The sequence below is a fragment of the Neorhizobium sp. R1-B genome (assembly GCF_004368875.1).
In the GTDB taxonomy this organism is placed as follows: Bacteria; Pseudomonadota; Alphaproteobacteria; order Rhizobiales; family Rhizobiaceae; genus Neorhizobium; species Neorhizobium huautlense.
The window spans coordinates 396,828-452,441 of record NZ_SOEM01000001.1 but is presented as its reverse complement, the minus strand read 5'-3'; the positions used below and the strand labels follow the sequence as shown (position 1 = coordinate 452,441).

55 protein-coding genes and 1 tRNA gene (2 of these 56 running past the window's edge) are annotated in these 55,614 nt (G+C 60.7%); 30 read left to right on the top strand and 26 right to left on the bottom strand.

What is annotated here, in order from left to right; all coding sequences use genetic code 11:
* The 5 genes from EDE05_RS02115 to trmB form a co-directional block, all read left to right on the top strand.
* Nucleotides 1–718, top strand: the 3' portion of a protein-coding gene (locus EDE05_RS02115; RefSeq protein WP_134099674.1) for a hemolysin family protein. Its footprint begins 461 nt before the window's first position; only the last 718 of its 1,179 coding nucleotides appear in the window; its start codon lies beyond the left edge, outside the window; it ends in the stop codon at nt 716–718.
* A gap of 89 nt (nt 719–807) precedes the next feature.
* The gene (gene lnt, locus EDE05_RS02110; protein ID WP_112797485.1) at nt 808–2,409 is read left to right on the top strand and encodes an apolipoprotein N-acyltransferase; all 1,602 of its coding nucleotides are present in this window, start codon (nt 808–810) and stop codon (nt 2,407–2,409) included.
* Between the two features lie 152 nt (nt 2,410–2,561).
* The gene (locus EDE05_RS02105; RefSeq protein WP_105370482.1) at nt 2,562–2,978 is read left to right on the top strand and encodes a helix-turn-helix transcriptional regulator; all 417 of its coding nucleotides are present in this window, start codon (nt 2,562–2,564) and stop codon (nt 2,976–2,978) included.
* A gap of 190 nt (nt 2,979–3,168) precedes the next feature.
* Nucleotides 3,169–4,428, top strand: coding sequence for a methionine adenosyltransferase (gene metK, locus EDE05_RS02100; RefSeq protein WP_112797483.1), 1,260 nt, complete (start codon nt 3,169–3,171; stop codon nt 4,426–4,428).
* 83 nt (nt 4,429–4,511) lie between these two features.
* The gene (gene trmB, locus EDE05_RS02095) at nt 4,512–5,213 is read left to right on the top strand and encodes a tRNA (guanosine(46)-N7)-methyltransferase TrmB (protein ID WP_112797481.1); all 702 of its coding nucleotides are present in this window, start codon (nt 4,512–4,514) and stop codon (nt 5,211–5,213) included.
* A gap of 3 nt (nt 5,214–5,216) precedes the next feature.
* On the opposite strand, the gene EDE05_RS02090 is transcribed toward trmB, so the two are convergent.
* A complete protein-coding gene (locus EDE05_RS02090; RefSeq protein ID WP_105370485.1) occupies nt 5,217–5,474 on the bottom strand; it encodes a DUF1150 family protein in 258 nt (85 codons plus the stop codon).
* Between the two features lie 44 nt (nt 5,475–5,518).
* Nucleotides 5,519–5,947, bottom strand: coding sequence for an Hsp20 family protein (locus EDE05_RS02085; RefSeq protein WP_105370486.1), 429 nt, complete (start codon nt 5,945–5,947; stop codon nt 5,519–5,521).
* A 197-nt stretch (nt 5,948–6,144) separates the two neighbouring features.
* Between EDE05_RS02085 and EDE05_RS02080 the strand changes: the two genes are divergently transcribed.
* Complete coding sequence (locus tag EDE05_RS02080) at nt 6,145–7,086, top strand: nucleoside hydrolase (RefSeq protein WP_112797479.1); 942 nt, start codon at nt 6,145–6,147, stop codon at nt 7,084–7,086.
* Between the two features lie 68 nt (nt 7,087–7,154).
* Here the strand turns inward: EDE05_RS02080 and EDE05_RS02075 are convergent, their stop codons facing one another.
* The 3 genes from EDE05_RS02075 to rmuC all read right to left on the bottom strand — a co-directional run bounded on the left by EDE05_RS02075 (nt 7,155) and on the right by rmuC (nt 11,799).
* Nucleotides 7,155–9,509, bottom strand: a complete 2,355-nt coding sequence (locus tag EDE05_RS02075) for a methyl-accepting chemotaxis protein (protein ID WP_112797477.1) — start codon at nt 9,507–9,509, stop codon at nt 7,155–7,157.
* 192 nt (nt 9,510–9,701) lie between these two features.
* Nucleotides 9,702–10,601: a ribokinase gene (locus EDE05_RS02070; protein ID WP_105370489.1), complete on the bottom strand. Its 900-nt coding sequence runs from the start codon at nt 10,599–10,601 to the stop codon at nt 9,702–9,704.
* Between the two features lie 49 nt (nt 10,602–10,650).
* Complete coding sequence (gene rmuC, locus EDE05_RS02065) at nt 10,651–11,799, bottom strand: DNA recombination protein RmuC (protein WP_245519853.1); 1,149 nt, start codon at nt 11,797–11,799, stop codon at nt 10,651–10,653.
* Between the two features lie 166 nt (nt 11,800–11,965).
* Here rmuC and def point away from each other — a divergent pair, with 166 nt between their 5' ends.
* From def to truA, 3 genes are read left to right on the top strand one after another with little or no spacing between them, the layout of a single operon-like run.
* A complete protein-coding gene (def, locus tag EDE05_RS02060; protein ID WP_105370711.1) occupies nt 11,966–12,481 on the top strand; it encodes a peptide deformylase in 516 nt (171 codons plus the stop codon).
* Nucleotides 12,482–12,537: 56 nt separating this feature from the next.
* Nucleotides 12,538–13,473 carry a methionyl-tRNA formyltransferase gene (fmt, locus tag EDE05_RS02055; RefSeq protein WP_112797473.1) on the top strand — a complete coding sequence of 312 codons (936 nt, stop codon included), beginning with the start codon at nt 12,538–12,540 and terminating at the stop codon, nt 13,471–13,473.
* Nucleotides 13,473–14,228: a tRNA pseudouridine(38-40) synthase TruA gene (truA, locus tag EDE05_RS02050; protein ID WP_112797471.1), complete on the top strand. Its 756-nt coding sequence runs from the start codon at nt 13,473–13,475 to the stop codon at nt 14,226–14,228. The genes fmt and truA overlap by 1 nt, the downstream gene beginning before the upstream one ends.
* A gap of 22 nt (nt 14,229–14,250) precedes the next feature.
* Here the strand turns inward: truA and EDE05_RS02045 are convergent, their stop codons facing one another.
* From EDE05_RS02045 to dapD, 3 genes are read right to left on the bottom strand one after another with little or no spacing between them, the layout of a single operon-like run.
* The gene (locus tag EDE05_RS02045; protein ID WP_245519844.1) at nt 14,251–14,799 is read right to left on the bottom strand and encodes a hypothetical protein; all 549 of its coding nucleotides are present in this window, start codon (nt 14,797–14,799) and stop codon (nt 14,251–14,253) included.
* Between the two features lie 31 nt (nt 14,800–14,830).
* The gene (dapE, locus tag EDE05_RS02040; protein ID WP_112797466.1) at nt 14,831–16,027 is read right to left on the bottom strand and encodes a succinyl-diaminopimelate desuccinylase; all 1,197 of its coding nucleotides are present in this window, start codon (nt 16,025–16,027) and stop codon (nt 14,831–14,833) included.
* A gap of 21 nt (nt 16,028–16,048) precedes the next feature.
* Complete coding sequence (gene dapD / locus EDE05_RS02035; protein ID WP_112797464.1) at nt 16,049–16,903, bottom strand: 2,3,4,5-tetrahydropyridine-2,6-dicarboxylate N-succinyltransferase; 855 nt, start codon at nt 16,901–16,903, stop codon at nt 16,049–16,051.
* A gap of 135 nt (nt 16,904–17,038) precedes the next feature.
* Between dapD and EDE05_RS02030 the strand changes: the two genes are divergently transcribed.
* On the top strand, nt 17,039–17,899 hold the full coding sequence (locus EDE05_RS02030) for an LOG family protein (protein ID WP_105370496.1): 861 nt from the start codon (nt 17,039–17,041) through the stop codon (nt 17,897–17,899).
* 80 nt (nt 17,900–17,979) lie between these two features.
* Here the strand turns inward: EDE05_RS02030 and EDE05_RS02025 are convergent, their stop codons facing one another.
* Together EDE05_RS02025 and EDE05_RS02020 are read right to left on the bottom strand one after the other, a co-directional pair.
* Nucleotides 17,980–18,594, bottom strand: coding sequence for a hypothetical protein (locus EDE05_RS02025; RefSeq protein ID WP_112797462.1), 615 nt, complete (start codon nt 18,592–18,594; stop codon nt 17,980–17,982).
* A gap of 111 nt (nt 18,595–18,705) precedes the next feature.
* Entirely contained in the window at nt 18,706–19,419 is a 714-nt protein-coding gene (locus tag EDE05_RS02020) for a pyrimidine 5'-nucleotidase (RefSeq protein WP_112797537.1), read from the bottom strand.
* 106 nt (nt 19,420–19,525) lie between these two features.
* Between EDE05_RS02020 and EDE05_RS02015 the strand changes: the two genes are divergently transcribed.
* Together EDE05_RS02015 and EDE05_RS02010 are read left to right on the top strand one after the other, a co-directional pair.
* Nucleotides 19,526–20,428, top strand: a complete 903-nt coding sequence (locus EDE05_RS02015) for an EamA family transporter (protein ID WP_112797460.1) — start codon at nt 19,526–19,528, stop codon at nt 20,426–20,428.
* Nucleotides 20,429–20,521: 93 nt separating this feature from the next.
* On the top strand, nt 20,522–21,295 hold the full coding sequence (locus EDE05_RS02010; RefSeq protein WP_134099671.1) for an isocitrate lyase/phosphoenolpyruvate mutase family protein: 774 nt from the start codon (nt 20,522–20,524) through the stop codon (nt 21,293–21,295).
* 19 nt (nt 21,296–21,314) lie between these two features.
* Here EDE05_RS02010 and argB read toward each other — a convergent pair whose 3' ends face one another.
* Nucleotides 21,315–22,202 (bottom strand): acetylglutamate kinase, encoded by an 888-nt coding sequence (argB, locus tag EDE05_RS02005; RefSeq protein ID WP_105370500.1) that lies wholly within the window; start codon nt 22,200–22,202, stop codon nt 21,315–21,317.
* A gap of 115 nt (nt 22,203–22,317) precedes the next feature.
* Here argB and EDE05_RS02000 point away from each other — a divergent pair, with 115 nt between their 5' ends.
* The 3 genes from EDE05_RS02000 to EDE05_RS01990 all read left to right on the top strand — a co-directional run bounded on the left by EDE05_RS02000 (nt 22,318) and on the right by EDE05_RS01990 (nt 24,322).
* Nucleotides 22,318–22,860 (top strand): sigma-70 family RNA polymerase sigma factor, encoded by a 543-nt coding sequence (locus EDE05_RS02000; protein WP_245519843.1) that lies wholly within the window; start codon nt 22,318–22,320, stop codon nt 22,858–22,860.
* Complete coding sequence (locus EDE05_RS01995; RefSeq protein WP_112797454.1) at nt 22,857–23,585, top strand: anti-sigma factor; 729 nt, start codon at nt 22,857–22,859, stop codon at nt 23,583–23,585. The genes EDE05_RS02000 and EDE05_RS01995 overlap by 4 nt, the downstream gene beginning before the upstream one ends.
* A gap of 179 nt (nt 23,586–23,764) precedes the next feature.
* Entirely contained in the window at nt 23,765–24,322 is a 558-nt protein-coding gene (locus EDE05_RS01990) for a fasciclin domain-containing protein (RefSeq protein WP_134099666.1), read from the top strand.
* 75 nt (nt 24,323–24,397) lie between these two features.
* Here the strand turns inward: EDE05_RS01990 and yihA are convergent, their stop codons facing one another.
* From yihA to rpmH, 4 genes are all read right to left on the bottom strand, one after another.
* Nucleotides 24,398–25,057, bottom strand: a complete 660-nt coding sequence (gene yihA / locus EDE05_RS01985) for a ribosome biogenesis GTP-binding protein YihA/YsxC (RefSeq protein ID WP_205839297.1) — start codon at nt 25,055–25,057, stop codon at nt 24,398–24,400.
* A gap of 125 nt (nt 25,058–25,182) precedes the next feature.
* The gene (gene yidC, locus EDE05_RS01980) at nt 25,183–26,982 is read right to left on the bottom strand and encodes a membrane protein insertase YidC (protein WP_105370504.1); all 1,800 of its coding nucleotides are present in this window, start codon (nt 26,980–26,982) and stop codon (nt 25,183–25,185) included.
* Nucleotides 26,982–27,374, bottom strand: coding sequence for a ribonuclease P protein component (gene rnpA, locus EDE05_RS01975; RefSeq protein WP_112797450.1), 393 nt, complete (start codon nt 27,372–27,374; stop codon nt 26,982–26,984). Before rnpA ends, yidC begins: the two co-directional genes overlap by 1 nt.
* Nucleotides 27,375–27,401: 27 nt before the next feature.
* Nucleotides 27,402–27,536: a 50S ribosomal protein L34 gene (gene rpmH / locus EDE05_RS01970; RefSeq protein ID WP_025555461.1), complete on the bottom strand. Its 135-nt coding sequence runs from the start codon at nt 27,534–27,536 to the stop codon at nt 27,402–27,404.
* 491 nt (nt 27,537–28,027) lie between these two features.
* Between rpmH and EDE05_RS01965 the strand changes: the two genes are divergently transcribed.
* From EDE05_RS01965 to EDE05_RS01940, 6 genes are all read left to right on the top strand, one after another.
* Entirely contained in the window at nt 28,028–30,067 is a 2,040-nt protein-coding gene (locus EDE05_RS01965; RefSeq protein WP_134099663.1) for a methyl-accepting chemotaxis protein, read from the top strand.
* A gap of 233 nt (nt 30,068–30,300) precedes the next feature.
* The gene (locus tag EDE05_RS01960; RefSeq protein WP_245519852.1) at nt 30,301–31,731 is read left to right on the top strand and encodes a HAMP domain-containing sensor histidine kinase; all 1,431 of its coding nucleotides are present in this window, start codon (nt 30,301–30,303) and stop codon (nt 31,729–31,731) included.
* A gap of 138 nt (nt 31,732–31,869) precedes the next feature.
* Nucleotides 31,870–31,946 (top strand) — tRNA-Arg (locus tag EDE05_RS01955).
* 116 nt (nt 31,947–32,062) lie between these two features.
* Nucleotides 32,063–33,598 carry a glycosyltransferase family 39 protein gene (locus EDE05_RS01950; protein ID WP_134099656.1) on the top strand — a complete coding sequence of 512 codons (1,536 nt, stop codon included), beginning with the start codon at nt 32,063–32,065 and terminating at the stop codon, nt 33,596–33,598.
* Between the two features lie 71 nt (nt 33,599–33,669).
* Nucleotides 33,670–34,377, top strand: a complete 708-nt coding sequence (locus tag EDE05_RS01945; protein ID WP_134099653.1) for an SDR family oxidoreductase — start codon at nt 33,670–33,672, stop codon at nt 34,375–34,377.
* A gap of 14 nt (nt 34,378–34,391) precedes the next feature.
* A complete protein-coding gene (locus EDE05_RS01940) occupies nt 34,392–35,429 on the top strand; it encodes a 4-hydroxyproline epimerase (protein ID WP_134099651.1) in 1,038 nt (345 codons plus the stop codon).
* Here the strand turns inward: EDE05_RS01940 and EDE05_RS01935 are convergent.
* The gene (locus EDE05_RS01935; protein WP_134099648.1) at nt 35,426–36,352 is read right to left on the bottom strand and encodes a tetratricopeptide repeat protein; all 927 of its coding nucleotides are present in this window, start codon (nt 36,350–36,352) and stop codon (nt 35,426–35,428) included. The two genes, EDE05_RS01940 and EDE05_RS01935, sit on opposite strands and share 4 nt — an antisense overlap.
* A 234-nt stretch (nt 36,353–36,586) precedes the next feature.
* Here EDE05_RS01935 and pyrC point away from each other — a divergent pair, with 234 nt between their 5' ends.
* The 3 genes from pyrC (at nt 36,587) to EDE05_RS01920 (ending at nt 39,483) form a co-directional block, all read left to right on the top strand.
* Nucleotides 36,587–37,624, top strand: coding sequence for a dihydroorotase (gene pyrC, locus EDE05_RS01930; RefSeq protein WP_134099645.1), 1,038 nt, complete (start codon nt 36,587–36,589; stop codon nt 37,622–37,624).
* Nucleotides 37,625–37,785: 161 nt separating this feature from the next.
* The gene (locus tag EDE05_RS01925) at nt 37,786–38,481 is read left to right on the top strand and encodes an orotate phosphoribosyltransferase (protein WP_134099642.1); all 696 of its coding nucleotides are present in this window, start codon (nt 37,786–37,788) and stop codon (nt 38,479–38,481) included.
* A 75-nt stretch (nt 38,482–38,556) separates the two neighbouring features.
* The gene (locus EDE05_RS01920) at nt 38,557–39,483 is read left to right on the top strand and encodes a carbohydrate kinase (protein ID WP_112797434.1); all 927 of its coding nucleotides are present in this window, start codon (nt 38,557–38,559) and stop codon (nt 39,481–39,483) included.
* 140 nt (nt 39,484–39,623) lie between these two features.
* Here the strand turns inward: EDE05_RS01920 and pgi are convergent, their stop codons facing one another.
* From pgi to EDE05_RS01905, 3 genes are all read right to left on the bottom strand, one after another.
* Nucleotides 39,624–41,249, bottom strand: a complete 1,626-nt coding sequence (gene pgi, locus EDE05_RS01915; protein WP_134099639.1) for a glucose-6-phosphate isomerase — start codon at nt 41,247–41,249, stop codon at nt 39,624–39,626.
* A gap of 91 nt (nt 41,250–41,340) precedes the next feature.
* Nucleotides 41,341–42,495, bottom strand: a complete 1,155-nt coding sequence (locus EDE05_RS01910; protein ID WP_245519851.1) for an alpha/beta hydrolase — start codon at nt 42,493–42,495, stop codon at nt 41,341–41,343.
* 227 nt (nt 42,496–42,722) lie between these two features.
* Nucleotides 42,723–44,420: a long-chain fatty acid--CoA ligase gene (locus EDE05_RS01905; protein ID WP_134099633.1), complete on the bottom strand. Its 1,698-nt coding sequence runs from the start codon at nt 44,418–44,420 to the stop codon at nt 42,723–42,725.
* A gap of 264 nt (nt 44,421–44,684) precedes the next feature.
* Here EDE05_RS01905 and EDE05_RS01900 point away from each other — a divergent pair, with 264 nt between their 5' ends.
* Nucleotides 44,685–45,077, top strand: a complete 393-nt coding sequence (locus EDE05_RS01900; protein WP_105370517.1) for a PRC-barrel domain-containing protein — start codon at nt 44,685–44,687, stop codon at nt 45,075–45,077.
* A 118-nt stretch (nt 45,078–45,195) separates the two neighbouring features.
* Nucleotides 45,196–46,314, top strand: coding sequence for a hypothetical protein (locus tag EDE05_RS01895; protein ID WP_134099630.1), 1,119 nt, complete (start codon nt 45,196–45,198; stop codon nt 46,312–46,314).
* Between the two features lie 66 nt (nt 46,315–46,380).
* Here EDE05_RS01895 and nadE read toward each other — a convergent pair whose 3' ends face one another.
* From nadE to EDE05_RS01880, 3 genes are read right to left on the bottom strand one after another with little or no spacing between them, the layout of a single operon-like run.
* On the bottom strand, nt 46,381–47,379 hold the full coding sequence (nadE, locus tag EDE05_RS01890) for an NAD(+) synthase (protein ID WP_245519842.1): 999 nt from the start codon (nt 47,377–47,379) through the stop codon (nt 46,381–46,383).
* The gene (locus tag EDE05_RS01885; RefSeq protein ID WP_134099627.1) at nt 47,376–48,932 is read right to left on the bottom strand and encodes a class I adenylate-forming enzyme family protein; all 1,557 of its coding nucleotides are present in this window, start codon (nt 48,930–48,932) and stop codon (nt 47,376–47,378) included. Before EDE05_RS01885 ends, nadE begins: the two co-directional genes overlap by 4 nt.
* Before the next feature lie 22 nt (nt 48,933–48,954).
* Complete coding sequence (locus tag EDE05_RS01880; protein WP_112797419.1) at nt 48,955–49,212, bottom strand: acyl carrier protein; 258 nt, start codon at nt 49,210–49,212, stop codon at nt 48,955–48,957.
* 198 nt (nt 49,213–49,410) lie between these two features.
* Between EDE05_RS01880 and EDE05_RS26675 the strand changes: the two genes are divergently transcribed.
* Both EDE05_RS26675 and xth read left to right on the top strand, forming a co-directional pair.
* Nucleotides 49,411–49,587: a hypothetical protein gene (locus EDE05_RS26675; protein ID WP_165924081.1), complete on the top strand. Its 177-nt coding sequence runs from the start codon at nt 49,411–49,413 to the stop codon at nt 49,585–49,587.
* Between the two features lie 9 nt (nt 49,588–49,596).
* The gene (gene xth / locus EDE05_RS01875) at nt 49,597–50,370 is read left to right on the top strand and encodes an exodeoxyribonuclease III (RefSeq protein ID WP_134099624.1); all 774 of its coding nucleotides are present in this window, start codon (nt 49,597–49,599) and stop codon (nt 50,368–50,370) included.
* Here xth and EDE05_RS01870 read toward each other — a convergent pair.
* Together EDE05_RS01870 and EDE05_RS01865 are read right to left on the bottom strand one after the other, a co-directional pair.
* Nucleotides 50,367–51,212 (bottom strand): GNAT family N-acetyltransferase, encoded by an 846-nt coding sequence (locus tag EDE05_RS01870; RefSeq protein WP_134099621.1) that lies wholly within the window; start codon nt 51,210–51,212, stop codon nt 50,367–50,369. The two genes, xth and EDE05_RS01870, sit on opposite strands and share 4 nt — an antisense overlap.
* Nucleotides 51,213–51,229: 17 nt before the next feature.
* The gene (locus tag EDE05_RS01865; RefSeq protein WP_245519841.1) at nt 51,230–52,240 is read right to left on the bottom strand and encodes a D-2-hydroxyacid dehydrogenase; all 1,011 of its coding nucleotides are present in this window, start codon (nt 52,238–52,240) and stop codon (nt 51,230–51,232) included.
* Between the two features lie 58 nt (nt 52,241–52,298).
* On the opposite strand from EDE05_RS01865, the gene EDE05_RS01860 reads away from it, so the two are divergent.
* Nucleotides 52,299–53,408: an NAD(P)/FAD-dependent oxidoreductase gene (locus EDE05_RS01860; RefSeq protein WP_134099618.1), complete on the top strand. Its 1,110-nt coding sequence runs from the start codon at nt 52,299–52,301 to the stop codon at nt 53,406–53,408.
* A 66-nt stretch (nt 53,409–53,474) separates the two neighbouring features.
* On the opposite strand, the gene EDE05_RS01855 is transcribed toward EDE05_RS01860, so the two are convergent.
* Both EDE05_RS01855 and EDE05_RS01850 read right to left on the bottom strand, forming a co-directional pair.
* Entirely contained in the window at nt 53,475–54,401 is a 927-nt protein-coding gene (locus EDE05_RS01855) for a dihydrodipicolinate synthase family protein (protein ID WP_134099615.1), read from the bottom strand.
* Nucleotides 54,398–55,105: a ribonuclease activity regulator RraA gene (locus EDE05_RS01850; protein ID WP_105370525.1), complete on the bottom strand. Its 708-nt coding sequence runs from the start codon at nt 55,103–55,105 to the stop codon at nt 54,398–54,400. Before EDE05_RS01850 ends, EDE05_RS01855 begins: the two co-directional genes overlap by 4 nt.
* A gap of 274 nt (nt 55,106–55,379) precedes the next feature.
* Here EDE05_RS01850 and EDE05_RS01845 point away from each other — a divergent pair, with 274 nt between their 5' ends.
* Nucleotides 55,380–55,614, top strand: the 5' portion of a protein-coding gene (locus EDE05_RS01845; protein ID WP_245422747.1) for a GH25 family lysozyme. 566 nt of this gene lie beyond the right edge of the window; 235 of the gene's 801 nt are visible here — the first part of the coding sequence; its start codon is at nt 55,380–55,382; the stop codon falls past the right edge of the window.

Sequence of the window (55,614 nt, the reverse complement as noted above, 5' to 3'; positions counted from 1 at the left end):
CAACAAGCGGCGCGTCAGCGCGCGGGCGGCGCCGGCTCAGCCGATGCCGCTTTCGACCGACAAACCGGAAAAGGCGGAAAAGCAGATCCGCACGCCGAGGCCGGCCTTCGATCTCGGCCGCGTCGATCTCGAGCAAACGGTGGCCGAGGCCGGGCTCATCCGGAAGATCCTGTTCGTGCCGCCATCCATGCTGGCCTCCGATCTGCTGCAGAGCATGCAGGCGGCGCGTACGCAGCTTGCGCTCGTGATCGACGAATATGGCGGCACCGACGGCCTTGTTTCGCATGAGGATATCGTCGAGATGGTGATCGGCGACGTCGAAGACGAACATGACAACGAGGAGGTCATGTTCTCCCGCGCCGGCGACGACGTTTTCGTCGCCGATGCCCGCATCGAGCTTGAAGAAATCGCCAAGGCGATCGGCTCGGATTTCGATATCCGGGATCGCCTGGACGACGTCGATACGCTGGGCGGACTGATCTTCTCGGCTCTCGGCCGCATTCCGGTCCGTGGAGAAGTGGTGCAGGCGGTTTCCGGCTTCGAATTCCAGATCCTTGACGCGGATCCCCGCCGCATCAAGCGTGTGCGCATCATGCGCAAGCGCGCTCTCGCCCGCCGCCGTCCGAAGGGCGAGGCAGATCTGCTCCTTGCCGACCAGACGGCGCCTGCCGTATTGCCGCCTCCATCAACCCGCGAGGCGGAACGGCCTCATCAATAGCAGCCCGGGCGTTCGGTCTCTTTGGCTCACGACAAGTCGGCCGTTTTTTGGGAGACTGCGGCGGCTGATTCGGGGAAAAAGGGGACGATATGGAGCGGCTGGCGGGCAGGATCATGCTTCTTTGGGGCTTTCCGCGCGTCATCGTCGCTTTTCTAGCCGGGGCGATCGGTGCCTCGGCCCTGCCGCCGGTCGGATTCTTCGCCACCTTTTTCATCTCCTTCACGCTGCTCGTCTGGCTGATGGACGGTTCGACCGGTAATCCGGCGGGCGGGGTTTGGCCCCGCTTGCGTGCCGACTTCCTGCTCGGCTGGGTTTTCGGGTTCGGTTATTTCGTCGCCGGTCTCTGGTGGCTGGGCAACGCGCTCCTGGTGGAGGCGGACGATTTTGCCTGGGCGCTGCCCCTGGCGGTCCTTGGTCTGCCTGCCTATCTCGCTTTGTTTTATGGCTTTGCCACATCGGTCGCCCGCCTTCTCTGGTCCGATGGCGTCGGCCGGATCGCGGCGCTCGCCTTCAGCTTCGGTCTGGCGGAATGGCTGCGTGGCTTCGTCGCGACCGGTTTTCCCTGGAATGCCGTCGGTTACGGGGCGATGCCCATGCCTTTGATGATGCAATCCTCTGCGGTGTTGGGCATCGGCGGCGTCACCGTGCTTGCCGTCTTTGTTTTTTCGGCGCCGGCCCTCGTCGGCACGCGAAAAGGCATGCGCACCGGCCTGGCCGCGGCTGCGGTGCTGTTTTGCGCTCACCTCGGCTTCGGCGGTTACCGGCTGTACATTGCCGACCGTATCCCGGCGCCAGCCGCCGCGAGCCAGATGACGGTTCGCATCGTCCAGCCGGTGATCGATCAGGCCCGTAAGCTCGACGATAGGGAGCGGGCGGCGATCTTCGAGGAGCATCTTTCGCTTTCGGCCCTGCCGCCCGAAAATAACGGCAAGCGGCCGGATCTGATTGTCTGGCCGGAGACCTCCGTGCCGTTCATTCTCACCCAGAATCCCGACGCGCTGAGCCGGATTGCGGAAGTTCTTGAGGACGGGCAGGTCCTGATAACGGGGGCCGTGCGTTCGGAAGACGCGGGCGCCGGCCGGTCACCTCGCTTCTACAATTCCATCTATGCGATCGACAGCAACGGCCAGATCATATCTGCGTCGGACAAGGTGCATCTCGTGCCGTTCGGCGAATATGTGCCCTACGAGGATCTGCTGCGCAATATCGGCATTCCCGACGCAATCGCCATGCCGGGCGGATTCACGGCGGCGCCGGCGCGGGCGCTCCTGACGCTCCCCGACGGCAGGACTTTTTACCCGCTCGTCTGTTACGAGGCCATCTTCGCCGACGAGATCGGCTCTGACGTCGAGGGCACGAGCGCGTTGTTGAATGTCACTAATGACGGCTGGTTCGGCGCTACGCCCGGTCCATATCAGCATTTTCAACAGGCCCGGATACGCGCCGTCGAGAGCGGTCGGCCTCTGATTCGTGCGGCAAATACCGGCATTTCAGCGGTTGTCGATCCATACGGAAGAGTCGTAGCCGGTTTAGGTTACAATCAGAAAGGCGTTATGGATGCAACCGTCGGAGGTGATCCGGTATCGCATTGGGACAGCGAAACACGCATAAATTACTTCTGGTTGCTCATGGCATTTATGTTGCTGATTGCAGTCGTCTCGCGCACTGGTTTTAATTTTCGAAAGAATTGACCAAAAACCCCTAAAAATGCATAGTGGCTTTAGCCTCTCGTCGCGCCCGTTATGCTTTTCAGGTTGAGCTTGTTGTGACCAATCTTACGAAGCGTAGCATACACGCAGACCGGGTTATGGGGATTGAACAGCAAACTCGACAGGACGTCGTTATGATTGAGAATAAGAAGAAGCCGAACCCGATAGACATTCATGTCGGGAGCCGGATTCGCCTTCGCCGAACCATGCTCGGAATGAGCCAGGAAAAGCTGGGCGAAAGCCTCGGGATCACCTTTCAGCAGATCCAGAAATACGAAAAAGGCACCAACCGGGTCGGTGCGAGCCGGCTGCAGAACATATCGAGCATCCTGAACGTTCCGGTTTCCTTCTTTTTCGAAGATGCTCCGGGCGAACATTCCGGCCAGGGGGGCATGGCTGAAGCATCGAGCTCGAACTATGTCGTGGACTTCCTGTCCTCCGCTGAAGGCCTGCAGCTCAACCGGGCTTTCGTAAAGATCGCAGACCCGAAGGTGCGGCGTCGTCTGGTGGATCTGGTCAAGGCGCTTGCGGCGGAAGCCGAAACCGAGTGAGGCGAATCGCCACGACCTCTGAAACGCGGCCTTCAAGGCCGCTTTTTTGTTGGTTATTTGCTGGATCTGCCCGTTGCAGGATTTTTTAGGATGCACACATAAAGATATATTTATGTGGTTGTACGCTTGTTTTTGGGCGCAAAAATCACTAAACACGTGGCCGTATCTTTCTTTGAGGGGAATTCCCATAATGCGCGCAAGTTACCTGTTCACCAGCGAGTCCGTTGCCGAAGGCCATCCGGACAAGGTCTGTGATCGTATTTCCGATGAAATCGTGGATCTTGTGTACCGCGAGGCCGCCAAGACTGGCGTCGACCCGTGGACAGTCCGCATCGCCTGCGAAACGCTCGCGACCACCAACCGCGTTGTGATTGCCGGTGAAGTCCGCCTGCCGCTGAGCCTGATGAAGAAGGACAAGGACGGCAACGACGTCATCAATCCTTCCAAGTTCAAGTCCGCTGCACGCAAGGCGATCCGTGATATCGGCTACGAGCAGGATGGCTTCCACTGGAAGACGGCGAAGATCGACGTGCTGCTGCATTCGCAGTCGGCCGACATCGCACAGGGTGTGGACAGCGCTGCCGACAAGCAGGGCGACGAAGGTGCCGGCGACCAGGGCATCATGTTCGGTTACGCCTGCAAGGAAACCCCGGACCTCATGCCGGCGCCGATCTACTATTCCCACAAGATCCTTCAGCTTCTCGCTGCTGCCCGCAAGAAGGGCGAAGGCGACGCCGCCAAGCTCGGCCCGGACGCCAAGAGCCAGGTGACCGTTCGTTATGAAAACGGTAAGCCATCCTGTGTCGATTCCATCGTTCTGTCGACGCAGCATCTCGACGAGAGCTGGGATTCCAAGAAGGTCCGCCAGGTGGTGGAGCCCTATATCCGCGAGGCGCTGGGTGATCTGAAGATCGCGCAGGACTGCAAGTGGTACATCAACCCCACCGGCAAGTTCGTCATCGGCGGTCCAGACGGAGATGCCGGCCTGACCGGTCGCAAGATCATCGTCGACACCTATGGCGGTGCCGCACCCCACGGCGGTGGCGCATTCTCCGGCAAGGACACGACCAAGGTTGACCGCTCGGCTGCCTACGCAGCCCGTTATCTTGCCAAAAACGTGGTTGCCGCCGGCCTTGCCGACCGCTGCACCATCCAGCTCTCCTACGCGATCGGCATCGCGCAGCCGCTGTCGATCTATGTCGATCTGCACGGCACCGGCAAGGGCGTCACGGAAGACCAGGTCGAAGCCGGAATCCGCAAGGTCATGGATCTTTCGCCGTCGGGCATTCGCCGGCACCTCGATCTCAACAAGCCGATCTACGCGAAAACATCCGCCTATGGCCACTTCGGCCGCAAGGCCGGCCGCGACGGTTCCTTCTCCTGGGAGAAGACCGATCTCGTGAAGCCCCTGAAGGAAGCGCTGAAGGAAGAGACGCTGGAAGCCGCCTGATCGGCCTTTACGGATCGTTCAAGAAGACTGTAAAGCGGGTGTCTCGCGAGCGAGACGCCCGCTTTTATCATGAGAGATAGCCCATGACCGGACAGCAGCACCCCAGTCGCGCCACCGAAGCCTTCTTCGGCCGTCGAAAGGGAAAGCCGCTGCGCGAGCGGCAGGCAGAAGGCATGGCGACGCTGCTGCCGGCCTTGAAGCTTGATCTTCAGAACGAAGCACCCGCGCGGTTGTCGGAGCTTTTCCCCGTGCCGGTGGAGGATCTACGGCTGGAGATCGGTTTTGGCGGCGGCGAGCACCTCATCCATCGCGCCCAGGAAAATCCGAAGACAGGCTTCATCGGCATCGAGCCCTTCGTCAATTCGATGGCCAAGCTTCTGTCGCGGGTCGATGAGCTGGAGCTGAAGAATATCCGCGTTTACGACGATGACGCCACCCAGGCGCTGGACTGGCTGCCGGACGTATCGCTCGATCGCATCGATCTGCTCTATCCGGACCCCTGGCCGAAGCGGAAACATTGGAAGAGGCGGTTCGTCTCGCAAGTCAACCTCGACCGCTTCCACCGCGTATTGAAGCCGGGCGGCCTGTTCTGCTTTGCGTCCGATATCGACACATACGTCAATTGGACGCTGATCCACTGCCGCAACCACGGAGGCTTCAAGTGGCTGGCGGAACAATCGTCCGACTGGCTAACACCCTTCGCCGGCTGGCCGGGTACACGATACGAAAACAAGGCCCGCCGCGAAGGCCGTTCCTCGGCCTACCTGACGTTTCGCAAAATCTGAAGGTCAGTGCAGGCTGACGGTCTTCAGATCGTCTTCAGCAGCCTTGAAAAAGGTGCTGGAACGGTTGTCCGTCAGGAGGATCGGTGTGCCATCGGCACCGAACAGAGCCCAAAGATCAAGACTGGGGTCGATTTCGGGGGCTTCGGGGAAACAGCGGGACACTTCGTCCGACCGCATCTTGCGAATGTATCCGACCTCTCCAGCGCCCAGGTGAGCAAGTTCGGACTGCGTCAAACGCGTATTCGCTTCTTTCAGGAGCATTCCAGCCTCCATGGTGAGGATGCAACGGCATTACCGCCGTTGACCTACTCTGAGACGGAAATGTTAATTTTTCGCACCATACGCGCCGGCTCCGGACGGATGAGGTCGATCGAGAGAAGTCCGTTCTTGAGTCCGGCACCTGAGACCTGCATTCCGTCGGCCAGCACGAATACGCGCTGGAACTGGCGGGCCGCGATGCCCCGATAGAGATAATCGCGCTCGGCCTGCTCCACTTGCCGGCCCCGGATGACGAGCTGGTTCTCCTCCGTCATCACCTCAAGTTCGGCTTCCGAAAACCCCGCAACCGCCAGCGTGATGCGCAGGCGCTCCGGATTGCCGGCGGCATCTGGGAGAATGCGCTCGATATTGTAAGGAGGATATCCGTCGTTGGCCTTTGCAAGGCGTTCGAGGGTCTTTTCCATGGCGTCGAAGCCCAGAAGCAGCGGGCTCGCAAACGGCGTTATTCGGCTCATTATCCAGTCCTTGCAACAAGCGACCATGCCGATGCCCGGAAGTCGGCGCATCAACTCGAAAATCTATATGGGGAGCGGCCGCGGAGACCGCAAGGATCGTGAGGCTGGTCCGGAAACACTGATCTGCCACTGTCCGGGCGCACTTGACAAGGCATTACCCCGAGGCCAACAAACCCCGGCAAATTAAGGGGCTAAACATGCAGAGTAGAAAGATCATTATCGATACCGACCCAGGCCAGGACGATGCGGCAGCCATCATGCTGGCCTTTGCAAGCCCTGAGGAGATCGAGGTCCTGGGGCTTTGCGCCGTCGCCGGAAATGTGCCGCTTTCCTATACGAGCCGCAATCTGAGGATTGTCTGCGAATTGTGCGGAAAGCCGGATGCCCCGGTTTATGAGGGAGCGAAGAAGCCGACGGTCCGCCCACCGGTGACGGCTGAGCATGTCCATGGCCGGACCGGCCTGGACGGTGCTGAACTGCCGGAACCGACCATGCCGGTCCGCGATCAGCACGCTGTCGATTTCATCATCGAGACGCTCCGTTCCGAACCTGCAGGAACGGTAACGGTCTGCACGCTTGGCCCGCTCACCAACGTGGCTCTGGCGCTGCAGAAAGCCCCCGACATAGCCTCGCGTGTCAAGGAACTGGTGATGATGGGCGGCGGCTTCTTCGAAGGAGGCAACATCACCCCCGCAGCCGAGTTCAACATCTTCGTCGATCCGGAAGCGGCAAAGACGGTCTTCTCCTCGGGCATGCCGATCGTCATGATGCCGCTCGACGTGACGCACCAGCTTCTGACCACCAAGGCCCGCGTGGCGAAAATCGCCGCTTTGGGCACGCGGCCGGCACAGGTTCTGGTCGATTGGCTGGCCTTTTTCGAGCGGTTCGACGTGGAAAAATACGGGTCCGATGGCGGGCCGCTGCATGACCCGACGGTGATTGCCTATCTGCTGAAGCCGGACCTTTTTTCGGGCCGCGACTGCAATGTCGAGATCGAGACCCAATCAGAACTGACGGTCGGAATGACCGTAGTGGACTGGTGGCGGGTTTCCGACCGCAAGCCGAACGCGAAAGTCATGCGGAATGTGGATGCCGACGGCTTTTTCGATCTCCTGACGGAACGTGTGGCCCGGCTTTGAGCGGCCGGTAACGAAAAGGCCGCCGGATAACCACCCGGCGGCTTGGCTCAAAGACGCCGCGTGCGCGATCAGAACTCTTCCCACTCGTCGGCGACAGCGGCCGATCCGTGCGAAACCGCAGCCTTGGCGACAGGTTTTGCGCGTGCAGGCACCGGAGCCGCCGGACTGGCTGGGGGCTCCCGCAGCGAGCGGGCAACCTGGCGCAGAGCCTGAGGCGCGGCATGAGCAACTCCGCCCACTCCGGCAGAGACCCGGAAGCGCGCGACGAGGGAGCGGAGGGTTTCCGCTTCGTTGCTGAGCACGGAGCTCGCCGCCGTGGTTTCTTCCACCATCGCGGCATTCTGCTGGGTGACCTGGTCCATCTGGTTGACGGCGGAGTTGATCTCCTTGAGGCCGGTCGCCTGCTCGCTGGCCGATGCGGAGATCTGACGGATCAGGCCGTTGATCTGCATGACCTGTACGGCAATCTTCTGCAGCGCGTCGCCCGCCCTGCCGACAAGTTCAACACCCTCGCCGACCTGCATAGTCGAGGCGTTGATAAGCGCCTTGATCTCCTTGGCCGCGTTGGCGGAGCGCTGTGCCAGTTCACGGACCTCTTGAGCAACGACGGCGAAGCCCTTGCCCGCTTCGCCGGCGCGGGCCGCTTCGACGCCTGCATTGAGCGCAAGCAGGTTGGTCTGGAAGGCGATTTCATCGATCACGCCGATAATGCGGGAGATCTCCTGTGACGACTGCGCAATGCCCTGCATCGAGGCGACGGCCTTTTGCACCACTTCGCCCGACTTTTCCGCGTCGTCGCAGGCCAGATTGACGGTCGAGGCGGCGGAGCCGGCATTCTCGGCGCTCGAATTCACCTGCGCGGTGAGCTCGTTCAGTGCGGCGGCGGTCTCTTCGAGGCTCGCCGCCTGCTGTTCCGTCCGGCGCGACAGATCCTGCGCGCTGGAAGCAATTTCGCGGGTGCCGTTGCCGATATTGTGCACGGTCGAATTGACGGTGGCGATCGTATCTTCGAGGCTCTCCAGAGCCCTGTTGAAATCGGTCTTCAGCTTTGCATATTCGCCCGGAAACTCTTCCTCGACCCGGTAGCCGAGGTTGCCGTTGGACAGTTCGGACAAGCCCCTGGCAAGCGATGCAACAATGCGCTGCTGCTCGTTGGCATTCGCCTCACGCTCGCTTTCCGACCGTGTCCGCTCGCTTTCGGCGGCTTTGCGCTGTGCCTCGGCTTCGGTTTCCAGCCGGCGGCTATCGGCAAGCGTGTGGCGGAAGCCTTCGAGCGACGAGGAGAGGGAGCCGATCTCATCGGAGCGGTCCTGGCCTTCGACCGGCTTCTCGTAACGGCCCTTGCTGAGCAGATCGACGCTGCCGAGGAGCGCGCCCAGAGGACGGCGCACGAACACGGTGCTGCCGAAATAGAGGGTCGCGATGCAGGCACCCATAATGATCAGGCCACCGAGGACCATCATCCACGTCTGATCCTGGACAGGCGCCGCGATGACGCTATGCGGCACGTCAAGAACGATGGCCCATGTGGCGTTGAGATCCGGCACGGTGAAGGGATAAACGACGCGCTCGTAGGCCTCCGGAGCGTCAGCAGTCAGATTGGTGAGCTGCAGAGGCGTGTTCGCCTTCAAGGCGGCGAGAAGCTCGCTGGCCTTCTCCCCTTCCACCGGCTTCATCAGCTTGTCGGCATTGACCGGAACGATCCACTTGCCGCCCTGGGACACGAGGAGAACGCGGCCGGAACCGAAAGGCCGCATGGCCTGCAGCTTCTTCGACAGGGTCGAAAGCGAGACATCGAGGCCTGCGACGCCGAGAAATTTGGAGCCGGACATAACCGGATAGGCAACCGAACTCATGGCGGTAGCGTCGCCCGTCGTGCTTTCCACGTATGGCTGGGTCAGTGAACCCTTCTTCGAATTGGCGGCCAGCGAATACCATTCCGCTTGCGTATCAATGTCGAAGACGCTGTAGGCGATCTCCCCGGTGCGGCTCTTCGTCCAATAGGGCGCAAGTTCGCCCTTCTTGTTGCCGCCCATCTCCTTGTTGTTCACGAGATCCGCATTTTTGCCGTCGAATGTTCCCGGCGCCTCGGCGAACCAGCTTCCGTAGGCGAAGACATTCTGCTCCAGATTGGCCTTGAGGGCGTCGACGACACCCTTGCGGTCGAGGTAGCCGCCGGCATGGCCGCGACCGATTACGCCGGCAATCGAACGGGCGGCACCGGCGAGCTGGCCGATTTCGACGGCGACCTCATTGGCGATCGAGCGCGCTTCCGCCTCGGCCTGCGCCATGGTCAGCGTTGAAACGCGGCTCCGGGTCTGCGAGATCAGGAAAAGATTGGAGAGCACAAGGACGAGAGCTATCGCCAGGCTCGTGACCAGGATGAGTTTCGTGGAAAGGGATCGGATCTTCAACGGGAACATGGGGCGCGCGCCTCGCAATGAGCATTACGGAGGGGAAAATTCACCTTTATCCGATTTGCCCCGTCATGAGGCCGCTCGCGGAAGGCAAGGCGTTCCGCGGAGGTGATGGTGCCACCCTAGGGATGATGTCTTAAATTTGATTAAAGTTAACCTGGTTGGCTTTCGCACTGCAAAAGCAAAACCTGAGTGACTTTAGATCCGGCTGTCGACCTGCTCGGCGACAGGTATGGACGGCTGGGCACCTGGCGTGAGACAGGCGAGCGAGCCTGCAACGGCGGCGCGGCGGAGCGCATCGGAAAAACCGAGGCCCTGTTCGAGGCTTGCGGCCAGATAGCCGCAGAACGTATCTCCGGCACCGACGGTATCGACGGGCTCGATCTTCAAACCGTCAGCTGCAAAGAAGGTCCCTTCGCGGATCGCAATGACGCCTTCGCCGCCGAGCGTGACCACGAATGTCTGGCCGGTTTCGGCATGCAGTTTTTGGAGCGCGGCTTTCCGCGCGTCCCGATCGGCTAGCCGTTCGCCCGCCAGCAGTTCGAATTCGGTCTCATTGGCAACGACGATATCGGCAAGGCGTGCAAGCCGTGCCGCGTCCGGCGTCAGGGGGGCGGTATTGATCATCGTGGTGATTCCCTTGGCGCGAGCGGCTTTCAAGGCTACCTCCACCGTCGATCCCGGAATTTCGAGCTGCAGCATCAGGATGTCGCCCGGCTGCATCGGATCGATCGCCGCAAGCGCTTGGGCCTCGCGCACAGTGCCATTGGCGCCCGGGACGACGGCGATCATGTTCTCGCCGGTACCGCCGACCAGGATCAGAGCCGTACCTGTCGGTTCGCCGACGCGTGCGACCCCCGAAAGATCTGCGCCGGCATCCTTGAGGAGCGCCAGCGCCTGCGCCGCGAAGGCGTCTTCCCCCACCGCGCCGACCATGTGAACCGCGCTGCCTGCGCGTTGCGCCGCAAGCGCCTGATTGGCTCCCTTGCCGCCGGCTGCAGTCGAGAAGCTTGATCCGGCCACCGTCTCGCCCGGCTCCGGCAGCCGTTCGGTGGTTGCGATAAGATCCATGTTGATGGAGCCGAGAACGGTGATCATGGGCGGCCTGCTGCTGCTTGTTGAATGCGCCGGACACTGCCCGACAGGATCACTCCTCGTCAACTACCCTCAGCTTCAGAAGCCCGGTCCTGCTTTCAACGACCTTGGTTTGCGGCGTCTCGGCGTCTGTCTCGGACTGTCCCGGCGCTTCGAGCTCCAACGCTCCGATTTTGGCGCCGCGCCTCGTGAGCTTTTCGCTCGATGTGACGATTTGCTCGACATCTCTCTGAGCTGCCAGGAAATGCCCCTGGAGCTTGCGTGTTCGATCGTCGAGGCGCGTCAAATCTTCCATGAGCAGTGCCACTTCACCCTGGATCAGATGTGCCTGCTCGCGCATCCGCTGGTCCTTCAGGACCGCCTGGATGACCTGGATCGACAGCATCAGGAGGGAGGGCGATACGAAGACGACGCGCGAGCGCTGCGCCTTTTGCACGACCGCTTCGAAATGCTCGTGGATTTCCGCAAAGATCGATTCGGAAGGGACGAAGAGGAAGGCCATGTCCTGCGTCTCGCCCGGAAGAAGGTACTTCTCGGAAATATCCTTGATGTGCACTTCCAGGTCGCGCCGGAATTGCTGGGCGGCGGACCTGCGTGCTTCCGGCGCGGCCGCCTCACGGAATGCGTTCCAGGCCTCCAGGGGAAACTTGGCATCCACCACCAGCGGCGGCGCGTTGTTCGGCATCCGGATCGTGCAGTCCGGGCGGGTGCCGTTGGAAAGCGACGACTGAAAGGAATAGGCGCCGAGCGGCAAGCCGTCGGCAATGATGGTTTCCATGCGCCCCTGGCCGAACGCGCCGCGGGTTTGCTTGTTGGACAGAATGGCCTGCAACCCGACCACGTCCTTGGCGAGCGTCTGAATGTTGTTCTGCGCCGCGTCGATCACGGCAAGCCTTTCCTGCAGCTTTCGCAGGTTCTCATGCGTCGATCTGGTCTGCTCGGTGATCGTCGTGCCGATCCGATGCGTCATGCCGTCGAGCCTTTGGCTGACCGCCTGATTGAGCTCCGACTGGCGGGTCGACAGGGTCTCGGCCATCGCCGACAGGCGTCCCTGCATCTCGCTTTGCGCCCGGATGAGTTCGGAAAGCCGCGCTTCCGCTTCCGCAGCCTGTCGCGCGGCGTCCTCCCGCCTGCGGCGGCTGCTGCGTAGAACGAATACCAGGAAGAGCAGGATGACAGCCGTCGCGGCGGCTGAAAACATCACGGTTAGCTGCTGAGAAAAAAGAGGAAAAAGGCGGCTGAAGAGATCGTTCATGCTTTCAACCTAACAGATTTTTGCAAAGGAGGAAGATCAAAGCATGAACATCAGTCGCCAATACAGCGCGATTCCTGTTCCATCGGAAAAAGAGTTGCGTTATGGGGAGATCATGACGATCAAGCCCCTGATTATTTTGCCCGACCCCATCCTGCGCCAGGTGTCCAAGCCCGTCGAGCAGGTGGATTCCGATATCCTGAAGCTTGCAGACGACATGCTGGAGACGATGTACGACGCGCCTGGCATAGGCCTGGCGGCGATCCAGATCGGTATTCCGCGCCGGCTTCTGGTGGTGGATATCGCGCGCGAGGGTGAAGAAAAGGCCCCGCAGGTCTTCATCAATCCGGAGATCGTCAAGTCTTCGGACGAACGTTCCGTCTACGAGGAAGGCTGCCTGTCCATTCCCGAATATTATGCGGAAGTGGAGCGCCCCGCCGTCGTCACCGTCAAGCATATCGGCCGCGATGGGAAGGAACATCTTGTCGAGGCCGATGGCCTGCTTGCGACCTGCCTGCAGCACGAGATCGACCATCTGAACGGCGTGCTGTTCATCGACTACATCTCCCGCCTCAAGCGCGAAATGGTCATCAAGAAATTCACCAAGGCCGCCAAGACGAAAGCCGTCTAAGGCTGACGCCTGCACGGTCTTCAGCTCGAAGGCGCGTTCTTAAAGCGCGAAACGCCATGTCTCTCCGCATCACCTTCATGGGCACGCCGGAATTTTCCGTGCCGACGCTGCAGGCGCTGAAGCAGGCGGGACATGAGATCGCCGCGGTCTACACCCAGCCGCCTCGGCCAGGTGGCCGCCGAGGGCTGGATCTGGTGAAGTCGCCGGTCCATCAGGCTGCCGAACTGCTCGGCATTCCCGTTTTCACCCCCGTCAATTTCAAGGAGCCGGAAGAGCGCGAGAAATTCCGCGCGCTGAATGCGGACGTGGCGGTCGTCGTCGCCTACGGCTTGCTGCTGCCCGAAGCGATCCTCACCGGCACGCGGCTTGGCTGCTACAACGGCCATGCCTCGCTCCTGCCGCGCTGGCGGGGGGCGGCGCCGATCCAGCGCGCCATCATGGCCGGCGATAAAAAGACCGGCATGATGGTCATGCAGATGGAGAAGGGTCTCGATACCGGCCCGGTCGCCCTTACCAAGGAGGTCGAGATCGGTGAAAACATGACGGCGGGAGAATTGCACGACAAGCTCATGCTCGTCGGCGCGCGCGCCATGGTCGAGGCGATGGAAAAGCTCGAGAGCGGTGACCTGCCGCTGACACCGCAGCCGGACGAGGGCGTGCTCTACGCCGCAAAGATCGACAAGGGCGAGACCCGCATCGATTTTTCGAGGTCCGCCCGTGACGTGCACAATCATATCCGGGGGTTGTCGCCTTTCCCCGGCGCGTGGTTCGAGGCCGAGATCAACGGCAGACCGGAACGCGTGAAGGTACTCGCCTCGGAAGTGGCTAAAGGCCAGGGCGAGGCAGGCACCGTTCTTGACGATACATTGACTATGGCCTGTGGCGAAGGCGCCGTGCGGCTCCTGAAGCTTCAGAAGGCGGGTGGCAAGCCGCTGGCGGCGGCTGAATTCCTGCGTGGAACATCCGTTCCCGCCGGCACGAGGTTTTGCTGATGCCGCGCTACCGCATGACCGTCGAATATGACGGCACGCCCTATGTGGGCTGGCAGATGCAGGAGAACGGCCATTCCGTCCAGGCCGCTCTACAGGCTGGCATCCTGTCGCTCACAGGAGAAACAGTCTCGATCCGTGGTGCGGGCCGGACGGATTCAGGTGTACATGCGGTGGGGCAGGTGGTCCACGCGGATCTTTCGCGCGAGTGGAAGCCCTACAAGCTGCGCAATGCGCTCAACGCCCACCTGATGATGGCTAGCGAAAAGGTCTCCATCCTGGACGTTCGGGCGGTCGATGACAGTTTCGACGCGCGGTTCTCGGCGCTGCGCCGGCATTATCTCTACCGCATTCTCAATCGGCCCTCGCCGCTCGCCCTCGAAGCCAAGCGTGCCTGGTGGGTGACGCGCGAGCTTGACCACGAGGTCATGCATGCAGCCGCGCAGACCTTGATCGGACATCACGACTTCACGACCTTTCGGTCTGCCCACTGCCAGGCGACGAGCCCGATGCGGACGCTCGACCGGCTGGACGTGACCCGCAGCGGAGACCTGATCGAGATCCGGGCGAGCGCCCAGAGCTTTCTGCACAACCAGATACGCTCCTTCGCCGGCACCCTGAAATTGGCGGGGGAGGGCAAGATGACGCCGGATGACGTTCGCGCGGCGCTCGACGCGCGGGACCGTGCCGCCTGCGGACCGGTCGCTCCGCCGGAAGGGCTCTACTTCCTGAAGGTGGATTATCCCGGCGACCCCTGACAGACAGAAGGGCCTGCGACCGTCAGAAAGGGTAGATTCCGAGGAAGCGCTGCATGGCGCCGGTCAAGATCATGTTCGGCACCAGCAGGACAAGAACCAGCGCCGTGGTCATTAGCAACTGCGGCCCGCAGATCATCCGCATGATCCGCGACACCGCAAAGACCAGGGCCATCAGCAGCATGAGCTGCATCAGCCCGATGATCGGCGTCAGGACGGGCAACAGAAGCATCGCCAGGCACAACAAACCGTAGATCCATGCAAATGGAACCGCCAGCCAGTTGATCGTCACCACGATGGCCGGGAATTTCCGGTGGATGCCCATGAACAAGCAGATCAGAGCCGCGAAGACGATCGGCAGCAGCCAGTTGAGAACTTCGAGCATCGCCACGCGGACAAAGAACATACCCCCGAGCCGCGTGCCTGGCGGCATGCTTTGAACCAGCAGCGACCGCAGCCAGATCCAGGATACGAAGACGGCCGGCAGGCACCAGACGAAAGCCCAGAAGGAACGCATCATGCCGCGGTCGGAAACATCGAGCAGGCGGAATCCCTGCGCATCGCCTCTGATCAACAGCCAGAGGCCGCTCAGATATAACCTGACTTCACTGTAGGAGGGCATTATCGAACCAGCGGGAGATGAAGGTCCCATAGATTTGGGTGAGCATCTCCAGATCGGCAAGGGCCACCCGTTCATCGACCATATGCATGGTCTGCCCGACCAGGCCGAACTCCACGACCGGGCAGTAGTCCTTGATGAAGCGTGCATCCGATGTGCCGCCGGTGGTGGAAAGCTGCGGCGTGCGGCCGGTGACCTTTTCTACCGCAGCCGAGAGCGAGGCGATCAGCGCATTGTTGCGGGTCAGGAAGACGTGGCTCGGGCGTTCGGCCCAGGCAATCTCATAACGTGACGGATCGCGGCCCGGACGCAACGGGCTTTGGACTGCTGCGAGATCGAGCCGGCGAATGATCTCCGCCTTAACCGTCTCGGCCGTCCACATGTCGTTGAATCGGATGTTGAAGGCAAACCCTGCCTTGGCCGGTATGACATTGGTAGCCGAATTGCCGACATCCACAGAGGTGACTTCGAGATTGGAGGCCGGGAATTCCGGCGTGCCTGTATCGAAGGGTGGGTCCATCAGCGCGCTCGCCAAGGGAAGAAGGCCCCGAACCGGATTGTCGGCGAGATGGGGATAAGCCGCATGACCCTGCACGCCGAATACGGTCACTTTGCCGGATACGGATCCCCGCCGGCCGATCTTGATCATGTCGCCGAGTTGATCCGGATTGGTCGGCTCCCCGACGAGGCAGGCGTCCCAGCGCTCGCCTTTTTCGGCAGCCCATTTCAACAGCTTCTCGGTACCGTTGACCGCAGGCCCTTCCTCGTCGCCGGTGATCAGGAAGGAGATCGAGCCTTTCGGAGCACCATGCTTTTCGATGTGACGTGCCAGAGCCGCCACAAAGCAGGCAATTCCACCCTTCATGTCGACGGCGCCGCGGCCAAAAAGCTCGTCGCCCGCGATTTCGGCCGCAAAAGGCGGATGGCTCCACGATGCCTCGTCCCCCGGAGGAACGACGTCGGTGTGGCCGGCGAACATCAGATGCGGACCGTCCGTACCGAGCCGTGCATAAAGGTTCTCGATATCCGGCATGCCCGGCTCCGTCGCCACCATTCGCTCGACCTTGAATCCGAGCGGAATGAGCATGGATTCCAGGGCGGTGAGCGCGCCACCTTCGGCCGGGGTCACCGAAGGGCAGCGGATGAGGTCCTGAAGATTGGCGACGGGATCGGATGCGGACATTTCGGATAAGCAGCCTTGAGGTCAGTCGCGCAGAAGTTCGTTGATGCCGGTCTTGGAACGGGTCTTTTCGTCGACGCGCTTGACAATGACGGCGCAGTAGAGGCTCGGGCCCGGTTCCCCGTTCGGGAACGGCTTGCCCGGCATCGAGCCCGCGACGACGACGGAATAGGGGGGCACTTCGCCATAGGTGATCTCGCCCGTCGCGCGATCGACGATCTTCGTCGACTTGCCGATGAAGACGCCCATACCGAGCACGGAACCCTCGCGCACGATGCAGCCTTCGACGACTTCGGAGCGCGCCCCGATGAAGCAATTGTCCTCGATGATGGTGGGGCCGGCCTGCATGGGCTCCAGCACGCCGCCGATGCCGACGCCGCCCGACAGGTGGACATGCTTGCCGATCTGCGCACAGGAGCCGACGGTGGCCCAGGTGTCGACCATCGTTCCTTCATCCACATAGGCGCCGAGGTTGACGAAAGAGGGCATCAGCACGACGTTCTTGCCAATGTAGGCCGAGCGGCGGGCAACGGCACTCGGTACGGCCCGGAAGCCGGCCGCACGGAATTCGTTCTCGCCCCAGCCTTCGAACTTCGACGGCACCTTATCCCACCAGGTGGAGTTGCCGGGGCCGTGCTTCACCACCTCCATGTCGTTCAGGCGGAAGGACAGCAGCACCGCCTTCTTCAGCCACTGATGCACGGTCCAGTTTCCGTCGGCACCGCGGCTCGCCACGCGCGCCTTGCCGCTGTCGAGCAGGTTCAGCGCGTCCTCGACCGCGTCGCGGATTTCCCCCTTGGTCGATACCGTCACGTCGTCCCGGTTCTCGAAGGCGGTCTCGATAGTCTTTTCGAGGGAGGAAAAGTCAGCGCTGCTCATGGGAAATCCTTAAACGTCACTCGGTATCGTGATGGTGGAGAGGTGGCCATTTAGTTCTATTTGCTCTAAGCGACCGCCACTCAGGCGTCAATGTGAATTGGCGTCAACGCATGTTGGCGCTGGAAGGGTCATGCAATGGCAAAGGCGAAGAAGGACGGACCGCGGCGCAAGGATGGCGTTTGGGATCCTCTGAAGGACAACAAGGCCGACAAATATGCAGCCGCCGGTCAGCCGAGGACGCCGCAAACGGAATCTCCGTCCTATCGCCTCGCCTATGCGGACGACGACTTTCTGAGCCGCGAAGAGCTGCGGCCGGTCCGTCTTCAGCTGGAACTTACCAAAGCCGAGATGATGCTTGCCGAACGCGGCATCAAGTCGACGGTGGTGCTGTTTGGCGGCGCGCGTATCCCGGCGCCCGGGCAAAGCGCCTGGGCTGCGCGCAACGAGGTTCAGCGGAAGAATCTCGAAGCGGCATCGGTGTTTTATGACGAGGCGCGGAAGTTTGCTGAACTCTGCGGAAAACACTCGGCCAGCCACAATCATCAGGAATATGTGGTGGTGACGGGCGGCGGACCAGGCGTGATGGAAGCGGGCAATCGCGGAGCCTCGGACGCCGGTGCCCCGAGCGTTGGGCTCAACATTATGCTGCCGCACGAGCAGGCGCCGAACCGTTTCGTAACGCCCGAACTCAGCTTCAACTTCCACTATTTCGCAATCCGCAAGATGCATTTCATGATGCGCGCCAAGGCGGTTGCGGTATTTCCGGGCGGCTTCGGGACGCTGGATGAGATGTTCGAGGCGCTGACGCTCATCCAGACAAAACGCATGGAGCGGATCCCGCTTATCCTCTTCAGCGAGGCGTTCTGGCGCGGCATCATCAATTTCGGGGCACTGGCGGAATTCGGCACGATCGCGCCGGAAGACCTCAATCTCATCAACTTCGTCGAGACGGCCGATCAGGCCTGGAAGATCATCGCCGACTTCTACGAGCATTAGAACTGAAAGAACCCGCCTCTCGGGGGAGGGGCGGGTCCTTCAAGACGACGGCCGGTGCTAGTTCCAAAGGGGGCGGGGAACTAGAGGGGGCGGTCCGGCAGGTCGTCGATGGAAATGGTGCCGTCCTTGTTGACGTCCATGCGGGTGAACAGCTGGTCGCCTGCGGTGGTTGCTTCGGTCTTGGTAATCTTGCCATCCCGGTCTTCATCGACCATGCGGAAGATACCGCGGCCCATCATGCCGCCATGTCGCGGGCCATCCCAGCGCGCATTGTGGCGATCCTGGTCATCGTGATCCCGCCCGCCGCGGTGCCAGCCATCGCGATCCCCGTCGTGGCGGCCGTGGCCGCGGTTTTCAGCCTGTTCCGGTGGCGGGTTGTCCTTGCGGAACTCATCCATTTTAGCCTGGCGGAAATCCACGAGTTCGCCTCGGGTGACGGTGCCGTCCTTGTTTGCGTCGATTTCGGCAAACAGCGCATCCTGGCGGGCGGTCAGCTCTTCCTTGGAGATCTTGCCGTCCTTGTTGCCGTCGGCATTCTTCAAGAGACGAACGAACATCACGTCCTGCATCATGCGGCCGCCGGCGCCCTCATGGCGGCCGGGTCCGTCACGTCCCGGTGCCGCGAATGCCGGCAGAGCGGCTCCTGCGACCAGTACGGCACTGAGTGTCGCTAAAACGATCTTCTTCGCGGTCATCGAATGGGTCCTTTCCGGTTAAATCCGATGACCTGAAGATAGGCCCGGCAATCGAAGGGAACCACTTAAACATCCGTAATGTGGATGAACATTTGGTAAGACGGCGGGAACTCAATCGGGCCGAATGCCGGACAGGAAACCTGCCAGATCGTCGGTCACGTAGTCGATATGATCGTCCTCGTCGGTCAGCTTTTCCCAACGCTCCATCAGCACCGTATCGAGGTTGCGGGGAACCAGAAGAACGGTGCGCATACCGAGCGTCTTCGGGACCTGCAGATTGCGAGGGAGGTCTTCGAACATGGCGGCGTGCCTGGTATCGACGCGGTGCAGGCTCGCGAACTTGTCGTAGGTGGCGCCCGCAGGCTTCGGGACATAACCCGCCGCAACGATGTCGAAGATATCGTCGAAATTGTCGAGGATGCCGAGCGCCCGGGCGGCGGCTTCGGCATGCGGTACGCTTCCGTTGGTAAAGATGAACTTGCGGCCCGGCAGCGCCTTGATCGCCTCTCCGAGTTCCGGATGCGGCAGCAGCGCCGAATAATCGATCGCATGGGCGCGCTCTAGAAAACTGTCCGGCTCGATCCCGTGATTCAGCATCAGGCCCTGCAGGGTCGTCCCATGCTCGTGGTAATAGCGCTTTTGCAGCGCCCTTGCGTCCTCCGGCTCGAGCTGCAGCAGCTCCTGCACATAGGCCGTCATGTTCTTGTCGATCTGCGCAAACAGATTGATGTGATGCGGGTAGAGCGTGTTGTCGAGATCGAATACCCATTCCCGGATATCGGCGAAATCGGCAGGATCGGGGGATGTTTTCGGCGTCTTGTCCATGCCCGTCTTATGCACGGCTTGGGCGTCGAAGAAAATCGAAAAGGCGACCTGTTCAGGCCAAATCCGGCCTTGGCGGCCAAATAGCCGGCATGATACCGCCACCAGCATGGAACTTTGGATCCCCATTACAATCGCTGCGGCCTTCTTGCAGAACCTGCGCTCCGCCTTGCAAAAGCGTCTGCAGGGTTCGCTCGGCACCCGCGGCGCGAGCTTCGTGCGCTTCGGCTACGGGTTTCCGATCGCAATCCTCTATGTGCTGGCTTTGCATCACATTGCCGGCTACCCTTATCCCGAAATCAACCCGACCTTCGCCATATGGGCCGGGATCGGGGGGCTGGCGCAGATCTTTGCGACCATCATGCTGGTGCATCTCTTTTCGCTCCGCAACTTTGCCGTGGGCACGGCCTATTCCAAGACGGAACCGGTGCAGGCGGCGATCTTCGGTTTTGTCCTGCTTGGAGAGAAACTCACCTTAGGCGCCATTGCGGCGATCATCGTCGGCGTACTCGGCGTGATGATGATCTCCACGGCGCGGATGCCGCTGTCCTGGCGCAATCTCGCCGTCGCGCTGACGGGGCGGACTGCATTGATCGGTATAGCCTCCGGTGCGGTCTTCGGCATTTCGGCGGTGGCCTATCGCAGTGCCGCGCTTTCGCTTCAAGGGCCGGGGCCGGTTATGGACGCGGCGGTTACGCTTGCCTGTGTAACGACCTTCCAGACAATTTTCATGCTGGTCTGGATGTTCTGGAAAGACAGGCGCGAGATCGCGCAGGTGGTCCGCAGCTGGCGCTCGTCCTCGCTGGTAGGCCTGGCCGGCGTCCTCGGTTCTGCCTGCTGGTTCACGGCGATGACGCTGCAGCAGGTGGCTTACGTCCGTGCCCTCGGTCAGATCGAACTGGTCTTCACCTTCATGGCGTCCTATTTCCTCTTCCACGAGCGGGTGAACCGTATGGAAGCGATCGGCTGTATGCTCATTGTCTGCGGCATTCTCGGGTTGTTGTTCTTCTGAGCCGCGTTTTCTAGGATCGTAAATCGGCGCCCGATTTACGGCGGCGAGAGGCGCAAGTGCGGATATAATCGCGGGATCAGAAAGGGAGACGACATGGACCAGAAAGAAAAGGCCGCTGCATTTGCTGCCCTCCACCGGAAGGGCAATCCTGTCATCATCTACAATATTTGGGACGCTGGCACAGCAAAGGCGGTTGCGGACGCCGGCGCCAAGGCTCTCGGTACCGGAAGCTGGTCCGTGGCTGCGGCGCAAGGTTATGCCGATGGCGAGAACCTGCCGATGGAGGCGCTTCTTCTGACCGCAAAATCAATCGCCTCCGCTGTCGAACTACCGCTGTCGGTGGATTTTGAAGGTGGGTATGCGGAAGATCCGACAGAGCTTGCCGGAAATGTCGCGAAGGTCATCGACGCGGGCGCCATCGGCATCAATTTTGAGGATCAGGTGGTCGGCGGCAGTGGCGTTTACCCGATCAGTCGACAGGCGGAGCGCATTCGTGCCATCCGATCTCTGGCAGATTCGCGCGGGATCCCACTCTTTATCAATGCCAGGACCGATCTCTTCCTTCAGGAGGGCGATCGGACAAAGCATGCGGCGCTTCTGGATGAAGCGGTCGCGCGGGCGAGGGCATATGCGGACGCTGGCGGCAATGGCTTCTTTGCGCCGGGCCTGGCAGATGAGGAGCTTATCCGCAAGCTTTGCGAAGCTTCGCCGGTGCCGGTCAATATCATGATGATGCCGGGCGTCTCGGCGCCGAAGCGGCTCGGAGAACTCGGCGTCGCAAGGGTGAGCTATGGCCCCGGTCCCTATCGGGCGATGATGGCGAAGCTCAAGGAAGATGCAGCGGCGGTCTTCACCGCCGCCGCTTAGGCCTCGATCGAGGAAGGGGTCACGGCACGATCAGCGTGCCGGCCCCATGCTCGGTGAAGATTTCGAGAAGCACCGAATGGGCGGTCTTGCCGTTCAGGATGACGACGCCCTGGACGCCGGCCTTGATCGCGTCGATGCAGGTCTCGACCTTCGGGATCATGCCGCCGGAGATCGTGCCGTCCTTGATGAGCGCCTGGGCCTGCGCAACCGTCAGCTCCTTGATGAGCTGCTTGTCCTTGTCCAGAACACCCGGAACGTCGGTAAGGAAGAGCAGACGGGTGGCATTGAGGGCGCCGGCGATGGCCCCCGCGAACGTATCGGCATTGATGTTGTAGGTGGCGCCGTCGCGGCCGGGGGCTACCGGGGCGATAACGGGAATCATCTCCGACTTGGCGAGCAGGTCGATCAGCGTGCGGTCGACTTCCACCACTTCACCGACAAAGCCGAGATCGAGCACGCGCTCGATATTGCTGTCCGGGTCGACGACGGTCTTCCTGGCCTTTTCGGCAAACACCATATTGCCGTCCTTGCCGCAAAGGCCGATCGCCCATTCGCCGGTCTGGTTGATCAGCGCGACGATTTCCTTGTTGATCGAGCCTGCCAGCACCATCTCGACGATCTCGACGGTTTTCTGGTCGGTGACGCGCAGTCCGCCTTCGAACTTGGATTCGATGCCCATCTTGGTCAGCATGGCACCGATCTGCGGCCCGCCGCCGTGAACGACGATCGGATTGACCCCGGACTGCTTGAGGAGCGCGATATCCGCCGCAAACGCCTTGCCAAGCTCGGAATCACCCATGGCGTGACCGCCGTACTTGACGACGATGGTCTTGTTTTCGTACCGCTGCATGTAGGGCAGCGCCTGCGCCAGAAGTTTGGCCTGAAGTTCGCTATCGGAAGTCGTCATCGATTTCCCCGTGATGTGAGTGGGCGCCTTGTAGCGCATGTTTTTGACGGGGGAAATAATCCGATGGCAAGATTTGCCCGTATACCGGCAACGACGCGCCCGGGGAGACACGTGCTTGGCGACAGACATTGAAATAGCCGCCTTGATCGGCCGCGTCGCATTGCGCGACCGAGCCGGTCTGGCGGCGCTTTACGCCGCTGTATCTCCGAAACTTTTTTCCGTCTGTCTTCGTATCCTCAAGGACAGAGCCGATGCGGAAGACGCGCTGCAGGAAGTTTTCGTCAAGATATGGCAGCGGGCCGACCGGTTCGCTGCCTCCGGTGCGAGCCCGTTGGGCTGGCTTGTGGCGGTGGCACGCAACCAGGCCATTGATCTTATGCGTGCCCGCAAGCCCGTTGCCGACAGTATCGACGAAACTTGGGACATCGCGGATGCGGCGCTCGATCCCGAAACGACCACCGTCCTCAAAGGCGAGGGCAAACGCATTGACAGGTGCATGGAAGAGTTGGAATCTGAACGAGCCAGCGCGGTGCGAAGCGCATATGTGGAAGGTCTGAGCTATCAGGAGCTGGCAGACCGCCACGGCGTACCGTTGAATACGGTGCGCACCTGGCTTCGGCGCAGCCTTTTGAAATTGAGAGAGTGCCTCGACCGATGACGACGCCCGAACAGAGCGAAGGAGACCGCTCCCGCGATGAATTGCTCGCAGGCGAATATGTCCTGGGCGTACTCTCGCTTGCCGATCGCGAGCGTGTGGCCGCGCGCATAGCGCGAGACCGGGTCTTTGCGGCGATCGTCGCTCGATGGCAGGAAAATCTGGCGAGCTTCAACGACGACTACGATGAGGTTCTCCCACCCGCAGCTGTCTATTCGAAGATAGAGACCCGGCTTTTCCCGCACAAGAGCTTCGCGCAGGAGCTCGTCGCGACCGGCAAATGGTGGAACTCGCTGCTGTTGTGGCGTGGCATTGCGCTTGGGTCCGTGGCTGTACTGATCGCTTACGTTTCGCTGGATACAGGCTGGATAGGCACACCGACGTCTCGTCCGCTGGTCGCCGAGCTTGCAGGGGAAGGCAATTCAATCAGCCTGGTCGCCGCCTACAACGTCGTCGACGGCCGCTTGCGGGTGACACCGGTTGCGGCCGGTGCGGCGGATCAGCATTCGCTTGAACTCTGGCTGGTACCTGGCGGTGACGATCCGGCAATCTCCCTCGGTGTACTGCCTCAGACGGGCGAAGGTTCGGTCGAAATTCCGGCTCACCTCCGTCCGAGACTTGGCGAAGGCGTGACCCTCGCCGTCAGCCTCGAGCCGTTCGGCGGCTCTCCGACCGGTAAAGCCACCGGTCCCGTGATCGCGGTTGGCCAGACGCGTCGGTCCAATTAAAATTAGCGCTTAAAAACCAAAGAGTTGAAATTTTTCTGCCGCTTTTTTCACTGTGGCTGAAACTCTTTCCCTCTCCCTTCCGTCCCTTGCTGCGTCCCGCAGACCGCGGGACGTGAACCGCCCTGGGAGGCGCATCCGTGCCGGGGCGATCAGATCCTTTAAAGGAAGAGGAAAACAGAATGTCCAACTTCGCACTCCGCACATTTGCCGTCGCAACAGCTCTCTCCGCAGCCGTGGTCGCAGCCCATGCCGCCAATCCGAAGGTCGGCGGCGCGGCCATGTTCGAAGACAAGAACATCGTCGAGAACGCGGTGAATTCCAAGGATCATACGACCCTGGTGGCAGCCGTCAAAGCGGCCGGCCTGGTCGAAACACTGCAGGGCAAGGGGCCGTTCACCGTGTTCGCGCCGACCAACGACGCGTTCGCGGAACTCCCTAAAGGCACGGTCGATACGCTTTTGAAGCCGGAAAACAAGGCGCAGCTGACCAAGGTTCTGACCTGCCACGTTGTCGCTGCGAACGCCATGTCGAGCGCTATCGAAAAGATGATCAAGGACGACAAGGGCGCCCATGACGTCAAGACCGTCGGCGGCTGCGTCCTGAAAGCCAAACAGGACATGGGCAAGATCACCTTGACCGATGAGAACGGCAATGTCGCCCAGGTTACGATCGCCGACGTGAAGCAGTCGAACGGTGTCATTCACGTAGTCGACAAGGTCGTACTGCCCAAGATGTAAGGCCGGTCGCAGGCGTTTCGCCATTACATCCGGAGCCGGTCGCTTCCTCTGAAGCGGCCGGCTTTGTACGAGAAGTTACAATGGCTGGCCGACGGTCTCCCCGATCGCCAGACGGAGTTCGTCGATGCCTTTGCCTTTCTCAGAAGATGTCGAAAGCACGAAGGGATAGGCAGCGGGCCGTTTGCGGATCTTTTCCGTCGTCTCGGCGATCAGCTTGTCAACCGCCGGCTCCTTGATCTTGTCCGTCTTGGTCAGCACGATCTGATAGGAGACCGCCGCCTTGTCGAGCAGGTCCAAAACCTCGTCGTCATTCTTCTTGAGGCCGTGGCGGCTGTCGATCAAGACATAGACACGCTTCAGCGTGGCACGACCGCGCAGGTAGTCGAAGACGAGCTTCGTCCATGCGTCGACGTGCTCCTTCGGCGCCTGCGCATAGCCGTAGCCCGGCATGTCGACCAGGGCCATGGGGGGCAGATCCAGCCCTTCACCGGAATAACCCTCCGGCACGAAATAGTTGAGCTCCTGGGTGCGGCCGGGCGTATTGGAGGTGCGTGCCAGACCCTTCTGGCCGACAAGGGCATTGATCAGCGAGGACTTGCCTACATTCGAACGTCCTGCGAAGGCCACTTCAAGCGGGCCTTCGGGCGGCAGGAATTTCATCGAAGGTACGCCACGGATGAAGATCCAGGGGCGGCCGAAGAGCGGCTTGTCGTCCATGTTCTTGTCAGCGGGCATTGGGTTATCGGTCCTGTCTCAATCGAAGCGACACGGCTTCCGGGTTTTGCCGCAGAATGTCAAGCTACGGAAGATATTTGCCTGTCGTCATAAAAGAAAACCCCGGCGGACCGGGGTTTCGGAAGCTATTTCGAGGCTGCCGGTTTTCGCCGGAAGAGGCCCTTCAGATTGTCGAAGAGCTCGATCTTGGCGCCGTGGCGCTTCATGATCATCGCCTGCTGGGTGATCGAAAGCGTGTTGTTCCAAGCCCAGTAGATGACGAGGCCAGCCGGGAAGGATGCCAGCATGAAGGTGAAGACCAGCGGCATCCAGGTAAAGATCATTGCCTGGGTCGGGTCCGGCGGCGTCGGGTTCATACGCATCTGCAGGAACATCGTGACGCCCATGACGAGCGGCCAGACGCCAATCAGCAGGAAGTGCGGCACGTCGTAGGGAAGCAGGCCGAACAGGTTGAACAGCGACGTCGGATCGGGAGCCGACAGATCCTGAATCCAGCCGAAGAAGGGCGCGTGCCGCATCTCGATCGTAACGTAGATGACCTTGTAGAGGGCGAAGAAGACCGGGATCTGCAGCACGACCGGCCAGCAACCGGCGATCGGATTGATCTTTTCCTCCTTGTAGAGCTGCATCATCGCCTGCTGCATGCCCATGCGGTCATCGCCGAACTTGGCCTTCAGCTCCTCCATCTTGGGCTGGACGCGCTTCATATTGGCCATGGAGGCGTATTGCTTGCTGGCCAGCGGGAAGAAGAGCGCCTTGACGACGACGGTCGTCAGCAGGATCGCGACGCCGAAATTGCCCACGTGACGGAAGAAGAAGTCCATCAGCTGGAACATCGGCTTGGTGATGAAGTAGAACCAGCCCCAATCGATCAGTCGGTTGAACTGCGGGATTTTGAGTTCCGTCTCATAGCGCGAGATCAGAGGCACTTCCTTGGCGCCGGCGAAGACGAGGTTCTTAAGCTCGGTAGACTGACCCGGCTGGACCGTCAGATCGTCGCCCTTGTAGTCTGCCTGGTAGCTCGCCTGTCCGCCGGTGAAATGCGAGAAACGGGTGACGTAAGGCATGGACTGGGGCGGAGCGATCGTCGCAGCCCAGTATTTGTCCGTGATGCCGAACCACCCGGTGGTTGCCTTGTCGTGGGTATATTGTTCTTCCTCGATATTGGCATAGGTGTGTTCGCTAAGCGCGCCGTCTTCACCCATTACCCCGATAAAGCCTTCGTGGATGACCCAAACCGAAGGAGTCGCAGGCTTGTTGTGACGCAGAATCCGCCCATAAGGCGTCAATGTGACGGGTGCGCCGCTGGTGTTGTCGATCTTGTCGTTGACGGTCAACATGTAATGATCATCGACGGAGATGGTGCGCGTGAAGGTGATGCCCTTCTCGTTTGTGAAGGACAGCGTCACCGGCGTCTGCTGAGTGAGTTTCTCGCCGCTTGCTACCGTCCACTGGGTTCCCGCGCCAGGAACGGTGCCGATGGATTCGTTCGGAATATAGCCGAGTTCGGTGAAATGCCCGTCCTTGGTGTCGGAGGGCGAAAAGAGCGTGATGATAGGGCTCTGGTCGTCAACGGTTTCGTGATATTCGCGAAGCTTCAGATCGTCGAAACGCGCGCCGGTGAGATTGATGGAACCGATCAGGGCAGGGGTTTCGATCTGAACACGCTGCGACCGTGCAAGCGCCTGATCGCGGGTGATGGTCGTCTGGCCGGAAGCGGCACCCGGTAGATTGCCAGTCGGTGCGCTCGAGGCGCCGGGGCTTTCCGGGGATACCGGCTGGGCCGTTTCTCCCTGGAGCGCGCGGCGAGCCTCTTCGGCACGCTGCTGCGCCTCCATCCTGGGATTCATGTAGAGGAACTGCCAGGCAATGACGATCAGCACCGAGAGCGCGATCGCGATGAAGTAGTTACGATTTTTTTCCATCATGCTTTCCTGGAACGGGTCTCCTCGGACCGCTTCGGCTTCGGCCTGTTTTCAATGCGCTCGATGAGCTGAGCCGTCATATCAGCGAAGGGAGCCGACAGCACCTCCCGACGCGCGACAATCACATAGTCGTGTCCGCTCTTCATTGCAAATCCGGCAGAGTGCCTGACGGCCTCCTTGAGGCGCCGACGCATGCGGTTGCGCTCGACTGCGTTGCCATGTTTCTTGGTGACGGTGAAGCCGACGCGCGGCGCTTCGTCCGGCGCATTGCGGTCGAGCACTTCCAGAAGAAAGGTGCGCCCCCGACGGCTTTCGCCTTGCCGAACAGCAAGAAACTGCGGCCGGCTTTTCAGCCGCCCGACAGTTTTCTTGTTCTTTTTCTCGTCTGTCATCGCCCGGTGATCTCGGGCATCCCAGCCTTAGGCCGATAGACGCTTGCGGCCACGGGCGCGGCGTGCGGAAAGAACCTTCTGACCACCCTTGGTGGCCATGCGGGCGCGAAATCCGTGGCGGCGCTTGCGAACAAGCTTGGACGGTTGGTACGTACGCTTCATTTATTTAATACCGCGGTGTGCGGCCCTTCTTGGAGTTTGCTTCCGCAAAGGAAGCAAGAGCGTTTAGAGAAACGATCTGCGCAAGCGGCTGCACGCGTGCAAGCCCGCCGGAGCTGAACGTGCGCGGCTTATAGGAGGACTCTCTCTGAAAAGTCAATCGCCGGCGAACTTTTGCGGCTCCGCCCGACCTCCAGAACATTCAATTTGATCAAATCCATTAAGGGTTGCGGAGGTTGCCTGCGCAACTGAGAATGGGTGAATGTGGCAAAACGATCCCCATTTCTGTCACTCTGTCATCTTTTCCGACAAATAATTCGGGAGAATACAGCGTTCGTTGACAAATTTTCCTCCTCGCTTCGCTGCGTTCAAAGCCCGCCTGCTCAAGGATTGTTAATGACTAGGTGCTAATTCTAGCAGTGATGTCGCGGATCTTCCGCATCAGTGTGCCGTGTCGCCAGCATCCCATGGTGTCTTGCAGGGGGAAAACTGCAGTGAGAATTAGAGCCAAGATCAACCTTCTCGTCGGGCTGATGAGCTTGTTTGCCTGTCTGATCGGCGGGCTTTCGCTTTTCGCGGTCGAGAAGTACCGGGCCCAGAGCCAGCAATACGCCGATGTGGCCGATCGCGCTCACAACGGAGAGCACCTCAACCGGTTGGTCACGGCAGTCGTCATGGATGCCCGCGGTATCTATGCCGCAAAGGATATTGCGGCGACCAAGCAGTTCGGCGAAGGGATTGTGAAATCGCTGGCTGAAATGGAGAAACTGCTTGCCGAATGGCAGCCGAAAGTGCCGGCAGAGCAGAAAGCGATCTTCGAGAAACTGATAGCCCGTTCGGCGGAATTCAAGCAGTTCCGCAGCGAAACGGTCCGCCTCGGCCAGACCGAGGGCCCTGCGGCGGCGAACGTCCAAGGCAATAACGAGGCAAACCGCGCCAACCGCAAGGCCTATCAGGCCGAGATCGATGCGGTGGTGAAGATGGACCAAGCGCAGCTCGACGAGCTTAGCGCGGGTATGGACGCCTTCGGCAATATGGTTTTCTACAGCGTGCTGATCGTCACCGTGATCGGCGTTGCCGGCGGAATGGCCTTCGGTCTGTATCTTGGCCGCAAAGAGCTGAGCCAACCTATTCTCGACCTCACCTCGTCAATGAAGACGCTGGCGGACGGAGATTACTCCGTGGACGTACCGCTTGTCGGCCGCAAGGATGAAGTCGGCGACATGGCGGCAGCCGTCGAGATCTTCAAAAAGAACGGCATCGAGGTCGCTCGCATGAACGCCTCCGAATCCACCATGCGCGGGAAGAACAACGAACTGCAGGCGCTGATGTCGGCGGTGGTCGCCGCCGCCGCCGAAGGCGACTTCACCCGCCGCATCGACAAGCAGTGGGGCGAAGAGAGCCTCGACCGCTTCGCCAGCAATGTCGACCAACTGGTCGCAAGTGTTGACGCCGGCATTTCCGAAACACGGCGGGTCGTCAGGAGCCTTGCCGAAGGTGACCTTACCGACAGCATGACCGGCAATTTCAAGGGTGCTTTTGCCGAGCTGCAGCACAACGTCAACGCCACCATGGAGACGCTGCGCGGGACGATGATCAACGTCCGCAGTGCCAGCGGCTCCATGAACGGCAGCGCTGCCGAACTCAGCAAGGCTACCAACGACCTGTCGCGGCGCACGGAACAGCAGGCTGCCGCGCTGGAGGAAACCTCCGCGGCACTGGATCAGATCACGGCTGTCGTGCGGACCTCCACCGAAAGGGCTCAAGAAGCAACCGTGATGGTGGGCGAAGCCAAGCAGAGTGCCGTGCAGTCGGGCGAAGTCGTGCGCAATGCCGTCGACGCCATGGGTCGCATCGAGCAGGCTTCCCGTGAGATTGCCCAGATTACCAACGTCATCGACGAGATCGCCTTCCAGACCAATCTTCTGGCGCTCAACGCCGGTGTCGAAGCCGCCCGTGCGGGCGAAGCCGGCAAGGGCTTTGCTGTCGTGGCACAGGAAGTTCGCGAGCTCGCCCAGCGTTCTGCAAACGCGGCAAAGGACATCAAGGCGTTGATCAGCAAGTCGGGCGACGAGGTCGCCGGCGGCGTGATGCTGGTGCAGAAGACCGGCGAGGCGCTGTCGGAGATCGAAACCCGCGTGTTGCGCATCAACGACCATATCCACTCGATCGCGGTTGCCTCGCGAGAGCAGGCAACGGGACTGGCGGAGGTCAACACCGCCGTCAACCAGATGGACCAGGTGACCCAGCAGAATGCCGCCATGGTGGAAGAGACTTCGGCTGCGACCCAGAAGCTTTCTTCCGAAGCCGACAGCCTGTTCGCCATCGTCTCGAAATTCAACATCGGTCACCAGGAGCATCACTCCGCCGAGCCTGCAAGGTCTTCGCGCCCAGCGGCGGCTGCCTCGGCTCAAGTCCAGCGCCCGCGCGTCTCGCCGGTCAAGGCGATGACGGGTGCTCTGACGCGGGCTTTCGGAGGAGGGGCTGCGGCTCGGGCTCCGGCAGCAGCGGCTGCGGACTGGGAAGAATTCTGATCCGACCGGCCCTTTCAAACGAATAGGAAAGCGGAGACGTCTCCGCTTCTCTTTTTGCACTGCCGAAAGAGGGGCTGGTAAAAAAGCGTTGAATCTCTAAAATAGTCGATCATCCGTTGGCTCTGCCAGATGTTGGGCGGAAACGGAATTCGGGAATGGAGATCCGCATGGACGGCGAGGTTCATACCTCGGGGCGCTCGGAATCCTCGCCGGATGGCGCAGGACCGGAACCCATGCCGCGTCTCTTCAGCGGCCTTTCCGGCAGACTTCTCTGGCTTACCGTCATTTTCGTCATGCTGGCGGAAATCCTGATTTTCGTTCCATCTGTCGCAGGCATGCGCATGAACTGGCTGCGCGACCGTCTGGATACGGCCGCCGCCGCGGGCATTGTCATCGACGGTCTGCAACCGTCGGAGCTTCCCCGCGCGGTGCAGGACGATACGCTTCTGGCGACGGGCACCAAGGTCATCGCGCTTAAAAAGGACGGCACTTCCCGCCTGCTGGCGGCCACCGACCTGCCGCCGCAGGTTGACCAGGTCTTCGATCTCACCGATGTGCCGATGTGGATCTCGATGCGCGACGCTCTGGATACCCTGTTCCTGGGCGGCGGCCGAGTCATGCGTGTTTTCGGGGCGATCGGCGACACCGACATGATCATCGAACTGGTGATGACCGACGACGCGCTGCGCAAGGACATGCTGAAATATTCGAAGATGATGTTTCTGCTGTCTTTGCTGATCTCGTTGATTACGGCGGTGCTCATCTTCCTGGCCATCAACCGGATGATGATCATGCCAATCCGCCGGCTGACCCACAGCATGCAGTTTTTCTCGGAACAGCCGGAGGATCCGAGCCGTGTCTTTGCGGGTGACCGGTCGCGCGGAGAGCTTGCCGTGGCCGGCCGGCATCTCGCCGCCATGCAGGTGGAATTGCAGCGCACTCTGAAGCAGCAGAAAAACCTCGCCGATCTCGGTCTGGCCGTTTCCAAGATCAATCACGACATGCGTAACATCCTGGCGTCAGCCCAATTGATGTCTGACCGGTTGACCGATGTCGACGACCCGATGGTGCGCAGTTTTGCGCCGAAGCTCTTACGCACGATCGATCGGGCCGTGGGTTATACCAGCGAAGTATTGGCTTATGGACAGGCATCCGAAGCGGCCCCGCGCCGCCGCCGTATCCGCCTGGCCGAACTCTGCCAGGACGTGCGCGACATTCTTGCCATCGATCCCGACGCCAGCATCGAATTCATCGATCAGATCCCTGCCGATGTCGAGGTGGATTGCGACAGCGAGCAGCTTTTCCGGGTCATCCACAATATCTGCCGCAATGCCTTGCAGGCGCTGACGAACTTCGATCCCGAGGACACCTCCATGGTCCGGCGCATTACCGTCGCGGCCCATCGGATCGGCAGCGTCGTCAGCATCACGGTCGACGATACCGGCCCGGGCATGCCGCGCAAGGCGCGGGAAAACCTGTTTTCGGCCTTCCGTGGCTCGGCTCGTTCGGGCGGCACGGGCCTTGGTTTGGTGATTGCCCGCGAGCTGGTTCTGGCGCATGGCGGCACGATCGCGCTGGTCGAAAAACCCGGCCCCGGAACGCAGTTCCGGATTGAGATTCCCGACCGTCCAGTTTCGCTGGAAGACTACCGGGCTCGAGCTTGACGCTAATAGATGTTGCTTCTCAACGGCTTGGGCGAGAAGTGACAGCAAAATGACGTTGCCCTCGGTAAAATCGCTTGCAATCTCTCGCGGCACCGATTAGAGGATCGCCACGCAAGCGGTGACGCACTGCTTGCCTACGCACCCGTAGCTCAGCTGGATAGAGCACCAGACTACGAATCTGGGGGTCAGGAGTTCGAATCTCTTCGGGTGCGCCATTTTCTCCTCCATCAGCAATACTCTCCCGAAGCGGTGGCAAACTGCCATTTGCTTGTTGATCCTCGTCGCAGGCCGTGCCACGTGCAAGGTTGAATGTTCTTCCGTGAGGGCGGCAATGGATCGAGATGGCGGCTTTGTGGATCTGCGGGAGCGGCCCGGGCAGGGCAGCAGGCTCGCCAATTTTCTCTCGGGCGGATTGTGGCCGGCGACGCTTTTTCTCGGTGTTTATTTTGTCGCCAGCATCGCCACGCGGCTGGCTTTGCCGCATTCGCTGACACTCGACGAGGCCGAACAGTCTCTGTTCTCGCAATATTGGCTCGCCGGTTACGGCCCGCAGCCACCCTTCTACAACTGGGTACAGAACGCTTTTGTAAGCATCATGGGAATCTCGCTGCTCGCGTTGACGCTGCCGAAGTTCGTGATGCTGCTTCTTTGCTATTTCTTCTTTGGTTTGGCGGCGCGGGAGATCGACGGCCGGGCGGGCTTCGTGGCGATGGCGATGCTGAGCCTGCTGACGCTGCCGCAGGTTTCCTACATGCCGCAGCAGGACCTCACCCACACCGTCGCGGTGCTGATGGCGACCTCGCTGTTTCTCTACGGCTTGTTCCGAACGCTCGCCCGTCCGGATTGGATGGGTTATGCGCTGCTTGGACTGGCGATCGGCATCGGCACCATATCGAAATACAATTTCGTGCTGCTTCCTGCAGCGACGGTCGTTGCCGTCTTCGCCGACAGGAAATGGCGCGCCCGCCTCTTCGACATCCGGGTCCTGCTCACGGCGGCGGTCAGCCTGGCGATCATCATGCCGCATGCGCTCTGGCTGCTCGGCAATATCGATCTGGCGACGAAGGGCACGATTAGCAAGATGGTCGAAGCGAACGCACCGCACGGGATGGCCCGCATTGCCCGCGCTCTCGGCTCGCTGGTCCTCGCCTGCATCGCTTTCGGCGCCCTGACCCTGGTTGTTTTCGCGGTGGCCTTCAAAAGCAAGTTCAGGCAGGCGATAAGAAAGACCACCCGCTGGACTCGTCTCCTGGGGATCATGATGCTGGTTTCGCTGCTTGGCGTGGTTCTGGTGATCCTTCTTGCAGGCACGACCAAAATCACCGAGCGTTGGCTCGATCCCTATCTTCTGGCGCTGCCGCTATACCTGCTTCTGAAGTTCGGAGGAGCTGGAGCGGATGTCGTCGCCAGTCTGAAGCGATTCCTCCCGGTTTTTCTGACCATCATGGCGATTACGCTGATCCCATTGGCGGCAAAGACGGTGACGGCGGGAATGACCGGCAGTTACACGAGGATCAATTATCCGTTCACGCTCGTTGCCGAGACGCTGAAAGCGGAGGGGCAGCCATCATTGATCATCGCCGGCGGCACTCACCTTGGCGGGAATATGCGGCTGCGGTTCCCCGGTACTCCCGTGGTCGACCCGGGCCGGCCGATTGCAGGTTTTCCGCCTCTGGACTCTCTAAAATCACCAATCCTGGTCATCTGGCCGATCAATGCGGACACCGTGCAGCAGCCCCCCTTTGCCCTGCCGCCGGAGGTATCGGCGCTCGGCCTTACGGCCTCTCCCGTGCAGTCCCTGTCGTTTCCGCATGAATATGGCGACGGCAGAACCGGATTGAAGCTCGGCTATCTCTGGCTTCGTTGAAGACCGTAGGTAACCTGATATATCTCTCGCCGAAGTCGCGGTGCGACGAAAAAATCTCAAGGAGATCCCGGATGGCTGAAACGGAAAAAGTGGCGCTGATCACCGGCGGCGGACGCGGCATGGGCGAGGCGATCGCGCGCGAGCTTCATGCCGAGGGATACAAGCTGGCGCTGATGTCGCCGTCCGAAAGCTGTGAAAAGCTGGCGGGCGAATTGGGCGGCGTAGCCTCCCGAGGCGTTGCCGAGAAGGCCGAAGACATCCATGCGATTTTCGATTTGACCATGAAAACCTACGGCCGCATCGACGCGGTCGTAATTCTTACCGGCCACCCTCCAAAGGGAGACTTGCTGGATATTGCCGACGAGGCCTGGACGCTGGGATCCGACATGATGATCCTTTCGCTGGTACGCATGGCCCGCCTCGTCACGCCAGTGATGCAGAGACAGGGCAAGGGCGCCTTCGTCAACATCACCACGTTTGCGGCCTATGAGCCGTCGTTGGTCTTCCCCGTTTCCTGCACCTACCGTGCGGCGGCAGGCGCTTTCACAAAGCTTTATTCCGATCGTTATGCGGCCGACAATATCCGCATGAACTGCATTCTGCCCGGATATATCGACAGCCTCGACCACAAGCCGGAAACGGCTGACAAGGTGCCGATGAAGAGAATCGGTCATGTGGAAGAGATCGCCAAGACCGCAGCTTTCCTGCTGTCCGATGGTGCTGGCTACATTACCGGTCAGAATATCCGCGTCGATGGCGGCGTCACCCGTCACGTTTGATCAGAGGTAATGAGATGAGGTGGAAGCGCACCATTCAGCTGCTGGACGTCCATTGCGAAGGCGAGATCGGCAAGGTCGCGATCGGGGGAGTTCCGAAAATCCCGGGCGAAACGCTCGCCGCACAGCTTCACTGGCTGAACACCGATCCGAAGGGCAGCGAGCTTCGCCGCTTTCTCTGCCTCGAGCCGCGCGGTGCGCCGATCGGTTCCGTCAATCTGCTTTTGCCGGCGAAACATCCGGATGCGGATGCGGCCTTCATTATCCTGCAGCCGGACCAGGCGCATGCAAGTTCCGGCTCCAATTCGATCTGCGTCACGACAGCACTGCTGGAATCCGGTATCGTCGAGATGAGAGAGCCGGAAACGGTCGTGACCCTGGAAACTGCGGCCGGCCTGGTGAAGGCGACGGCCACTTGCCGCGATGGGCGCTGCGAAAAGGTGAAGCTCACCATGGTGCCATCCTTCGTGCATGACCTCGATGTCGCGCTGGAGACGCCGCACTGGGGCCGGATCACACTCGATCTTTGTTATGGAGGCATCTTCTACGCGCTTGTGGACGTCAGCCAGATCGGCTTGACGATCGACAAGGGCAATGCCGCGGCGCTGGTTCAGGCAGGAATGGTGCTGAAGGACTTGATCAACCGGGAGATACCGGTGGTGCATCCGGAAATCCCCGCGATCTCGGGCGTCGCTTATGTCATGTTCCGGGATACGGAATTGGACGGCACGGTTCGTACCTGCACGACCATGTGGCCGGGCCGGGCCGATCGTTCTCCTTGCGGGACCGGGAATTCCGCCAATCTTGCGGCGCTTCATGCGCGTGGCCGCGTGAAGGTGGGCGATACGTTCAGGTCGCGCTCGATCATCGGTTCTCAGTTCGAAGTAGGCCTTGCAGCAGAAACGACAGTCGCGGGAAAGCCGGCGATCGTTCCCACGATCGCCGGCCGCGGCTTTACGTTCGGGCTTCACCAGATTGCGCTCGATCCCTTTGACCCACTGGCAGAAGGTTTCGCCATGACCGATGTCTGGGGCCCTTCCGCAGGAGAGATCTAGATCTCCTTGCCGACGGTCCTAGGCGTCTCCATGTCGCCTGGTTTCAGTACGAGCGAGTTGACGCTTTCCGATTCGGAAGGGTCGTTTGGCGCCGGAACGACGCCGAGTTCCTGCATCTGCAGGAATTTATAGGCACCGAAAACGTCGCCATGTTCGCCGGCTTCGCGGTACATCTCCGCAGCCTTGACGGCGTTGGCTTCGATGCCTTCGCCGGCTTCGTACATCAGGCCCAGATTGATCATGGCGTCCGTATTGCCGCGTTGCGCAGCCAGATCATACCAGGCTATAGCCGTCTGATCGTCCTCCGGAACGAGATGGCCTTCGTCATAAATGGTGCCGATATTGAAGGCAGCGGTGTCGTCGCCCTCGGCCGCGGCCTTGTCGAACCACTGCAGGGCACTGTGAATGTCCGGCTTCGTGCCGAGTCCGTCGCGGTAGGCGACGCCGAGGTTATAGGCGGCAAGCACGTTACCGCTGTGCGCGGCTTCTTTGTAGAACTGAAATTCAGCCTGTTCATCACCCAATCGGCCCATCAACATTCCGAAATTCACCTTGGCCGCCGGGTATCCGGCCTGGACGGCTACATTGTAGGCGCTCATCGCCTGGTCTGCCTGTTGAGCCTTGTTGAGAGCTCGGCCGAGCTGATAGGCGAAACGCGGATTGCCGGTGCTTTCGAAAGCCACACGACAGGCATCGACCGCAGTTCCATCGATCTCGCCGATATCAACCGGTGCGAATTCATTGTTGCGCTGCTGATCATAGGGACTTCCAGCCAGCCGGTCGCATTCGCCTTGCATCATGGAGACAAGCTTCAGATTCGCCTGCTCTTCGGCGCCTGGTGAAACCGTCAGTGCGCAAAGCGCAACGGCAGTGCCTGCGGCAATTGCCAATCCCTTATTGACTTTAAAGGCGCGGGATTTCATTGTGTGCTCCGCTTCACAGATCCTTCAGATTGATTAACGAACGCCGAAAGCGGACGTGGGTTCCTTATGTCCTGGCTTTCGATTGCTGTTCTCGGCCTCCTATTCTGCACATTTGCGTGAAACTCGATATTTGGCAGATGAGATGCCTGGAGCGGTGTCAATCATCACATGTGATTGTTTTGGATGAGTCGTTGGTGGTATGCGGGTGGGATCGAACACATTCGGAAATTCACCATGAAGACACTCACTCTCCGCCGCCCCGATGATTGGCACCTGCATCTGCGCGATGGCGCAGTCCTGCAAGGAGTGATCGGCGATACGAGCCGCCATTTCGCTCGCGCCATCATCATGCCGAACCTCGTGCCGCCGGTGGTGACGACGGCCGATGCGCGGGCCTATCGGGGTCGCATCCTCCAAGCCCTTCCCGAGGGCGACCGGTTCGAGCCGCTGATGACCCTCTATCTCACGGAACACACGGATCCGAACGATGTCGAAGAGGGCCGGAAAAGCGGCCTCATCACCGCCGTAAAACTTTATCCCGCTGGTGCCACGACGAATTCCCATGGCGGTGTCCGGGACATCGACAAAGCCATGCCGGTGCTGGAGCGCATGGCGAAGATCGGACTGCCGCTCTGCGTCCATGGGGAAGTGACGACGCCGGAGGTGGATATCTTCGACCGTGAAGCGGTGTTCATCGAAACGGTTCTCGACCCGCTGCGCCGGCGCCTGCCCGAGCTCAAGATCACCATGGAGCACGTGACGACCGCAGACGGGATCGATTACATCAGGTCGTCCGGAAGCAATCTTGCCGGATCGATCACGACCCATCATTTGATCATCAATCGCAATGCCATCCTGGTCGGCGGCATTCGCCCCCATTATTATTGCCTGCCGGTCGCCAAGCGCGAGAACCATCGTTTGGCGCTCCGCTCCGCCGCGACGTCTGGCGACCCGCGTTTTTTCCTCGGTACCGATTCCGCTCCGCATGTCGACCCGCTGAAGGAGTGCGCCTGCGGTTGCGCCGGCATATACACCTCCGTAAATACCATGAGCTGCCTGGCCCACGTATTCGAGCAGGAAAATGCCCTGGACAAGCTTGAGGCATTCACTTCGCTCAACGGTCCGGCATGGTATGGGCTGAAGCCAAATGAGGAAGTGATCACTCTTGAAAAGCGGGACCAGCCGGTGAACTTTCCAACCAAACGCGACACAGAGGCTGGGCCGATTACAGTCTTCGATCCGATGTTTCCGTTGCATTGGGAAGTTCTCTAGAAAGACGCTTCCAATCAGCCCGGCGGCGTGACCGCATTCCTGACGGGTGGTTTCTGCACCTCCTATGCGGCATTCGTTCCCGCCGTTATTTACTGCATCGTCTGGCGCGCCGGCCCGCTTGCTGCTATTGCGGCCCGTGGTTGTCAAACAGGAGCGGGCGCATGATTCAGACCACATTTCCGGAACGCGGCGTAATGGCCGAACTGATGGCGAAGATGCTCTGGGAAATCGGAGCGGTGCATTTCAGCGCCGACAAGCCCTACAAGCTTTCCTCCGGCATGATGAGCCCGGTCTATATCGACTGCCGCAAGCTGATCTCTTATCCGCGCATCCGTTCGGCGATCATGGATTTTGCCGCCGCGACGGTGATGCGCGATGCCGGCTTCGAGAGGTTCGATTGCGTGGCAGGTGGCGAGACTGCCGGCATTCCCTTCGCAGCCTTTCTCGCTGAACGGCTCGGTTTGCCGATGATCTACGTCCGCAAGGCGCCAAAAGGTCATGGCCGCAATGCCCAGATCGAAGGTCATATGCCAGATGGAGCCCGCGTTCTGGTCATCGAAGATCTGACGACCGCCGGCGGCAGCATGTTCAAGTTCATCGACGCGATCCGCGCTGCCGGCGGTGTGGTCGATCATGGTATCGCGCTCTTTTTCTACAGCATCTTCCCGGAAGCCGAACAGCGGTTCTCGAACGGCAAGGTCCAGCTTCACCATATCGCGACGTGGCGCAACGTGCTGGCTTTCGCCCGGGAAGCCAAGCTGTTCGATCACAAAACGCTCTCCGAAGTCGAAGCGTTTCTCGATGCGCCGCTGGCCTGGTCCGGGCGCAACGGTGGCGTCAGCGAACTTGCTCTCTGAATTTTTGCTCTGGCAATTTTACAAAAGCTCGCTTAATCGATTGAAATACAGCTTGGACTGGCGCGGGAGGACCCCATGATTTTGTGCTGCGGCGAAGCCCTGATCGACATGCTCCCGCGTGAGACCACGCGCGGGGAAAACGGCTTTGCGCCTTACGCGGGCGGAGCGGTCTTCAACACCGCCATTGCGCTTGGCCGGTTGGGACAGCCCGCGGCCTTCTTCACCGGTCTCTCGGACGACATGATGGGCGATATTTTGCGCGATACCTTGCGCAAGAGCCAAGTGGATTTTAGCTACTGCGCGACGCTTTCCAGACCGACCACCATCGCCTTCGTGAAGCTGGTCGACGGCCATGCCTCCTATGCCTTCTATGACGAGAACACCGCTGGTCGGATGATCACCGAGGCGGACCTGCCCGCTCTCGGGGAGGACTGTGAAGCGTTGCATTTCGGTGCAATCAGCCTCATTCCCGAACCCTGTGGCTCGACCTATGAAGCCCTGATGGTGCGGGAGCATGCAAAGCGGGTCATATCGCTGGATCCGAACATCCGTCCCGGCTTCATCAAAGACAAGGCATCCCACATGGCGCGTATCCGCCGTATGGCGGCGATGTCCGATATCGTCAAGTTTTCGGACGAAGATCTGGTCTGGTTCGGCCTTGAGGGCGACGAGGAGACGCTAGCCCGCCACTGGCTGCATCACGGCGCGAAGCTGGTGGTCGTCACGCGGGGCGCACAAGGTGCTGCCGGCTACACGGCCAATCATAAGGTGACGGTGCCCAGCGAGAAGGTAACGGTCGTGGATACTGTCGGCGCGGGAGACACGTTCGATGCCGGTATCCTGGCATCACTCAAAATGCAGAACCTCCTGACCAAGGAACAGGTCGCCAATCTCTCGCAAGACCAGATTGCCAAGGCTCTGGCACTCGGGGCAAAGGCCGCGGCGATTACTGTTTCGCGTGCCGGCGCCAACCCGCCTTTCGCCCACGAGATGGGTCTGTAAGACAACCATATGCCGTTGGGATAGAATAGGGCGTGTGAACCCGTCCCTCTGCCGGCAGTGCAGAGGGACTTGAGTGGCACAGCGGCACAGCTCGTATCTGACCATTCCGGCGGAAGGCGGACAAGCCGCCCTGCGGTTGGCTATTTCTTCAATTCCGCCAACGCCTGCACCAGCCCCTGCGTTGAGCTGTCATGTCTTGCGGCGCTTTCCTTGCCTTCGATGACCGGCAGCAGGCCCGTTGCAAGCTCCTTGCCGAGCTCCACGCCCCATTGGTCGAAAGAGTTGATGCGGAACAACACGCCTTCCACGAAGACGCGGTGTTCATAAAGTGCGATCAGCCGGCCGAGCGCGAACGGCGTCAGCTTGTCATATACGAAGGTGATCGAGGGCCGGTTGCCGTTAAAGACGCGGTGTGGGGCGATAAAATCGGCCTTCTTCTCGTCCATGCCCTTGGAGGTCAGCTGTTCCTTGGCTTCGTCGAATGTCCGGCCCTTCATCAGCGCTTCGGATTGCGCTAGGCAGTTGGCGATCAGCAGTTCGTGCTGATGGCGCAGATGCGGTTCGAATCCGTTGGCGGCGATCATGAATTCGGCGGGGATGATGCTCGTGCCCTGATGGATCAGCTGATAGAAAGCGTGCTGGCCGTTGGTGCCGGGCTCGCCCCAGACAACCGGGCCGGAATTGCCTTCGACCGGTTTGCCGTCGATGGTCACGCCCTTGCCGTTCGATTCCATGTCGAGCTGCTGCAGATAGGCGGGGAAACGGAGGAGCCGCTGGTCGTAGGGCAGGATGGCGCGGGTAGGGTAGCCTAGGACGTTTCGGTGGTAGAAGCCAAGCAGGCCGAGGAGCATCGGCAGGTTCTGGCGGGTCGGCGCGGTGCGGAAATGGGTGTCCATCGCATGGGCGCCATCCAGGAATTTGCCGAAATTTTCGGCCCCGATCGCAATCATCAGCGGCAGGCCGATCGCAGACCAGATCGAGTAGCGGCCGCCGACCCAATCCCAGAAGCCGAACACGCGATCGCTTTCGATGCCGAAAGCCGCAACCTTGTCGAGCGCGGTGGAGACGGCCGCAAAATGATGCTTCACCGCCGCCTCTCCGAGTTTTTCGGCGATAAAGGCACGGGCAGAAGCCGCATTGGTCATGGTCTCGATCGTCGTGAAGGTCTTCGAGGCAATGATGAACAGGGTCGTTTCGGCATCGAGCAGCTTCAGCGTGTCGGCGATATGCGCGCCGTCGACATTCGAGACGAAATGCGCGCGGGGGCCATCATGGAAAGGAGCAAGCGCAAGCGTCGCCATGACAGGGCCGAGATCGGAGCCGCCAATGCCAATATTGACGACGTCGGTGATTTTTTTGCCCGTAGCGCCTTTCAGCACGCCCGCGCGGACGCCGTCGGCAAACGCGCCCATGGCGGCGAGGACGGCGTTGACGTCCGGCATGACATCCTTGCCGTCAACCAGAACCGGCCTGTTTGACCGGTTGCGGAGTGCGGTATGCAATACGGCACGCCCTTCGGTAAAGTTGATCGGAACGCCCGAAAACATTTCTTCGCGTTTTTTGGCGACGCCTCCGACTTCGGCAAGCCTTTCGAGGAGCAACAGGATCTCGCTGTTCACCGCCGTTTTGGAATAGTCCATCAGCAGGTCATCGAAGGTCGCGCTGAACCTCTCAAAGCGACTGGAATCGGCAGCGAACGCAGCGCGAATATTGGTGGCATTGGTTTTAGCCACAGCGGATTTCAGGTCTTGGATGATGGCCTGCATGGAAGTTCCTCGCGGTCGGGGAAATGATGAACGGGAACCTATTCGCTTTCCCGGTCAAATCAACCCATTTGGAGCCGTTGCCCGGCAGCTTCTACTGGCCGACGGCCGTCGTCACTGTGTTGCCGGCTGCCGTTCCAAGGCGAAGGATCTGTTCGTCGTAGGACCGGCGCGTCGCGGGATCGAAGACCGCGATCGGGGTGCTGACCGCGACGCTCGCCGCGCCTCCGACCGTTTGCGCAGCACCGAGCGCCACAGCGCCAAGGCGGTCACCGAGCCCAACATCCGAGTCCGTAACCGCCTGGCCGGCGATCAGCCGGTTGCCGATCAGCTGCACCACTTCCGGACTTTCGGCGAATTTCCCGTGATTGAGGCGATCGCCACCCTTCAGAGCCGTAAGGTCGAGGACAACGATGCCGGCTTTCTCGAATTCCGTGCGGTAAGGCTCAACGGTCGGATCGACCTGTCCCAGGCGGTCGATATTACCGGAGATCCGCCGGGACAGACTGAGCGCCCGGTCGTCGCGGGAAACGAAAAGCGTGAAATGCGGGCGCTTTTGACCGAGTTCGGCAAGCTGCTGGCCGAAGACGTCGACGTCGAGATCGGGAGAAGCCAGAATGACGTTCTGGATCTTCGGGGCGACGTGTCCGTCGCGGATTGCCATCTGCCGTAGCGCCTCGACCGTCAGCCAGGAGCCCATCGAATGCGCCATGATGGTGACCTCACCGACGCTCGGCTCCTTGGCCAGGCGATGCAGCATCTCTTCGAGCGCATCGCGCGAATAGTTCGTGCTTTCCTTGTCGTAGTTATAGGCAAAGATGCTGCCGCGTGAGGGCCAGGTGAACAGCACCGGCGCCACATCCGCCTTGGAATCGTGGACGATCTGAGCGAACCGGTAGACCGCGTCCTCGTAGCGGTTGTTGAACCCGTGCACGAAGACCATCACCCGGCGGCTTTTCGGCAGGTGTTGCCTCAGCCAGCCCTGAGCACCGGTCCGGTCGAGCGGCGTTACCGATACTGTCGCAAATTCCTTGGCGGGATTGGCGGGCAGTTTGGCAGGCCATTGAACCTGGCCGACCTTGCGGGCGCTGTCGGAAGGAATGGAGACAGAGATTTCCGTGACCTGAGGCTCCTTGCCGCGTTCCCCGGAAAACAGCACTCCCGGTGTATCGGTTGGTCGCCGGGTCGTGGCCACGAGGACATCGACCTTGATGGCGCCATCGGCCCGAACCGCAGTCGGGATCAACACGCCCTCAGGTCGTCCAGCACAGCTCGACAAGACAGCCAGTGTCGCGACGACGGCAATCAGACGAAGCGGATAAACGGCGCGGCTACCCAAGTGAACTCCAACTTATTCTTTGTCCACCCCCACGACAAGCGCTAGCCAAGGGCTACGCCGGCGTCCATAGCCAGGGCTTCGATTCAGGCCGTCGGGGCGTACCTTGGTGTCGATCTGTCGCCGCAATGCAACGGCGGTCAGCCGCGCAGCTCGCGCCGCAGGATCTTCCCAACATTCGATTTGGGCAGTTCGTTGCGGAATTCGATAAAGCGCGGCCGCTTGTAATTCGTCAGGTTTTCGATGCAATGGGCCTTGATCTGCGCTTCCGTCAGGTTCGGGTCCTTTTTGACCACGAAGAGTTTGACCGCCTCGCCGGAATGTTCGTCCGGTATTCCGATCGCAGCGCATTCGAGTACGCCAGGATGTTTGGCAACGACCTCTTCAACCTCGTTCGGATAGACATTGAAGCCCGACACCAGGATCATGTCCTTCTTGCGGTCAACGATCTTCGTATAACCCTGGCGGTCCATGTAGCCCATGTCGCCGGTCCGGAAGAAGCCGTCCGCAGTCATGACTTTGGCGGTTTCATCCGGACGGTTCCAGTATCCGGCCATGACCTGAGGCCCCCGGATGCAGATTTCACCGACGCCGCCAAGTTCGACTTCCGCACCGTCGTCATCGCGGATCGAGATTTCCGTCGACGATATCGGCAGCCCGATCATGCCGCTGAATTCGGTTGCGTCGAGCCGGTTTGCGGTGGCGACCGGAGAGGTCTCCGACAGGCCATAACCTTCGGTGATCTGGCAGCCGGTCATCTTCAGCCAGCGCTCGGCGACCGGGCGCTGCACCGACATGCCGCCGCCAAAGACGAGCAGCAGCGACGAGAAGTCGAGTTTCTGGAAATCCGGGTTGTTCATCAGCGCATTGAACAGCGTGTTGAGTCCGGGAAAGATGTGGATCTTGTACTTCTGAAGTTCCTTGACGAAGGCCGGGATATCGCGCGGATTGGCAATCAGGATGTTGTGGCTGCCGGTTGCGACGCCCATCAGCGAATTCACGGTCAATGCGAAGATATGGTAGAGAGGCAGGGCGCAGAGGAACTGGAGCTGATCCGGCCGCGGCTTCGTCAGGAACGCCGTCTCGAGCCAGGTCGCCATCTGCTCCTTGTTGGCGAGCAGGTTGGAATGGGTGAGGATTGCTCCCTTGGAGATACCTGTCGTGCCGCCGGTATATTGCAGGAAAGCGATGTCGCGGCCATGCACCTCGACCGGGTTCACGGTCAGCCGCGCGCCCTCGGCACGCACCTGCTTGAAGCTCTTGGACGAGGCAAGCGACCATTCCGGCACAAGCTTCTTTATCTTGCGCACGACCACATTGACGATATGTCCCTTGAGGCCCAGCATGTCGCCCATGGTTGCAACAACCACATGCTTCACTTCGGTGTTCGGCAAGGCCTGCTGCACGGTATGGGCGAAATTCTCCAGGACGAAGATTGCCTTGGCGCCGGCATCCTTCAACTGATGCTCCAGCTCCCGCGGCGTATAGAGGGGGTTGACGTTGACGACGACCAGGCCAATGCGGAGGATACCGTAGACGATCACCGGGTTCTGGAGGATGTTCGGCAGCATCACCGCGACGCGGTCGCCCTTAACCAGCCCCTGCGCCTGCAGCCAAGCCGCGATCTTGCGGCTTTCCGCTTCAAGCTGCCGGAAGGTGAGGGTCTTTCCCATGCTCGAAAATGCTGGCCGGTCCGCAAAGCGCGAGCAGCTGTCTTCGAAAAGCTCACCTAGCGAGCGATGGGTCAGAGGTGGAATTTCCTCCGGTACCGTCGGGGGATAGGAGGCCAGCCAGATCTTGTCGGGATTGGCGTCGGTGCGTGCAGTGACTTCGCTCATGTGAAACCTCCTCCATCATTCTTCTTGTTGTTCCGCGCTTTCCCTACGCGTGCGGCAAAGTCCTCCACCCTGCCGCGAGAAACAGATTATGCCATGGTCCTACAACGTAAAGCCATAGTGGTCATTTTTAACAGCTATCTAACCTTAACGTAAACGTCAATGCATCTGCCAACCTGGCCGCGCACGTTTGCGGGCCGGCCAGGAACATATGGGATGGCGGAGCGTTTCCACTCAAGTGATACGAGGAAACCAAGGAGGTGCGTTATGCTGCATCATGAACCCCGGGCCGGCCAGGATCCCTACGTCAAGGATACGCCGTCGCTGATTGCCAGCGACAAGGTGGAAGGGACCCGCGTCTATGGCGCAGACGGCAAGCACATCGGCTCGATCGAGCGCGTGCTGCTCGAAAAACGCGGCGGCCGGGTAGCCTATGCAGTCCTGAGCTTCGGCGGCTTCCTGGGGATTGGTGACGATTATTACCCGCTGCCCTGGGAAAAGCTGCGTTACGACGAAGAACTCGACGGCTACCGCATCGATCTGACCAAGGACCAGATCACGGGCGCGCCGCGCTATCGCGATCTGGACGATGATACCTGGTACAATGACAAGGGCCGGACGATCTACGACTATTACGGCGTGCCGCCCTATTGGATGTAAATCGGTCGTGAGAAGCTTCAGGAGGCTCCGCCATTCGCGGGGCCTCTTTTCATTTGTTTAAAACTATTCTGGCACGCTGCCGTCCGCCCCGATGGAAAACGGGGCGAGAGGACGGCAAATGGGCATGATGGCGGACAAGGCGGGCGGCGTCCGGGATCTGGAACGGGAGGACCTGCCGTCGGTTGCTCAACTGTTTCAGAAGACCTTCCGCGACTCTGAGCCCTTGCGGCCGTCGATGATCCAGTATTTCCGCGATATCTATTTCGATCATCCCTGGTATGACGACGACATCCGCTCGAAGGTTTTCGTCAGCGCCGCGGGCGAGGTCGAGGGATTCATAGGCGTTTTTCCATCGCGGCTGGAGTTCAACGGCAGATCGCTGCGGGCCGCGTTCGCTGGTTCGATGATGGTCGACCGGCCGGAACAGAACCCGCTGGCAGGTGCGCGCCTTCTGCGTTCGTTCCTGGCGGGTCCGCAGGACATATCGCTTACCGAAACCGCCAATGCGCTTGCCCTTGGCATGTGGCAGAAGCTCGCTCTGCCGCTCGATATCGCCTACAGCCTCAACTGGCTGCGCGTCCTGCGCCCTGCATCGGCTGCCGTCCAGGTTGCCGAACGTGCCGTTAAAGCTGCGCGCTTCCTGCGACCAGTCGGTGCATTGGCCGATGGATTGGTCGAGAAGATGGGCGTATCGCCGTTTCGTGCACCTAATGTCCACGGTGCAGGCCGGGCAAACTTCTGGGATGCGCCTCGCGAGGAGTTCATCGAGGCGGTTCTGAAACTTGCCGATACTTTCCCGCTGAAGCCTCAGTGGGACCGGCCGACGCTCGAATGGTTCATGGACCAGGCGGAACAGAAACGGCAATACGGAAAGCCGGTCTGGCGTATCGCGGAATCCCGCAGCGGCCAACTCGTTGGCTGTTATGTCTATTATGGCCGCCCGGGCGGGATCGCCTGGCTTCTGCAGGCGCTCTGCTCGCCGGCGGTTGCGGGCGATCTGGTGGAGGATCTTTTCGCTCACGCTGATGCCAGTGGTTGCGCCGCGATCCGTGGTGCCGGTCATCCCTGGCTGACGCCCGAGCTCATCAGCCGCAAGACGATATTTTACGGTCGCGCCTTCTTTGTCGCTCACGCCAAAGACAAGTCGCTATTGGAGCCGGTCAAAACGGGGCAAGGCCTGATCAGCGGTCTTGCCGGCGAAAACTGGACGCGCCTGATCGGCGACGACTTCGACTAAGGCGAGAGGAAAAAATGCGAGCGTTTTTCGGCGCTCGCACTTGCCCAAGCAAATAAGTCCGCCGGTTTACCCGAGCATGGTCAATGGCTGGGCGTGCAGGTACTCCGCGACCTTGCGCTTCGAGGCAATATTCCGCCAGACGGCATCCACCTGATCCGGCGTCAGCCCGGCGGCCTCGCCGACGGCTTCAGGGGCAATGCTGTTGTCGAGACCGTAGAGGCAAAGGTCCATCCGGTCGTAGGGCAGCGAGAAGTAATATTCGTCCTGACCCTGGGGCAGCGACCATGTATCGGTCGTAGGCGGGCGGCGGCGGATCTCGGCGGGCACACCGAGGGCCTCGGCAAGCTGGTAGACCTGGCTCTTGTAGAGATGCGCGATTGGCTTGAAGTCAGCCGCGCCATCGCCGTTCTTCACGAAAAATCCCTGGTCGTATTCCAACCGGTTCGGGGTGCCGGCCACCGCGGAGTTCAGGCGGTCGGCATGATAATATTCGATCTGCTTGCGTGTCCGCTGTTTCATGTTGGCGGCGGCGATCATGCCGAGATAGACGTCCAGCGGCATGCGATGGCGGCTCTGCTCGCCGGCAGGATTGGCGACCACCAGCCAGGAAATATTGTATCCGCGACCGGTCAACGCATCTTCTAGGACCACCTTGCAGCCCCAGCCCTCGCCGAATTCCGGCACGACCTGGCGGATGAAACCGTCGCGGCGGGTATAGCAACCTGCTGCCGCAAGGGCGGGGCCGATGTCCTCAAGGACCGTTTCGACGCCCACGGCATCGGCGAGCGCCCTGCCAAGGCGAAGGCTCTCGGGGTCGCTGTCATGTTCGGGCATGAAGATGCCGGTCACTTTTGCCGGCCCGAGCGCGCGGGCGCAAAGTGCCGCCGTGACGCTGGAATCGATACCGCCGGAAAGTCCGAGCACGGCGCCGCGTTTCCGGAGGTCCTTCGTCACCGTCTCGCGTATCCAATTTGAGATGCGCTCGATCTCCGCCTCCGCATCGAGCTTCAGCGTGTCTGGAGAGAACTTTCCCGTCTTCTCGGCAATTTTCATGGCTCGCATCATGCGACATTCCCCTGCGTCGGTTCGTTGTTGCTGTTGTTGGCGTTCAGCCTGATTTTTCCGGTGGTCGTTCTCGGCAAGGCGTCGCGGAACTCGACGCTTTTGGGCACCATGTAGTCTTCGAGCCGGCCTGCACAGTGCCGTATGATGTCGCGCTCGGTAAGGATCGCGCCTTGGCGGAGCACGACATAGGCGCGGATGACCTCGCCGAAGACCGGGTCCGGCACTCCGCCGACTGCGGCCTCGGCGATCTCGGCGATCTCGTAGAGCGCCCGCTCGACTTCCTGTGGGCTGACCTTTTCGCCGCGGGTCTTGATGATGTCGTCGCGCCGGCTGACGAAGTAGAGAAATCCGTCCTCATCGGCGCGGAACAGATCGCCAGTATAAAGACGCCGGCCGGTCGGGAGCGGCACGAGTTTTTCCAGTGTCGTCGGGGCGTCGCGCCAATAGCCAAGCATGACATGAGGCCCCTCGACGACCAATTCGCCGATCGTGCCCGGTGATGCCGGGTTTCCGTCTTCATCGACCACATAGGCCCGGGTACCGGGGATGGCTTTCCCCGCGGACAGGGGGCGGTGAGTGGCTTCTGCCGGCGGGAGATAGGTGGCGCGCATGCATTCCGTCTGCCCATACATCAGGAAGAGCTGAGTCTCCGGAAATAGATGCCGTAGCCGTTCGGTGAAGGCGGGCGGCATGGCGGCCGCCGCGCTCGTCATGTAGCGTAGGTGCGGCAGGGAGCCCGGCTCGAGATCCTTCATGCCGACGACGAGCGCGGCCATGGGTGGAACGAGAGGAAACCCGGTCACCTTTTCCTGCGCCAGCCGCTCCAGGATCTTGCGAGGGAAGGCGAAGCTCTTTTCCAGGATCAGCGTGCCGCCGACCATGATCATGGTGACGACCTGCGTGATGCCGTAACCAAAGGAAAGCGGCAGAACGTTCAGGACAATATCCTCGGCGGTATTGCCGAGATAGCTGACGATCGATTGGCAGGCCGCATTCACATTGGCATGGGACAGCATCACGCCCTTCGGCTTTCCCGTGGAGCCGGAAGTATGGATCAGCAGCGCGAGGCTGTCGCTGTCTTCGAGTATCTCGATTGGCGCGCTCGGGACACCATCGACGGCGTCTTCGAAACGCAGGGTCGGGCCGCTCTCTTCACGCACCTCGCCCTGGGCCACGAAGACGGCCGGACGAATTTTTGTCGCGGCAACCGCCGTTTCGACCGTCGGCTGCAGCCGGGCCTGGGTAATGACGGCGGACGCTTCGGTACTGTCGAGGATGGCAGCCAGCTTGTCCGCTTTGATGGAAGGATAGAGTGGGCAGGGGACGGCGCCCGTCTTCCAGGCGCCGAAGAAACCCAAAACAGCCTCCGGGCCATTGTCAAGGAGCATCAGGACGCGATCCCCGGGCTGCACTCCGTTGCGGCCGAGGCTTTCTGCCAGGCGATCCGAACGGGCATCGAGTTCCCCATAGGTGAGGCGGGTGTCGCCTGCCACAAGCGCCGTCTTGCCGGCAAAGCGCCGGGCACTGTCGCGAAGCCTCGCCTCAAGCCGCATCACTGGTCGCCTTTTCGGTCAGTCAGGCAGCGACAGGAAGCTTGTTTGCGAGGTATCTTGTCATGTTGTCGACGCTGTCGAGATTTTCCGGGATGATTTCCTCGTCAGCCACCGTGATGCCATAGGTGCTTTCGAGAAAGGCAATCAGCTCGAGAACCCCTGTGGAGTCGATCACGCCGGTATCGAGCAGAGACTGGCTGTTGGAAATATCGGCATCGGCGCGAAAGAGGAAGTTCTCGGCAATAAACTCGCGCACGGTACCTGTGAAACGTTCAGTCATCGAACAGCCCCTTCAAAAAGCCACACCATGCCCCTTCGAGCCGCCGGGACCGAAGACACATTGGTTTTACTGCGGCTATCCTTTGCCGATAGTCCTGAATCTTTCGCTAAAGCATCCGTGTTGTTTTGAACTGTTCCCGATTTTGCATCCAAAAGCGACGTTCTGCGTTGTGTCAGACTTCAAATAAGGAGACCGGTAATGGCAAAACGGGAACTGATCGATACGGGCACGGACAAGCGCTATGTCCGACGTGATGACAACGGCCGCTTCAAGGAATCCGACGACGTCGGGCGCTCGCTGGCTCAAGATGTGCGCAAAACCGCCAGGACGAAGGCAAAGGCGGGCGAGGGCGATAGAGGCGATCGCCCGCGCTGACAGTGCCCGGTGAAGATCGCGACCTTCAATGTGAACGGCGTCAACGGTCGCCTTGACATTCTTCTCGACTGGCTTGAGGAGGCGCGGCCGGATGTCGTCTGCCTGCAGGAACTGAAGGCTCCACAACAGAAGTTTCCAATTTCAGCCATCGAGAAGGCCGGTTACGGCGCCATCTGGCATGGTCAGAAGAGCTGGAACGGCGTCGCCATTCTCGCTCACGACACCGATCCGATAGAGACGCGGCGCGGCCTTCCCGACAATATGGACGATGAGCACAGCCGCTATATCGAAGCGGCTGTCGGGGGCGTGTTGATTGCATGCCTTTATGCGCCGAACGGCAATCCGGCGCCCGGACTTAAATTCGACTACAAGCTCGCCTGGTATCAGCGCTTCCTGATCCATGCCCGAGCTCTGCTGGATACAGGCGCTCCCGTTGTTCTCGCGGGTGACTACAACATCATTCCGACCGACCTTGACGTCTATGCGCCAGAACGATGGCGCGACGACGCGTTGTTTCGTCAGGAGGTGCGGGATGTTTTTACCGAGCTTCTAGATCAGGGTTGGACGGACGGGCTTCGCAGTCTCCATCCGGATGAGCGCATCTATACCTTCTGGGACTATTTCCGGAATGCCTGGGGTCGCGATGCCGGTCTCCGGCTTGATCACCTGTTGCTCAGCCCTTCGATCGCCGGCCGGCTGGAACATGCCGGCGTCGACCGCCATGTCCGCGGCAGGGATCATGCCAGCGATCACGCGCCGGCCTGGATAGAAATCTCCGACTAGGAGAGAGCGAGCGACATTTCCGATTGCGTGAGGGTGCTTTTACTCCAGCCGATCCGCTGCATGAAGCTGTCGAAAAGCCCGGCCGGGACGTTCTCGATGACATACATCTTGCGACCCGGATAACAGGCGGCGAGCGCATCGGCGAGCGACCGGCCCAGACCTCGACTGCGATAGGCCGGATCGACAGCAAAGCCATAGAGACGCACATCCGCGCCGCTGTCGTCAACCAGCGCTGCCGCCTTGCCTTCCAGGGCAACTCCTATAAGAGGCGGCTTGGCCTGCCGAAAGGAGACGGGATCCGTCTGCCAGGTGGGGCCGGCATCGGAAAATCGGAATAGCATTTCGACCGCTGTTCCGAGATCGCATTCCTCAGCCGGGGCGACGTCTGGCACCGGAAGGGTCGCAGCCCGACTGAAGCCCACCAGCGTCCGGGTGATTTGAAAGCCGAGCGCCAAGTAGAGGTCGCGGGCCCTGGCGTTCGAATCGATGACCTCCAGGATTAGCTCCCTTTCGCCGCGGCCGCGGGCGGCTTCTATGGCGTCCTGCATGACGCGCCGGCCGAATCCCCTGGAACGGATGGTCGGGCCAACACCGAGCGCACTGATGCGCGAGCGGTCGCCTCGCCTCGAAATGAGCAGAATGCCGGCGGGCCTGCCGCCGTCGAAGAATACTTCGCTGATGTCAGTGTCGACATCCTCCCGGGCGATACGAAGTGCCAAGGCCTCCGGCCTGACGCTGACCGGCACGACATAGCCGACGAAGCCTTCCGTAAAGGCCTTGGCCGCTTCATCCAGCGAACAGGCTGAAAGCGGGCGACGAGTGACGGCCGCATTCTGATCCATCGATTGTGCCTCCGGCGTTACAGCGCGTTGGTAGGACTGCCCTTTTCGAAGTTTTCTAGATGGCTGACGACTTGCGCCCAAAGCGTCTGCATTGCCTCGTCGCTCGCCCAAGCGACATGCGGCGTAACGATGACGTTTGGTCGGTCGAGGATCGTCAGCAGCGGATTGTTCGGCAAGGGAGGCTCCTTTGTCAGCACGTCGAAACCGGCACCGGCAATCAGCCCCTCGTCGAGTGCCGTTACCAGATCGGCTTCATTCACCAGCCCGCCGCGCGCCGTATTGATGATCAGCGGCTTCCGTTTCATCCGGCGGAATTCCTCTATCCCGATCAGGTTGCGGGTCGTCGGCGTGAGCGGCATATGGAAGCTGATGATATCGGCGGTCTCCAATACCTCGTCAAAGCCGGTGTAGCCGGGTCCGACCGTTTCTGCGTCCTTGCGGGCAGCGAAAACCACGTTCATGCCGAAGGCGTCAGCGATTTTCGCCACGGACTTGCCGAGCGTGCCGCGCCCGAAAATGCCGAGCGTCGAGCCCGCGAGGTCGCGGATCGGATGCGTGAAGAAGCAGAACTGGTTGGCGCGCTGCCATTCGCCGCCGATCACGTCCTGACGGAAGCCGACGATCGATCGGCGCAGCGCAAAAATCAGCGCGAATGTGTGCTCGGGCACGGTATTGACGGCGTAGCCGCGCACGTTGGAAACTATTATGCCGCGTTCCTTGGCAAAGGCGAGATCGATCACGTCATAGCCGGTGGCGGCCACCGCAATCATCTTCAGCTTCGACGCGCCGTCGATAGCCCCCTCGCGGACCGGCGCCTTGTTGGTGATGACGATGTCGGCATCGGCAATACGTGCGGGCACGTCCTCCGGTGCCGTTTTGCCATACTCCACCCACTCATGCGCAAAGGCAGGCCGGGTAATCTCGACGGATGGCCCGATCGTATCGCGGTCGAGAAAAACCACCTTCAGCATTGCCTGAAATCCCACATGGATCAATTCCTCTCCCCTGGCCCAAGGCACTGGCCGCATTCGATTTCTCGTATATCATCCTGCCCGCCATCCGGAAGGCAAAAGTGCGGAGAGGGGAATGCGGGAGGTGCTGGAACTCGATTGCGTCGTCATCGGCGGCGGCGTGGTGGGGCTTGCAGTGGCGCGTGAATTGGCGATCGCCGGCCGCGAGGTCGTGCTTCTCGAAGCCGAGCCGATGACCGGCAGCGTGACGTCTTCCCGCAACAGCGAAGTGATTCATGCCGGTCTCTATTATCCCACCGGCAGTCTCAAGGCCGAACTCTGCGTTGCCGGAAAACGCCGGCTCTACGAGTATTGCAGGGAGCGGCATATTCCGCACAAGCGATGCGGCAAGCTCATCGTCGCCTCCAGCGAGCCGGAGGTTGCCTATCTCGAAAAGCTTCTGAAGCAGGCAGATGCCAACGGAGTCGAGGACTGTTCCCTGATCGATGGCATGGATTTGTCCCGGCTGGAGCCGCAGATCACGGGCTTCGCAGCCCTCGTCTCCCCTTCCACAGGCATCATCGATAGTCATCGTCTGATGGAAGCCTATATTGGCGATATCGAGGCTCGCGGCGGCGCGATCGTGCTGAATTCCCCCGTGCTGGGTGGGGAGCTTTTACCCGGTATCGTGCGGCTCCGGGTGGGTGGGCGCGATCCGGTCGAGGTCGAGGCCAGGTTGGTGGTGAATGCCGCTGGTTTGAACGCCTGGGCCGTGTCGGAAAGCATTCTCGGCCTTGAGCGAACGACGGTGCCGGAGCGCCATTACGCGAAAGGCTGCTATTTTTCACTTGCGGGCACGGCCCCCGCCGGACGATTGATCTATCCCGTTCCGGAGCCCGGCGGGCTTGGCGTGCATCTCACGCTCGATATGGCGGGACAGGCGAGGTTCGGTCCGGATGTCGAGTGGGTGGAGACGATCGACTATGACGTCGACCCTCGGCGGGCCGACAGGTTCTATGCTGCAATCCGCCGCTACTGGCCGGCTCTGGCGGAGGGCGCGCTGCAGCCGGCCTATTCCGGCATGCGGCCCAAAGTGATGGGGCCGGAAGCGGGAGGCGGCGGCGATTTCATCATTCAGGGACCGGACGCAACCGGCCATCCCGCCTATGTCGCGCTTTACGGTATCGAATCCCCCGGCCTGACGGCCTCCATGGCGATCGCGGAGCGGGTTAGACGCCTGATTTAGGCTGAACCTCGAAGAGACCCCCTCATCCGGCCCTTCGGGGTGAGGGGGCAGCGTTAAGCGACTATCTCAAAACGCCGCCCGCTTGTCCCGCTTCGCAAGCCGGCCAAGCAGGTAGTCCACCTCCGCCTTGGCCGTAGCCGAAAGCATCTGCGCCGGCTTGCGCTGCACGTCCGTGGCGATGACGCCGCGCCGCTTCAGCACATGCTTGCGCACGGCAAGGCCGACGCCCACTTGCTGTTCGTAGCGGATCAGCGGCAGATGGGCGTCGAAGAGGTCGTGGGCCTCGTCCCGCTTCCCGTCCGCAAAGAGGCCGATGAGTTCCGTCAGCATGTCCGGGAAACCATAACCGGTCATTGCGCCGTCAGCGCCGCGCTCCGGTTCGAAATCGAGGAACATGCCGCCATTGCCGCAAAGGATAGAGAAGGGCCGCAGGTCTCCAGCCTTCTGCAAGGCGCGAAGCCTGGAGATTTTTTCGAGCCCTGGCCAGTCCTCATGTTTCAGCATCAGGCAGGAGGGATGGTTGGAAATGATCTTCGCGATCACGCCGGGCGACATCACGACGGTCAGCGTCAGCGGGTAATCCTGCAGCACCCAGGGCACGTCGTCGCCGACTGCTTCGACGGCGCCGGCGAAGTAATTGACTATCTGGTCGTCGGTGCGGAGCGACGGCGGCGGTGCGATCATCACCCCTGCCGCTCCCATTTCCATGGAATCGCGCGCCAGGGATCGCATGCCGGCAAAGCCCGGTGCAGAGACGCCGACGATCACCGGTACCGTGGCGTGCGAGACGACGCGTTTGACGATTGTCCGGCTCTCCTCCGGCTCAAGCTTGGGCGCTTCGCCCATGATGCCGAGGATGGTAATGCCGGTGCAGCCGCTTTCCTGGTAAAAGTCGGTCAACCGGTCGACCGAGTTGAAGTCGATTGCCCCGTCTTCCGTAAATGGCGTGGTCGCAATTGCATAGACGCCTTTGGATTCCACGCCGAATGTCATTTCTGGCTGTCCTTCCAGGCCTGATAACGGGCCTTGGTTTCGGCATTCATGGGGTAAAGACCAGGCAGCGGTACGCCCCGGTCGACTTCGGTCATGATCCAGGCTTCCATTCGTTCCTGTTCGGGCGCCTCGGCCAGAACGGCATCGAGCAGCTTGGCCGGGATCAGAACCGCGCCGTCCTCGTCCACAACGACGATGTCATCCGGAAACACGGCAACACCACCGCAGGAAATCGGCTCCTGCCAGCCGACGAAGGTGAGGCCGGCGACCGACGGCGGCGCGGCAATACCATTGCACCAGACCTTCATGCCGCTGCCGAAAACACCTTCCGCATCGCGCAACACGCCGTCGGTAATCAGGCCTGCAACGCCGCGCTTGGCCATGCGGGCGCAGAGGATGTCGCCGAAAATACCGGCATCGGTCACGCCAAGTGCGTCGGCCACGGCCACGCACCCTTCCGGCATGGCTTCGATCGCGGCGCGGGTGGAGATCGGCGAAGACCAGCTTTCCGGCGTCGCGAGATCCTCGCGTGCCGGTACGAAGCGCAGCGTGAAAGCCTTACCCACGACGCGGCCCTGGCCGGCCTTCAGCGGCTTGGTGCCACGCATCCAGACGTTTCGCAGCCCCTTCTTCAAAAGCACCGTGGTCAGCGTGGCGGTGGAAACGCTCTTCAGCGTCTCGGTGATGTCAGGGTCCAGCGACATGAATTCTCCTCGGGAATTTCTTTGGGCCGCCACGGCCGGCGGCGGGCGATATTCCTTCGACCTGCTTCCGTCGTCAAGGAACAAGCGGAGGTATCCTGCGGGGCCAGAATGGTGTAACCGGCCATCGTTAAGAATACGCTAAATTAAGCCTCGCTTAAGGTTAAGGACTTACTCTCCTCAAATGGACAAGGGGATTTTCCGATTGGCCACTGCGCTGGCCGCCCTCGCATTCAACCTCGTAAGCCCCGCCGACGGGCTCGCCGGGCAAAAGCAGGTGTGGCGGGATACCAATGCCCCTCTCGTCATCGACGCCTACGAACTCAACGTCATCGACTGGCGGAAACTCCTCACCGACAAACGTATAGCCGGCTTCATCCACAAGGCCTCCGACGGGCTTCCGGAAAGCTACAGCTGCACCGGAAAACACGGCGGCGATACGGTGGCGCACTGCAAGACGATGTGGCGGAAGTACGCAGTGAGCCGTGAACTCTACCAGACGCGTCGCCTCG

Excerpts from the sequence above, each read along its gene's own strand:
- rnpA (WP_112797450.1), bottom strand. The coding sequence starts at position 27,374 with ATGACAGACGAGAAAAAGAACAAGAAAACTGTCGGGCGGCTGAAAAGC.
- dapE (WP_112797466.1), bottom strand. The coding sequence starts at position 16,027 with ATGTCCGCATCCGATCCCGTCGCCAATCTTCAGGACCTCATCCGCTGC.
- EDE05_RS01940 (WP_134099651.1), top strand. The coding sequence starts at position 34,392 with ATGAGGTGGAAGCGCACCATTCAGCTGCTGGACGTCCATTGCGAAGGC.
- EDE05_RS01990 (WP_134099666.1), top strand. The coding sequence starts at position 23,765 with ATGTCCAACTTCGCACTCCGCACATTTGCCGTCGCAACAGCTCTCTCC.
- lnt (WP_112797485.1), top strand. The coding sequence starts at position 808 with ATGGAGCGGCTGGCGGGCAGGATCATGCTTCTTTGGGGCTTTCCGCGC.
- EDE05_RS02015 (WP_112797460.1), top strand. The coding sequence starts at position 19,526 with ATGGAACTTTGGATCCCCATTACAATCGCTGCGGCCTTCTTGCAGAAC.
- EDE05_RS02010 (WP_134099671.1), top strand. The coding sequence starts at position 20,522 with ATGGACCAGAAAGAAAAGGCCGCTGCATTTGCTGCCCTCCACCGGAAG.
- EDE05_RS01865 (WP_245519841.1), bottom strand. The coding sequence starts at position 52,240 with ATGCGGCCAGTGCCTTGGGCCAGGGGAGAGGAATTGATCCATGTGGGA.
- EDE05_RS01895 (WP_134099630.1), top strand. The coding sequence starts at position 45,196 with ATGGGCATGATGGCGGACAAGGCGGGCGGCGTCCGGGATCTGGAACGG.
- trmB (WP_112797481.1), top strand. The coding sequence starts at position 4,512 with ATGACCGGACAGCAGCACCCCAGTCGCGCCACCGAAGCCTTCTTCGGC.
- EDE05_RS01850 (WP_105370525.1), bottom strand. The coding sequence starts at position 55,105 with ATGTCGCTGGACCCTGACATCACCGAGACGCTGAAGAGCGTTTCCACC.
- dapD (WP_112797464.1), bottom strand. The coding sequence starts at position 16,903 with ATGAGCAGCGCTGACTTTTCCTCCCTCGAAAAGACTATCGAGACCGCC.
- fmt (WP_112797473.1), top strand. The coding sequence starts at position 12,538 with ATGTCTCTCCGCATCACCTTCATGGGCACGCCGGAATTTTCCGTGCCG.
- EDE05_RS02030 (WP_105370496.1), top strand. The coding sequence starts at position 17,039 with ATGGCAAAGGCGAAGAAGGACGGACCGCGGCGCAAGGATGGCGTTTGG.
- EDE05_RS02085 (WP_105370486.1), bottom strand. The coding sequence starts at position 5,947 with ATGAGCCGAATAACGCCGTTTGCGAGCCCGCTGCTTCTGGGCTTCGAC.
- EDE05_RS01880 (WP_112797419.1), bottom strand. The coding sequence starts at position 49,212 with ATGACTGAACGTTTCACAGGTACCGTGCGCGAGTTTATTGCCGAGAAC.
- EDE05_RS02090 (WP_105370485.1), bottom strand. The coding sequence starts at position 5,474 with ATGCTCCTGAAAGAAGCGAATACGCGTTTGACGCAGTCCGAACTTGCT.
- EDE05_RS01950 (WP_134099656.1), top strand. The coding sequence starts at position 32,063 with ATGGATCGAGATGGCGGCTTTGTGGATCTGCGGGAGCGGCCCGGGCAG.
- truA (WP_112797471.1), top strand. The coding sequence starts at position 13,473 with ATGCCGCGCTACCGCATGACCGTCGAATATGACGGCACGCCCTATGTG.
- EDE05_RS02025 (WP_112797462.1), bottom strand. The coding sequence starts at position 18,594 with ATGACCGCGAAGAAGATCGTTTTAGCGACACTCAGTGCCGTACTGGTC.
- EDE05_RS01900 (WP_105370517.1), top strand. The coding sequence starts at position 44,685 with ATGCTGCATCATGAACCCCGGGCCGGCCAGGATCCCTACGTCAAGGAT.
- EDE05_RS01945 (WP_134099653.1), top strand. The coding sequence starts at position 33,670 with ATGGCTGAAACGGAAAAAGTGGCGCTGATCACCGGCGGCGGACGCGGC.
- EDE05_RS01960 (WP_245519852.1), top strand. The coding sequence starts at position 30,301 with ATGCCGCGTCTCTTCAGCGGCCTTTCCGGCAGACTTCTCTGGCTTACC.
- EDE05_RS01995 (WP_112797454.1), top strand. The coding sequence starts at position 22,857 with ATGACGACGCCCGAACAGAGCGAAGGAGACCGCTCCCGCGATGAATTG.
- EDE05_RS02105 (WP_105370482.1), top strand. The coding sequence starts at position 2,562 with ATGATTGAGAATAAGAAGAAGCCGAACCCGATAGACATTCATGTCGGG.
- EDE05_RS01925 (WP_134099642.1), top strand. The coding sequence starts at position 37,786 with ATGATTCAGACCACATTTCCGGAACGCGGCGTAATGGCCGAACTGATG.
- yihA (WP_205839297.1), bottom strand. The coding sequence starts at position 25,057 with ATGCCCGCTGACAAGAACATGGACGACAAGCCGCTCTTCGGCCGCCCC.
- rpmH (WP_025555461.1), bottom strand. The coding sequence starts at position 27,536 with ATGAAGCGTACGTACCAACCGTCCAAGCTTGTTCGCAAGCGCCGCCAC.
- EDE05_RS02075 (WP_112797477.1), bottom strand. The coding sequence starts at position 9,509 with ATGTTCCCGTTGAAGATCCGATCCCTTTCCACGAAACTCATCCTGGTC.
- EDE05_RS02080 (WP_112797479.1), top strand. The coding sequence starts at position 6,145 with ATGCAGAGTAGAAAGATCATTATCGATACCGACCCAGGCCAGGACGAT.
- EDE05_RS01920 (WP_112797434.1), top strand. The coding sequence starts at position 38,557 with ATGATTTTGTGCTGCGGCGAAGCCCTGATCGACATGCTCCCGCGTGAG.
- def (WP_105370711.1), top strand. The coding sequence starts at position 11,966 with ATGACGATCAAGCCCCTGATTATTTTGCCCGACCCCATCCTGCGCCAG.
- EDE05_RS02020 (WP_112797537.1), bottom strand. The coding sequence starts at position 19,419 with ATGGACAAGACGCCGAAAACATCCCCCGATCCTGCCGATTTCGCCGAT.
- EDE05_RS01885 (WP_134099627.1), bottom strand. The coding sequence starts at position 48,932 with ATGCGGCTTGAGGCGAGGCTTCGCGACAGTGCCCGGCGCTTTGCCGGC.
- EDE05_RS02070 (WP_105370489.1), bottom strand. The coding sequence starts at position 10,601 with ATGATCACCGTTCTCGGCTCCATCAACATGGATCTTATCGCAACCACC.
- EDE05_RS01905 (WP_134099633.1), bottom strand. The coding sequence starts at position 44,420 with ATGAGCGAAGTCACTGCACGCACCGACGCCAATCCCGACAAGATCTGG.
- EDE05_RS01855 (WP_134099615.1), bottom strand. The coding sequence starts at position 54,401 with ATGACATTCGGCGTGGAATCCAAAGGCGTCTATGCAATTGCGACCACG.
- yidC (WP_105370504.1), bottom strand. The coding sequence starts at position 26,982 with ATGGAAAAAAATCGTAACTACTTCATCGCGATCGCGCTCTCGGTGCTG.
- EDE05_RS01860 (WP_134099618.1), top strand. The coding sequence starts at position 52,299 with ATGCGGGAGGTGCTGGAACTCGATTGCGTCGTCATCGGCGGCGGCGTG.
- pgi (WP_134099639.1), bottom strand. The coding sequence starts at position 41,249 with ATGCAGGCCATCATCCAAGACCTGAAATCCGCTGTGGCTAAAACCAAT.
- argB (WP_105370500.1), bottom strand. The coding sequence starts at position 22,202 with ATGACGACTTCCGATAGCGAACTTCAGGCCAAACTTCTGGCGCAGGCG.
- EDE05_RS01870 (WP_134099621.1), bottom strand. The coding sequence starts at position 51,212 with ATGGATCAGAATGCGGCCGTCACTCGTCGCCCGCTTTCAGCCTGTTCG.
- EDE05_RS01935 (WP_134099648.1), bottom strand. The coding sequence starts at position 36,352 with ATGAAATCCCGCGCCTTTAAAGTCAATAAGGGATTGGCAATTGCCGCA.
- rmuC (WP_245519853.1), bottom strand. The coding sequence starts at position 11,799 with ATGTTTTCAGCCGCCGCGACGGCTGTCATCCTGCTCTTCCTGGTATTC.
- metK (WP_112797483.1), top strand. The coding sequence starts at position 3,169 with ATGCGCGCAAGTTACCTGTTCACCAGCGAGTCCGTTGCCGAAGGCCAT.
- nadE (WP_245519842.1), bottom strand. The coding sequence starts at position 47,379 with ATGATGCGAGCCATGAAAATTGCCGAGAAGACGGGAAAGTTCTCTCCA.
- pyrC (WP_134099645.1), top strand. The coding sequence starts at position 36,587 with ATGAAGACACTCACTCTCCGCCGCCCCGATGATTGGCACCTGCATCTG.
- EDE05_RS26675 (WP_165924081.1), top strand. The coding sequence starts at position 49,411 with ATGGCAAAACGGGAACTGATCGATACGGGCACGGACAAGCGCTATGTC.